Annotated in this window: 61 protein-coding genes and 1 pseudogene (1 of these 62 only partly in view); 28 read left to right on the top strand and 34 right to left on the bottom strand. The window is 65.1% G+C overall.

What is annotated here, in order from left to right; genetic code table 11:
* The 5 genes from chrA to AKL29_RS29895 all read right to left on the bottom strand — a co-directional run.
* Nucleotides 1-854: the 5' portion of a chromate efflux transporter gene (gene chrA, locus AKL29_RS29915; RefSeq protein ID WP_202814564.1), read on the bottom strand. It extends 370 nt beyond the left edge of the window; the window shows 854 of its 1224 coding nt (coding positions 1-854); it begins with the start codon at nt 852-854; the stop codon falls past the left edge of the window.
* A gap of 335 nt (nt 855-1189) precedes the next feature.
* A complete protein-coding gene (locus AKL29_RS29910; protein ID WP_050386625.1) occupies nt 1190-1711 on the bottom strand; it encodes an OsmC family protein in 522 nt (173 codons plus the stop codon).
* A 161-nt stretch (nt 1712-1872) separates the two neighbouring features.
* On the bottom strand, nt 1873-2367 hold the full coding sequence (locus AKL29_RS29905; protein WP_028332351.1) for a YciE/YciF ferroxidase family protein: 495 nt from the start codon (nt 2365-2367) through the stop codon (nt 1873-1875).
* A 36-nt stretch (nt 2368-2403) separates the two neighbouring features.
* Nucleotides 2404-2607 carry a hypothetical protein gene (locus tag AKL29_RS29900; RefSeq protein ID WP_038377181.1) on the bottom strand — a complete coding sequence of 68 codons (204 nt, stop codon included), beginning with the start codon at nt 2605-2607 and terminating at the stop codon, nt 2404-2406.
* A 117-nt stretch (nt 2608-2724) separates the two neighbouring features.
* Nucleotides 2725-3624 (bottom strand): LysR family transcriptional regulator, encoded by a 900-nt coding sequence (locus AKL29_RS29895; RefSeq protein ID WP_028332350.1) that lies wholly within the window; start codon nt 3622-3624, stop codon nt 2725-2727.
* Between the two features lie 101 nt (nt 3625-3725).
* Here AKL29_RS29895 and AKL29_RS29890 point away from each other — a divergent pair, with 101 nt between their 5' ends.
* Entirely contained in the window at nt 3726-4715 is a 990-nt protein-coding gene (locus AKL29_RS29890) for a zinc-dependent alcohol dehydrogenase family protein (RefSeq protein ID WP_028332349.1), read from the top strand.
* 15 nt (nt 4716-4730) lie between these two features.
* On the opposite strand, the gene AKL29_RS29885 is transcribed toward AKL29_RS29890, so the two are convergent.
* Nucleotides 4731-6203: a protein adenylyltransferase SelO gene (locus tag AKL29_RS29885; protein WP_050386624.1), complete on the bottom strand. Its 1473-nt coding sequence runs from the start codon at nt 6201-6203 to the stop codon at nt 4731-4733.
* A gap of 200 nt (nt 6204-6403) precedes the next feature.
* Between AKL29_RS29885 and aspS the strand changes: the two genes are divergently transcribed.
* Entirely contained in the window at nt 6404-8179 is a 1776-nt protein-coding gene (gene aspS, locus AKL29_RS29880) for an aspartate--tRNA ligase (protein ID WP_028332347.1), read from the top strand.
* Between the two features lie 112 nt (nt 8180-8291).
* On the opposite strand, the gene AKL29_RS29875 is transcribed toward aspS, so the two are convergent.
* Nucleotides 8292-10283: a hypothetical protein gene (locus AKL29_RS29875; RefSeq protein ID WP_050386623.1), complete on the bottom strand. Its 1992-nt coding sequence runs from the start codon at nt 10281-10283 to the stop codon at nt 8292-8294.
* A gap of 223 nt (nt 10284-10506) precedes the next feature.
* Here AKL29_RS29875 and AKL29_RS29870 point away from each other — a divergent pair, with 223 nt between their 5' ends.
* On the top strand, nt 10507-12816 hold the full coding sequence (locus AKL29_RS29870) for an NADP-dependent malic enzyme (protein ID WP_028332345.1): 2310 nt from the start codon (nt 10507-10509) through the stop codon (nt 12814-12816).
* Nucleotides 12817-12972: 156 nt separating this feature from the next.
* Nucleotides 12973-13425 carry a DoxX family protein gene (locus AKL29_RS29865; protein WP_050386622.1) on the top strand — a complete coding sequence of 151 codons (453 nt, stop codon included), beginning with the start codon at nt 12973-12975 and terminating at the stop codon, nt 13423-13425.
* A gap of 93 nt (nt 13426-13518) precedes the next feature.
* On the opposite strand, the gene AKL29_RS29860 is transcribed toward AKL29_RS29865, so the two are convergent.
* The 4 genes from AKL29_RS29860 to AKL29_RS29845 all read right to left on the bottom strand — a co-directional run bounded on the left by AKL29_RS29860 (nt 13519) and on the right by AKL29_RS29845 (nt 17685).
* Nucleotides 13519-14076: a dihydrofolate reductase family protein gene (locus AKL29_RS29860; protein ID WP_050386621.1), complete on the bottom strand. Its 558-nt coding sequence runs from the start codon at nt 14074-14076 to the stop codon at nt 13519-13521.
* A 17-nt stretch (nt 14077-14093) separates the two neighbouring features.
* On the bottom strand, nt 14094-15095 hold the full coding sequence (locus tag AKL29_RS29855) for a polysaccharide deacetylase family protein (RefSeq protein WP_050386620.1): 1002 nt from the start codon (nt 15093-15095) through the stop codon (nt 14094-14096).
* Between the two features lie 171 nt (nt 15096-15266).
* Nucleotides 15267-15836 (bottom strand): glutathione peroxidase, encoded by a 570-nt coding sequence (locus tag AKL29_RS29850; RefSeq protein ID WP_050386758.1) that lies wholly within the window; start codon nt 15834-15836, stop codon nt 15267-15269.
* Between the two features lie 127 nt (nt 15837-15963).
* Nucleotides 15964-17685 carry a L,D-transpeptidase gene (locus AKL29_RS29845; protein WP_050386619.1) on the bottom strand — a complete coding sequence of 574 codons (1722 nt, stop codon included), beginning with the start codon at nt 17683-17685 and terminating at the stop codon, nt 15964-15966.
* Between the two features lie 221 nt (nt 17686-17906).
* Between AKL29_RS29845 and AKL29_RS29840 the strand changes: the two genes are divergently transcribed.
* Nucleotides 17907-18464: a CreA family protein gene (locus AKL29_RS29840; RefSeq protein ID WP_028332339.1), complete on the top strand. Its 558-nt coding sequence runs from the start codon at nt 17907-17909 to the stop codon at nt 18462-18464.
* A 43-nt stretch (nt 18465-18507) separates the two neighbouring features.
* Here AKL29_RS29840 and AKL29_RS29835 read toward each other — a convergent pair whose 3' ends face one another.
* The gene (locus tag AKL29_RS29835; protein ID WP_028332338.1) at nt 18508-18732 is read right to left on the bottom strand and encodes a hypothetical protein; all 225 of its coding nucleotides are present in this window, start codon (nt 18730-18732) and stop codon (nt 18508-18510) included.
* 430 nt (nt 18733-19162) lie between these two features.
* Between AKL29_RS29835 and AKL29_RS43475 the strand changes: the two genes are divergently transcribed.
* Together AKL29_RS43475 and AKL29_RS29830 are read left to right on the top strand one after the other, a co-directional pair.
* Nucleotides 19163-19321 carry a hypothetical protein gene (locus AKL29_RS43475; RefSeq protein ID WP_167350432.1) on the top strand — a complete coding sequence of 53 codons (159 nt, stop codon included), beginning with the start codon at nt 19163-19165 and terminating at the stop codon, nt 19319-19321.
* 41 nt (nt 19322-19362) lie between these two features.
* On the top strand, nt 19363-19770 hold the full coding sequence (locus tag AKL29_RS29830; RefSeq protein WP_018271325.1) for a hypothetical protein: 408 nt from the start codon (nt 19363-19365) through the stop codon (nt 19768-19770).
* A 51-nt stretch (nt 19771-19821) separates the two neighbouring features.
* Here AKL29_RS29830 and AKL29_RS29825 read toward each other — a convergent pair whose 3' ends face one another.
* From AKL29_RS29825 to pdxR, 3 genes are read right to left on the bottom strand one after another with little or no spacing between them, the layout of a single operon-like run.
* Complete coding sequence (locus AKL29_RS29825) at nt 19822-20067, bottom strand: DUF6719 family protein (protein ID WP_038377224.1); 246 nt, start codon at nt 20065-20067, stop codon at nt 19822-19824.
* An 11-nt stretch (nt 20068-20078) separates the two neighbouring features.
* Nucleotides 20079-20228 (bottom strand): hypothetical protein, encoded by a 150-nt coding sequence (locus AKL29_RS43470; protein ID WP_167350431.1) that lies wholly within the window; start codon nt 20226-20228, stop codon nt 20079-20081.
* Nucleotides 20229-20274: 46 nt separating this feature from the next.
* Nucleotides 20275-21789, bottom strand: coding sequence for a MocR-like pyridoxine biosynthesis transcription factor PdxR (pdxR, locus tag AKL29_RS29820; RefSeq protein WP_050386617.1), 1515 nt, complete (start codon nt 21787-21789; stop codon nt 20275-20277).
* Between the two features lie 106 nt (nt 21790-21895).
* Here pdxR and AKL29_RS29815 point away from each other — a divergent pair, with 106 nt between their 5' ends.
* Nucleotides 21896-22588, top strand: coding sequence for a pyridoxamine 5'-phosphate oxidase family protein (locus AKL29_RS29815; protein WP_430648901.1), 693 nt, complete (start codon nt 21896-21898; stop codon nt 22586-22588).
* 54 nt (nt 22589-22642) lie between these two features.
* Nucleotides 22643-23920: an ArgE/DapE family deacylase gene (locus AKL29_RS29810; RefSeq protein WP_028332334.1), complete on the top strand. Its 1278-nt coding sequence runs from the start codon at nt 22643-22645 to the stop codon at nt 23918-23920.
* Between the two features lie 195 nt (nt 23921-24115).
* Here the strand turns inward: AKL29_RS29810 and AKL29_RS29805 are convergent, their stop codons facing one another.
* Complete coding sequence (locus tag AKL29_RS29805; protein ID WP_050386615.1) at nt 24116-24901, bottom strand: cobalamin-binding protein; 786 nt, start codon at nt 24899-24901, stop codon at nt 24116-24118.
* Between the two features lie 148 nt (nt 24902-25049).
* Here AKL29_RS29805 and AKL29_RS29800 point away from each other — a divergent pair, with 148 nt between their 5' ends.
* Together AKL29_RS29800 and AKL29_RS29795 are read left to right on the top strand one after the other, a co-directional pair.
* Nucleotides 25050-25448: a PaaI family thioesterase gene (locus AKL29_RS29800; protein WP_028332332.1), complete on the top strand. Its 399-nt coding sequence runs from the start codon at nt 25050-25052 to the stop codon at nt 25446-25448.
* Nucleotides 25449-25587: 139 nt separating this feature from the next.
* A complete protein-coding gene (locus AKL29_RS29795) occupies nt 25588-26211 on the top strand; it encodes a GNAT family N-acetyltransferase (RefSeq protein WP_050386614.1) in 624 nt (207 codons plus the stop codon).
* A 136-nt stretch (nt 26212-26347) separates the two neighbouring features.
* Here the strand turns inward: AKL29_RS29795 and AKL29_RS29790 are convergent, their stop codons facing one another.
* The 3 genes from AKL29_RS29790 to AKL29_RS29780 form a co-directional block, all read right to left on the bottom strand.
* A complete protein-coding gene (locus tag AKL29_RS29790) occupies nt 26348-26656 on the bottom strand; it encodes a hypothetical protein (RefSeq protein ID WP_016843036.1) in 309 nt (102 codons plus the stop codon).
* An 89-nt stretch (nt 26657-26745) separates the two neighbouring features.
* Nucleotides 26746-27045, bottom strand: coding sequence for a putative quinol monooxygenase (locus tag AKL29_RS29785; RefSeq protein ID WP_050386613.1), 300 nt, complete (start codon nt 27043-27045; stop codon nt 26746-26748).
* A 107-nt stretch (nt 27046-27152) separates the two neighbouring features.
* The gene (locus tag AKL29_RS29780; RefSeq protein WP_050386757.1) at nt 27153-27836 is read right to left on the bottom strand and encodes a DUF2161 domain-containing phosphodiesterase; all 684 of its coding nucleotides are present in this window, start codon (nt 27834-27836) and stop codon (nt 27153-27155) included.
* A gap of 133 nt (nt 27837-27969) precedes the next feature.
* Between AKL29_RS29780 and AKL29_RS29775 the strand changes: the two genes are divergently transcribed.
* A complete protein-coding gene (locus AKL29_RS29775; protein WP_035634127.1) occupies nt 27970-28314 on the top strand; it encodes a GrlR family regulatory protein in 345 nt (114 codons plus the stop codon).
* Here AKL29_RS29775 and fabG read toward each other — a convergent pair.
* Entirely contained in the window at nt 28311-28991 is a 681-nt protein-coding gene (gene fabG / locus AKL29_RS29770; RefSeq protein WP_028332327.1) for a 3-oxoacyl-ACP reductase FabG, read from the bottom strand. The two genes, AKL29_RS29775 and fabG, sit on opposite strands and share 4 nt — an antisense overlap.
* 125 nt (nt 28992-29116) lie before the next feature.
* Here fabG and AKL29_RS29765 point away from each other — a divergent pair, with 125 nt between their 5' ends.
* Both AKL29_RS29765 and AKL29_RS29760 read left to right on the top strand, forming a co-directional pair.
* Nucleotides 29117-29806: an SGNH/GDSL hydrolase family protein gene (locus AKL29_RS29765; RefSeq protein WP_050386612.1), complete on the top strand. Its 690-nt coding sequence runs from the start codon at nt 29117-29119 to the stop codon at nt 29804-29806.
* A 134-nt stretch (nt 29807-29940) separates the two neighbouring features.
* Nucleotides 29941-30147 carry a hypothetical protein gene (locus AKL29_RS29760; RefSeq protein WP_035634033.1) on the top strand — a complete coding sequence of 69 codons (207 nt, stop codon included), beginning with the start codon at nt 29941-29943 and terminating at the stop codon, nt 30145-30147.
* 72 nt (nt 30148-30219) lie between these two features.
* Here AKL29_RS29760 and AKL29_RS29755 read toward each other — a convergent pair whose 3' ends face one another.
* Nucleotides 30220-30963, bottom strand: coding sequence for a tyrosine-protein phosphatase (locus AKL29_RS29755; RefSeq protein WP_050386611.1), 744 nt, complete (start codon nt 30961-30963; stop codon nt 30220-30222).
* 85 nt (nt 30964-31048) lie between these two features.
* Between AKL29_RS29755 and AKL29_RS29750 the strand changes: the two genes are divergently transcribed.
* On the top strand, nt 31049-31360 hold the full coding sequence (locus tag AKL29_RS29750) for an MliC family protein (RefSeq protein WP_028332324.1): 312 nt from the start codon (nt 31049-31051) through the stop codon (nt 31358-31360).
* 86 nt (nt 31361-31446) lie between these two features.
* Here the strand turns inward: AKL29_RS29750 and AKL29_RS29745 are convergent, their stop codons facing one another.
* On the bottom strand, nt 31447-31659 hold the full coding sequence (locus AKL29_RS29745) for a DUF2735 domain-containing protein (protein ID WP_050386610.1): 213 nt from the start codon (nt 31657-31659) through the stop codon (nt 31447-31449).
* Between the two features lie 538 nt (nt 31660-32197).
* Between AKL29_RS29745 and AKL29_RS29740 the strand changes: the two genes are divergently transcribed.
* The 5 genes from AKL29_RS29740 to AKL29_RS42365 all read left to right on the top strand — a co-directional run bounded on the left by AKL29_RS29740 (nt 32198) and on the right by AKL29_RS42365 (nt 35891).
* Entirely contained in the window at nt 32198-33232 is a 1035-nt protein-coding gene (locus AKL29_RS29740; RefSeq protein WP_024581543.1) for a glutamine synthetase beta-grasp domain-containing protein, read from the top strand.
* Between the two features lie 198 nt (nt 33233-33430).
* Nucleotides 33431-34135: a hypothetical protein gene (locus AKL29_RS29735; RefSeq protein ID WP_050386609.1), complete on the top strand. Its 705-nt coding sequence runs from the start codon at nt 33431-33433 to the stop codon at nt 34133-34135.
* A gap of 5 nt (nt 34136-34140) precedes the next feature.
* Nucleotides 34141-34827: a substrate-binding domain-containing protein gene (locus tag AKL29_RS29730; RefSeq protein WP_050386608.1), complete on the top strand. Its 687-nt coding sequence runs from the start codon at nt 34141-34143 to the stop codon at nt 34825-34827.
* 32 nt (nt 34828-34859) lie between these two features.
* Nucleotides 34860-35678 (top strand): tetratricopeptide repeat protein, encoded by an 819-nt coding sequence (locus tag AKL29_RS29725; RefSeq protein WP_050386756.1) that lies wholly within the window; start codon nt 34860-34862, stop codon nt 35676-35678.
* A gap of 63 nt (nt 35679-35741) precedes the next feature.
* Nucleotides 35742-35891 (top strand): hypothetical protein, encoded by a 150-nt coding sequence (locus AKL29_RS42365; RefSeq protein ID WP_092086355.1) that lies wholly within the window; start codon nt 35742-35744, stop codon nt 35889-35891.
* A 16-nt stretch (nt 35892-35907) separates the two neighbouring features.
* Here the strand turns inward: AKL29_RS42365 and AKL29_RS29720 are convergent, their stop codons facing one another.
* The 4 genes from AKL29_RS29720 to AKL29_RS29705 form a co-directional block, all read right to left on the bottom strand.
* Nucleotides 35908-36525 (bottom strand): Isoquinoline 1-oxidoreductase subunit, encoded by a 618-nt coding sequence (locus AKL29_RS29720; protein ID WP_082190759.1) that lies wholly within the window; start codon nt 36523-36525, stop codon nt 35908-35910.
* Between the two features lie 11 nt (nt 36526-36536).
* Nucleotides 36537-37061: a (2Fe-2S)-binding protein gene (locus AKL29_RS29715; protein WP_028332318.1), complete on the bottom strand. Its 525-nt coding sequence runs from the start codon at nt 37059-37061 to the stop codon at nt 36537-36539.
* Nucleotides 37058-39832: a xanthine dehydrogenase family protein molybdopterin-binding subunit gene (locus AKL29_RS29710; protein WP_050386755.1), complete on the bottom strand. Its 2775-nt coding sequence runs from the start codon at nt 39830-39832 to the stop codon at nt 37058-37060. The genes AKL29_RS29715 and AKL29_RS29710 overlap by 4 nt, the downstream gene beginning before the upstream one ends.
* Nucleotides 39833-39962: 130 nt before the next feature.
* The gene (locus AKL29_RS29705; RefSeq protein ID WP_050386606.1) at nt 39963-41054 is read right to left on the bottom strand and encodes a hypothetical protein; all 1092 of its coding nucleotides are present in this window, start codon (nt 41052-41054) and stop codon (nt 39963-39965) included.
* Nucleotides 41055-41339: 285 nt separating this feature from the next.
* On the opposite strand from AKL29_RS29705, the gene AKL29_RS29700 reads away from it, so the two are divergent.
* Nucleotides 41340-42044, top strand: a complete 705-nt coding sequence (locus AKL29_RS29700; protein ID WP_028332315.1) for a hypothetical protein — start codon at nt 41340-41342, stop codon at nt 42042-42044.
* 10 nt (nt 42045-42054) lie between these two features.
* Here AKL29_RS29700 and AKL29_RS29695 read toward each other — a convergent pair whose 3' ends face one another.
* On the bottom strand, nt 42055-42498 hold the full coding sequence (locus AKL29_RS29695; protein WP_016843015.1) for a DMT family transporter: 444 nt from the start codon (nt 42496-42498) through the stop codon (nt 42055-42057).
* Between the two features lie 159 nt (nt 42499-42657).
* Between AKL29_RS29695 and AKL29_RS29690 the strand changes: the two genes are divergently transcribed.
* On the top strand, nt 42658-44280 hold the full coding sequence (locus AKL29_RS29690; protein ID WP_050386605.1) for an ABC-F family ATP-binding cassette domain-containing protein: 1623 nt from the start codon (nt 42658-42660) through the stop codon (nt 44278-44280).
* A gap of 1 nt (nt 44281) precedes the next feature.
* Here the strand turns inward: AKL29_RS29690 and AKL29_RS29685 are convergent, their stop codons facing one another.
* From AKL29_RS29685 to AKL29_RS29675, 3 genes are all read right to left on the bottom strand, one after another.
* The gene (locus AKL29_RS29685) at nt 44282-44914 is read right to left on the bottom strand and encodes a DapH/DapD/GlmU-related protein (protein WP_028332312.1); all 633 of its coding nucleotides are present in this window, start codon (nt 44912-44914) and stop codon (nt 44282-44284) included.
* A 76-nt stretch (nt 44915-44990) separates the two neighbouring features.
* On the bottom strand, nt 44991-45965 hold the full coding sequence (locus tag AKL29_RS29680; protein WP_050386604.1) for a glycerophosphodiester phosphodiesterase family protein: 975 nt from the start codon (nt 45963-45965) through the stop codon (nt 44991-44993).
* Nucleotides 45966-46030: 65 nt separating this feature from the next.
* Nucleotides 46031-46741, bottom strand: a complete 711-nt coding sequence (locus AKL29_RS29675) for a dienelactone hydrolase family protein (protein WP_244482495.1) — start codon at nt 46739-46741, stop codon at nt 46031-46033.
* A 310-nt stretch (nt 46742-47051) separates the two neighbouring features.
* Between AKL29_RS29675 and AKL29_RS29670 the strand changes: the two genes are divergently transcribed.
* Nucleotides 47052-47927 carry an MBL fold metallo-hydrolase gene (locus tag AKL29_RS29670; RefSeq protein ID WP_050386603.1) on the top strand — a complete coding sequence of 292 codons (876 nt, stop codon included), beginning with the start codon at nt 47052-47054 and terminating at the stop codon, nt 47925-47927.
* Nucleotides 47928-47952: 25 nt separating this feature from the next.
* Here AKL29_RS29670 and AKL29_RS29665 read toward each other — a convergent pair whose 3' ends face one another.
* From AKL29_RS29665 to AKL29_RS29655, 3 genes are read right to left on the bottom strand one after another with little or no spacing between them, the layout of a single operon-like run.
* Nucleotides 47953-48144 (bottom strand): hypothetical protein, encoded by a 192-nt coding sequence (locus tag AKL29_RS29665; protein WP_028332308.1) that lies wholly within the window; start codon nt 48142-48144, stop codon nt 47953-47955.
* Between the two features lie 50 nt (nt 48145-48194).
* Nucleotides 48195-48497, bottom strand: a complete 303-nt coding sequence (locus AKL29_RS29660; RefSeq protein WP_028332307.1) for a PilZ domain-containing protein — start codon at nt 48495-48497, stop codon at nt 48195-48197.
* Nucleotides 48498-48505: 8 nt separating this feature from the next.
* On the bottom strand, nt 48506-49468 hold the full coding sequence (locus AKL29_RS29655; protein WP_160321805.1) for a DUF2336 domain-containing protein: 963 nt from the start codon (nt 49466-49468) through the stop codon (nt 48506-48508).
* Between the two features lie 379 nt (nt 49469-49847).
* On the opposite strand from AKL29_RS29655, the gene AKL29_RS29650 reads away from it, so the two are divergent.
* Nucleotides 49848-50897 (top strand): AraC family transcriptional regulator, encoded by a 1050-nt coding sequence (locus tag AKL29_RS29650; RefSeq protein ID WP_347336998.1) that lies wholly within the window; start codon nt 49848-49850, stop codon nt 50895-50897.
* Nucleotides 50898-50968: 71 nt separating this feature from the next.
* Nucleotides 50969-51214: a PilZ domain-containing protein gene (locus AKL29_RS29645; RefSeq protein ID WP_026192700.1), complete on the top strand. Its 246-nt coding sequence runs from the start codon at nt 50969-50971 to the stop codon at nt 51212-51214.
* Between the two features lie 125 nt (nt 51215-51339).
* On the opposite strand, the gene AKL29_RS29640 is transcribed toward AKL29_RS29645, so the two are convergent.
* Entirely contained in the window at nt 51340-51588 is a 249-nt protein-coding gene (locus AKL29_RS29640; RefSeq protein WP_028332303.1) for a hypothetical protein, read from the bottom strand.
* A gap of 150 nt (nt 51589-51738) precedes the next feature.
* Between AKL29_RS29640 and AKL29_RS29635 the strand changes: the two genes are divergently transcribed.
* The 3 genes and pseudogenes from AKL29_RS29635 to AKL29_RS29630 all read left to right on the top strand — a co-directional run.
* On the top strand, nt 51739-52416 hold the full coding sequence (locus AKL29_RS29635) for a nitroreductase (protein ID WP_050386601.1): 678 nt from the start codon (nt 51739-51741) through the stop codon (nt 52414-52416).
* A gap of 235 nt (nt 52417-52651) precedes the next feature.
* Nucleotides 52652-52873 (top strand): annotated as a pseudogene (locus AKL29_RS46760) (acyl-CoA dehydrogenase family protein); the annotation flags it as partial.
* 82 nt (nt 52874-52955) lie between these two features.
* A partial coding sequence (locus AKL29_RS29630) for an acyl-CoA dehydrogenase family protein (protein WP_202814563.1) occupies nt 52956-53801 on the top strand: 846 nt, incomplete at its 3' end.

Raw genomic sequence — 53801 nt, 5'->3', positions numbered from 1 at the left:
ACCGCCTGCGCGGCGCCGTAGCCGGTCAGGAACGCATCGTCGCCGATCCAGCCCGGCGTCACCACGGCTTCGCGCAGCAGCGGCAACACGACGTGGCCTCCGCCGAACACCAGCGCGCCCGAGCGGTAGAAGGCCTCGAACAGGCCGAGGCCGGGCCATGTCCGCGACAGCAGCGGCAGTCCGACCAACAGCGCGACGAACAGGATCAGCGCCACGACGCCAACGCGGCGCGATACCGGCATCGCGATATGGGTGGCCCCGTTGGCCTCTTGCGCCCGGCAGAACCAAAGCCCGGCGACGGCGCCGAGCACGATGGCGCCGATCTGCGCGATCGACGACGAACTGGCGAGGATGACGAGTGCCGCGACCGTCGCGATCGAGGCGCGTTCGCGGTCGGGGCAGAGCGAGCGCGCCATGCCCCAGACGGCCTGGGCGACGATCGCCACCGCGACCAGCTTGAGGCCGTGCACCAGGCCGGTACCCGCCGGACCGCTCAATCCGCCGGCGCCGAAGGCAAACAGCACCAGCGCGATCGCAGACGGCAAAGTGAACCCGGTCCAGGCCGCCAGCGCCCCCAGGTATCCGGCGCGGATCAGGCCGAGCGAAAAGCCGACCTGGCTGCTCGCCGGGCCCGGCAGGAATTGGCAGAGCGCGACCAGGTCCGCATAGGCCTGCTCGTCAAGCCAGCGGCGGCGGGTGACGAACTCGTCGCGGAAATAGCCGATATGGGCGATCGGGCCGCCGAAGCAGCTGACGCCGAGCTTGAAGAAGATGAGCAGCACCTCGAGCGGCGAGTGCGTCGAGCTCGCGGTGGCGGGCGCTGGGCCTGGCTGCGGGACGTCGGTGTCGTTCAAGCGTCGTCAATTCCCGCAATTTGCGTCCAAGGTCAGGACTCGTCAGCGCGAGCATATCGCCATTCGATGACGTTTGAGCGCGTTATTTCTCGCGGCTCTCACTCGTAGCGGATGTTCTTCGACGGCCGGCGCGCGGCGGGCATCGCCAGCACGACGAGACAGAGCGCGATCATCGCCAATCCCATAAATTCGAATGCAAATGCGTCCACGGGCCATTCTCCCCCATCAGAAACAGTTAGACTTGTTGGGGGAGCGTTGACGCGCTGTTAAGCCTTATGGTTACCGCTGCCGGCCTCGGCGCATGGTGGAGAGTGAGTTAACGCTCACATGGCGCGCTAGGCGGCCACGCTCAACGGTCCGGTGCGCAGCTTCAGATCCACCGGCGTCGGGTTGCGCAGGATGTCCAGCACGGGGCAATGACGGTCGACGGTTTCCTTCAGCCGAGCGATGTCGGCCGCGGAGGCCGGGCTGTCGATGGCGACCTCGGCCTCGATCTGGCGGAAACCGGCTCGCACGTCTGGATCGACGCTGAAGAAGCCGCGCAGATCGATGGCACCCGACAGCTTGACGGACACGCCGCTGAGGGGAATGCCGAGCGCGTCGGCATAGAGCCGATAGGTGATCTCCTGGCATGCGCCGAGCGCGGCGAGGATGTACTCGACCGGGTTCGGTGCGGTGTCCTTGCCGCCCAGCGCCGGCGGCTCGTCGACGCTGACGTAGAATTGCCGCACGGCAACGCGGCTATTGACGCCGTCGCCGAGTTGCGAAGTCGCCTGGAACACGACCTGCGCCTGCGCCGGATCGGCGCCGAGCGCCTGTTGGGTGTCTGCGAAAACCTGCTTGAACCTGAAGCTCATCGTTCGTCTTCCCCATGGCATCGATCATGAGAGGCTGATCGAACGACTCACGCAGGGCAATAGTCGCGGGATAAAAACGACAGCAACTCCGCGAAGCGCGAATTTTTCAGCAGCATTTTTCCCGCGCGCGTAGATGCGTAGGATGAGTAGAGCCTGCGGCGTCACGCGGCGAGCGCGTCCTGGTTGATCTCGCCCTTGGCGAGCGCCGTCAGCAGCGTGTCGACGTGCCGCTCTTCCTCGAGACTGTCGTGCAGCAGCCGCTGATCGTCGCGCAGATTGAGCTGGCCGGCGAGGGCGGCCGCGCTGCCATAGGCGGCGATCTCGTAGTGCTCGAGCTTCTGCGCCGACGCGACGAGGCCGGCATCGCGCAGATTGTCGTCGGGCAGCAGCGAAACCATCTTGGCGGTCTCGTGGATCAGCGCCTGCATGGCCTGGTCGGTGTGCTCAAGCGGATCGGCCCCGTGCATCCGCAGCAGCGACTTCAACCGCTCGCCCTGCACGATGGTCTCGCGGTGATGGCGGCTGAACGCATCCTTGAGCGACGGATGCGAGGCGATCTCTGCCATCCGCGCCAGCGCCACGGCGAGCTGCTCCTCGACGCTTGCGAGTTCCTGAAGCTCGGCGACATACATGTCCTTGAAGCTGGTGATCTTCATCGTGGAATCCTTCTCGTTTCTTCGTTGTTTCGGCGTTCAGGCGGTGTGGCCGCCGGAACCGGAATCGATCGGCGTCTTCTTGGCGCGTTGTGGCGTCATCTTCGCCGGGTCCGGTTGCCCGGGCACGCCGCGCGGCCCGAGTTGCCGGCGCTGCAGATCGTCCTCGGAGAAGGGCGGCTCGACGCCGTTCGGGTTGCTGCGCTCGATCGCGGTTTTCAGGTCGTCATCGCGCTGGTTCATGCTGGCGCTCCATCATCACGGCGGCACGGAACCTGGATCGGACGAGGCCGCCCGTTCCGCGCTGACCGGCCAACGATGCGCGCGCGAAATCGTTGCAAACAAATCGGGGGCGCGGCGCTACGCCACGAGCTTCGGCAGCGCGGCTGCGAGTGCATCCACCGCGAGCCGGACCTTGAGTGGCAATCGCGGCGTCGGCAGCCACAGCGCGTGGCAATCGTAGGGAAATTCCCCGTTGTCGCCGAGAACGCGGACCAGCGCGCCGGTGTCGAGGCGTTCACGCACCAGCCAGGAGGGCAGCCACGCCAGCCCCATGCCGCTCGCTGCGGCATCCGCGATGGCTTCGAGGTCGTCGAGCCTGAGCCGCCCGGCCGGCCAGACCTCGTGCGGCGCAAGACCGTCGCGCGGAAACAGCCAGGGGCGAACGCGGCCCGAGCGGCGGTAGACGATCGCCTGGTGCCGGCCGAGTTCGTCGAGCGTGCGCGGCCTGCCATGGGCCTTCAGATAGGTGCGCGAGCCGCACACCACCATGCGCTGGAGCGCGATGCGCCGCGCGATCACGCCGGATTGCTCGTTGAGCTCGCCGGTCCTGATCGCAAGGTCGTAACCGCCCTCCATCAGATCGGCGATCGGATCACCGAACGCGAGATCGAGCTCGAGCGCGGGATATTTCTGCGCGAGCTTCAGCAGCGTGGGGACGATGCAGTAGCGGCCGAGCAGCGACGGCATCGTCACCCGCAGCCGCCCGCGCGGCTGCGACGATTGATCGGAGGCGAGCGCGTCGGCGGCCTCGGCCTCGCCGAGCACGATGCGGCAGCGCTCGTAATAGGCTTGCCCTGAATCGGTCAGGCTCTGCCGGCGCGTGGTGCGATGGAGCAGGCGGACGCCGAGCCGTTGTTCGAGGAAGCGCACATGCTTGCCGACCATCGGGGCCGACATCTCGAGCGCATCGGCGGCGGCCGCGAACGAGCCGAGATCGACCGCCCTGACGAAGACGGCCATGCTGGTGAGGCGATCCAATTCAAAACTCCTGGTTTCGATTGTCGGAACTACCGGGTGATTTATCCGGGGATCGCCGCCGGGCATAGCGACATTCCATTCAATTGTTTTGGAGTTCGCCCATGGCCCGTGTCGTCCGCTTTCACCAGCATGGTGGTCCCGAGGTGCTGCGCATCGAGGAGATCGCGATTGCGCCGCCGGCCCGCGGCGAGGTTCAGATCCGCAGCAAGGCGCTGGGGCTCAACCGCGCCGAGGCCTCGCTGCGCCGGGGCAGCTATATCGAGACCGCGACGCTGCCGTCCGGCCTCGGGCTGGAAGTCGCCGGGATTGTCGCGGCGATCGGCGAGGACGTCGAAGGATTTGCGCCGGGCGATGCCGTGAGCATTGTGCCGCCGGTCTCGATGGTGCGCTGGCCTGCCCATGCCGAGCTCGCGACCTTTCCGGCGGAGCTTGTCGTCAAGCATCCACCCGCGCTCGGTTTTGAAACGGCGGCTGCGGTGTGGATGCAGTACCTCACCGCGTTCGGTGCGCTGGTCGATCTTGCAAGGCTCGGGCGAGGCGAGTTCGTCGTCATCACAGCGGCGTCGAGCAGCGTCGGGCTCGCGGCGATCCAGGTCGCCAACCGTGTCGGCGCGGTCCCGATTGCGGTGACGCGGACATCGGCCAAGGCGCAGGCGCTGCGCGAGGCCGGCGCGACGCACGTGATCGCGTCGGCGGAGCAAGATTTGCAATCAAGGCTGGAGCAGATCGCGGGACCGAACGGCGTGCGCGTGGTGCTCGATGCCGTCGGCGGCCCCGCCTTCGTGCCGCTGACGGCATCGATGGCACCCGGCGGCATCCTGATCGAATATGGTGGACTCAGTCCTGAGCCGACGCCGTTTCCGCTCGCCAACGTGCTCGGCAAGAGCCTGACCCTGCGCGGCTACCTCGTGCACGAGATCGTGCGCGATCCCGCGCGGCTTGCCGCGGCGAAGGCGTTCATCCTCGACGGGCTTGCGGACGGCGCCTTGAGGCCGATCATCGCCAGGACGTTTCCGTTCGAGGAGATCGTCGACGCGCACCGGTACCTGGAGTCGAACACGCAGTTGGGCAAGATCGTGGTGACGGTGTGAATGCGCAGGATGGGTTCACGTCCCGCAGAATGTCTGCGTCACGCGCTGCTCGGGGAGTGGCGGATCGGCGTAGGCTGCGAACTGCGGCTGGTCCTCATAGGGCTTGGCCAGCACCGTCAGCAGTTCCTCGAACGGCGCGTAGTCATCCGAGTTCACCGCAGCCGCAATCACCGCCTCGATCCGGTGGTTGCGCGGGATGAAGGCCGGATTGACCGCCTGCATCGCGGCCTTGCGTTCGGCCGGCGCTTGCGGCTCAAGCGCGAGGCGGGCGCGCCAGCGGGCGGCCCATTCGTCGAACGCCGCGGGATCGGTGAACTGCGCGCGGACGTCGGCGGCGTCATCGCTTGCGGCCTCGCCGAGATGGCGGAAGGTCAGCGTGAAGTCGGCCGCGTTCTTGGCCATCGCGTCCAGCAGATCCTGGATCAGCGCCTCGTCACCGTCGCGCGCGGTGAAGAGGCCGACCTTGGCGCGCAGCCCGGTGTTGTAGGCCGCGGTGAACTTTTCAGGGAATTCGCCGAGGATCACCTGCGCCTGCTCGATCGCCTTCTCCTGCTCGTCCGCGAACAGCGGCAGCAGGCATTCGGCGAGCCGGGTCAGATTCCACAACGCGATGCGCGGCTGGTTGGCATAGGCGTAGCGGCCCATCTCGTCGATCGATGAGAACACCTGCGCCGGGTTGTAGGTGTCGAGGAAGGCGCAGGGACCGTAATCGATGGTCTCGCCCGAGATCGAGGTGTTGTCGGTATTCATCACGCCGTGGATGAAGCCGACCAGGAGCCAGCGCGCGACCAGGGCGGCCTGCCGTGCCACGACGCCGGCGAGCAGGGCGTGATAGGGCTGGGCGGCGTCCTTCAGCTCGGGATAGTGCCTGGCGATGACATGGTCGGCGAGCGCGCGCACGCCGTCGGTGTCGCCGCGGGCGGCGAAGAACTGGAAGGTGCCGACGCGGATGTGACTCGCCGCGACGCGGGTCAGCACCGCGCCGGGCAGCGCGGTCTCGCGCATCACGGGCTCGCCGGTGACGACGGCGGCGAGCGAGCGGGTGGTCGGGATGCCCAAAGCGAACATCGCCTCGCTGACGATGTATTCGCGCAAGACCGGACCAAGGGCGGCGCGGCCGTCGCCGCGGCGGGAGAACGGGGTTGGGCCGGATCCCTTGAGCTGGATGTCACGGCGAACGCCCTCCTTGTCGATGACCTCGCCGAGCAGGATGGCGCGGCCGTCGCCGAGCTGCGGAACAAAGTGCCCGAATTGATGGCCGGCATAGGCCATTGCGATCGGGTCGGCGCCGTCAGGCAGCCGCTTTCCGGCAAGGATTTCGGCGCCCTCCGGCGTCGAAAGCAGGTCAGGGTCCAGCCCGAGCTGGACCGCGAGCGGCCGGTTCAGCTTGATCAGCCGGGGGGCGGCGACCGGGGTCGGCGCGACGCGGGCGAAAAAGTTCGCCGGCAGCGCCGAATAGGTGTTCTGGAACGGGAAATGGATGGTCATATCCCGAAGATAGGCTCGCGGGCCGAATAGGCAAACGATTGGCGCCCACCTGGCGCCGGATCGCAGCAAAATCTGCAGTTTCGGGCCAAAAGCGGGCGTTCCCTTGGTTGCCGCCCCGAGCGGGCTCGGGTAAACCCAGCGCCTTCGGATAGGAAGTTTCCTATCGCGATTCTCCTCCGACATCAGTTTTTGGAACGACTATGCATCGCTACCGGTCACACACATGCGGCGCGCTCCGAGAGGGCGATATCGACCAGACGGTCCGGCTTTCGGGTTGGGTTCACCGGGTCCGCGACCATGGCGGCGTGCTGTTCGTCGATCTGCGCGACCATTACGGCATCACCCAATGCGTGGCCGATCCGGACTCGCCGGCATTCGCCGAGGTCGAGAAGTTCCGCTCCGAATGGGTGGTGCGGATCGACGGCAAGGTGCGCCGCCGTCCCGCCGGCACCGACAACCCGGAACTGCCGACCGGCATGGTCGAGGTCTACATCAAGGAGATCGAGGTGCTGGGCCCGGCCGCCGAACTGCCGCTGCCGGTGTTCGGCGAGCAGGAATATCCCGAAGATATCAGGCTGAAATACCGCTTCCTCGACCTGCGTCGCGAGAAGCTGCACCAGAACATCATGACCCGCGGCGCGGTGGTCGATTCCATGCGCAAGCGGATGAAGGAGCAGGGCTTCTTCGAATTCCAGACCCCGATCCTGACGGCGTCCTCGCCGGAAGGCGCGCGCGACTTCCTGGTGCCGTCGCGCATCCATCCCGGCAAGTTCTACGCGCTGCCGCAGGCGCCGCAGCAGTACAAGCAGCTGTTGATGATGTCGGGCTTCGACCGCTACTTCCAGATCGCGCCGTGCTTCCGCGACGAGGACCCGCGCGCCGACCGTCTGCCGGGCGAGTTCTATCAGCTCGACGTCGAGATGAGCTTCGTCACCCAGGACGACGTGTTCGCGGCGATGGAGCCCGTGATCACCGGTGTGTTCGAGGATTTTGCCAAGGGCAAGCCGGTCACGAAGAACTGGCCGCGGATTCCGTTTGCGGAGGCCGTGCGCAAATACGGCTCCGACAAGCCCGATTTGCGCAACAAGATCGTAATGCAGGAAGTCTCCGAGCACTTCCGCGGCTCCGGCTTCAAGGTGTTCGCACGCATGCTGGAGGACCCGAAGAACCAGGTCTGGGCGATCCCGGGTACCGGCGGCGGCAGCCGCGCGTTCTGCGACCGCATGAACTCGTGGGCGCAGGGCGAAGGCCAGCCCGGCCTCGGCTACATCATGTGGCGCGAGGGCGGCGAGGGCGCGGGTCCCCTGGCGAACAACATCGGAGCGGAGCGCACGGCAGCGATCCGCGACCAGCTCGGCCTCAAGGAAGGCGATGCCGCGTTCTTTGTCGCCGGCGATCCCGAGAAATTCTGGAAGTTCGCGGGTCTCGCGCGCACCAAGCTCGGCGAGGAATTGAACCTGATCGACAAGGACCGGTTCGAGCTCGCCTGGATCGTCGACTTCCCGATGTACGAGTATGACGAGGAGAACAAGAAGGTCGACTTCTCGCACAACCCGTTCTCGATGCCGCAGGGCGGCCTCGACGCGCTGACGTCGCAGGACCCGCTGACCATCAAGGCGTTCCAGTACGACATCGCCTGCAACGGCTACGAGATCGCCTCCGGCGGCATCCGCAACCACAAGCCGGAAGCGATGGTGAAGGCGTTCGAGATCGCAGGCTATGGCGAGCAGGAGGTCATCGATCGCTTCGGCGGCATGTACCGTGCGTTCCAGTACGGCGCCCCGCCGCATGGCGGCATGGCGGCAGGCCTCGACCGCATCGTGATGCTGCTCTGCGGCACCAACAATCTGCGCGAGATCTCGCTGTTCCCGATGAACCAGCAGGCCATGGACTTGCTGATGGGCGCGCCGTCGGAAGCAACCCCGAAGCAGCTCAAGGAGCTTCACATCCGCACCAACCTGCCGGCGAAGGGTTAGGCGGGCAGGAGAGGTGCGTAGCCCGGATGGAGCGAAAGCGAAATCCGGGGCGGGTCTCTCCTGCGGCGACGCTGTTCCCGGATTGCGCTTCGCTCCATCCGGGCTACGGGAATCACAACCCCGTCGAGGCCTCGATCCGGAATTGCGCCAGCGCCGATTGCGGATCGGTCTTGAGCAACTGCATCAGCTGAAGCGCCGGCGCTTTCGCGCGCGGAGTGAGCTTGATGACCAGCGTCTGTCCCGGCGTCTCGATGAACTGGCCGATCGCGGTGAGGAGCGCGGTGGCGTCGGGATTGGCTCCGCCGATCTCGGCGCCTTGCGCCTTGATAGCGTCGAGGATGACCTTGCGCGCCTCGTCGCGGCTGATGTTCCGGGTGCGGGCGTACTGGGCGACAGCGAGGTCGATGATGCCGAGGTCGTGAATCGTGAGCTCGATCATGCCGGCTTCGATCTGCGCGGCCGCGCCCATGGCTTCTGCGGCGCTCGCCGAAAAGGTCTCGCGCGGCACGTTGCCAAGCGAGAGCTTCGCCGACGCATTCAGCAGGCCCGCCATGTCGAGCTTGACCGGCTCGAGCACGAACACGCGCGACGTCTCGGTCCAGACAGCGCCGAGATCGGCGTCGACAGCCATCCGGTCGATCCCGGCGGCGACGAACGGTTGCTGCCGCGGATCGGCCGCATCGAGCGGTGCCGCCAGCTTCGCGGTCAGCCGCAGCTTGCTCGGGATCGATCCGACGAACTGACCCCAGTCGAGACTGAAGACGTCGATGTTGACCGGCTTGCCGGTGGCCTTGTAGGGCGACGCGACGCCTTTGACCTCGACGCCTTCGATCAGCGGGAATAGCGCCAGCGCCTGTTCGGCCGACGGCTTCTGCGCGGCGAATTGTGCCGACAGCCGCATGAAGCTGGCGACGTCGAGCGACTTCAGCGCAAAGCGTCCGACCTTGATGGGACCGTTCGGCGCACGGGTATCGAGTCCCTCGACCGCAAGTTCGCCGATCTTGCCGTGTTCGAAGTTGAACCGCATCGAGGCGAGCTTGAGCGGGCCCTGCGGCGTCTCGACCGAGAGCCCATGCATCTCGGCATTTGCAATTCCGATGCCCGAATATAGGCCGGCGATCTTGTCCAGCAGTTCGCGTGCCTGGGCGGCAGACGGCGGCGGACTCCCTTGCGGCGGGATCATTGCCAGCAGCGCCGGCAGTTGCATCCGTGACGGATTGATCCTGGTGTCGTCGACGGTCACGCCCTCGATCCGCATGTTCACGCCGGGCGCAGCGGTAATGACATAAGGACCGGCCGAAACGTGTCCTTGGATCCGGTACTCCCTGTCATCGTTGGCCTTGCCCGGATCGAATATCGCCGCCATCGCGCCAACGTCGATATCGGTCGCGGCGATATTGGCGAGCTCGCCGGTCATTTTGATCGGCTTGCCTGCCGCCTGCTGGTTGATCGTGAACACAACCTTGTCGGTTTTGCTGGACGCGATCTTTCCGTCCTTCATGTTTTCAATGGCGATGCCCGAATAGGCGAATTCGCCGCCGGCGCCGTCGCCGGCTTTTGCGGCGGCACTGAAGGTCATCGTTCCGGTCAGGCTGGGCGCAGCGACCGATGATGCGTTGATGCTCGCAAGCAGTCCGAACGCGGACCGGTACAGCTCGAAGATCGACGACGAGGCTGGAAGCTGGGGCAGGCTGGCGGGGCCGGAATAATCCTTCACCGTGATCCGCGGCGCCTTGTAGGTCAGTGAGGTGATCGTCGGGGTAGGTCCTGCCACGCCGATCTCGACATCGCTGAACTCGACATTGCCGGCGGAGACCCGTGCCGCGTCGGTTTGACCGAGGCCGGTCATCGTGAGACTGGCAATCTTGACGCTGACCGGGGATTGCGTCCCCGACTCGGTGGCGACGTCCGCGATCGTCAGGGTGCGGCTCTTAACGTCGAACGTGATCTTGCCGTGGCTCGCCTTGGCGCCGCTGGCACGGACCTGCTCGAAGGCGGCCTCGACGTCGCGCGTGACCCGGCGCTGGGCATAGAAGTCGAAACCGAAGAAGCCGGCAGCCGCGATCACAACCACGGCAATCAGGCCGAGCAGAATTTTCTTCATTCGGTCAACTCCGGATGATCAAGGGGAAAAAATTGCCAATCCGCGGCCGGAAGGTGCAGCATCCACGAACGGGCCGGCCCGGGCCTGTTGACGGGGACATTATCCGATGTTGCATCCAAGCGGCCGGACATGCTTCACATCCGGCTCGATTTGCCGGACAAATGACTTTCGCCTGAATTAGCACAGAAACAAGAAATTTGGGCCGGAAACGCGGGGAGCACGCATGTCGTCATCGTCTGAAGAACTCCATAACGCCGCGCTCGCCTATCACCGGCTGCCGCGGCCGGGCAAGCTCGAGATCCAGGCGATCAAGCCGCTTGCCAACCAGCGAGACCTGGCGCTGGCCTATTCGCCGGGCGTCGCCGCCGCCTGCACCGAGATTGCCAAGAACCCGGCCGAGGCGGCAACGCTGACTGCCCGCTCCAATCTGGTCGCCGTGGTCTCGAACGGGACCGCGGTGCTCGGTCTCGGCAATATCGGTCCGCTGGCGTCCAAGCCCGTCATGGAAGGCAAGGCGGTGCTGTTCAAGAAATTCGCCGGCATCGACGTGTTCGACATCGAGATCAAGGCCGACACGATCGAGCGCGTGGTCGAGACCGTCGCCGCGCTGGAGCCGACCTTCGGCGGCATCAATCTCGAGGACATCCGCGGACCTGAGTGCTTCGAGATCGAGGCGCAGCTCAAGGAGCGCATGAAGATCCCGGTCTTCCACGACGACCAGCACGGCACCGCGATCATCGTCGCCGCCGCGATCGTCAACGGGCTGTTGTTGAACGGCAAGCAACTCTCTGACGTGAAGATCGTCTGTTCGGGCGCGGGCGCGGCCGCGATCGCAACCCTCAATCTGCTGGTCTCGATGGGGGCGCAGCGCAAGAACATCTGGGTCTGCGACATCGATGGTGTGGTCTATGAGGGCCGCAACACCACGATGGATCGCTGGAAGGCGGTCTATACCCAGAAGACCGACGCACGCGTGCTCGCCGACGTCATTCCGGGCGCGGACATCTTCATCGGCCTGTCGGCGCCGGGTGTGCTCAAGCCCGAAATGGTCAAGCAGATGGGCGACAAGCCGCTTGTGATGGCGCTTGCCAATCCGGTGCCGGAGATCATGCCGGATGAGGCGCGTCTGGCGCGTCCCGACGCGATGATCTGCACCGGACGGTCGGACTTTCCGAACCAGGTCAACAACGTGCTCTGCTTCCCCTTCATCTTCCGCGGCGCGCTCGATGTCGGCGCTACCGCGATCAACGAGGCGATGAAGCATGCCGCCGTGGACGCGATCGCGCAGCTCGCGCGCGATCCGCCGTCGGATGCGGTGGCCCATGGTTTCGAGAGCGGCGAGACCCAGGGGTTCGGCCCCGGTTCGCTGATCCCGAGCCCGTTCGATCCGCGCCTGATCCTGCGCATCGCGCCGGCGGTGGCCAGGGCCGCGATCGAGTCCGGCGTCGCGACCCGGCCGATCACCAATTTCGACGAATACGCCGCCAATCTCGAACGCTTTGCCTTCCGCTCCGGCCTCACCATGAAGCCGGTGTTCGCCAAGGCCAAGACCCAGCCGGTGCGCGTGATCTACGCCGAAGGCGAGGACGAGCGTGTGCTGCGCGCGACGCAGGTGGTGCTCGAGGAAAAGCTGGCGCGACCGATCCTGGTCGGCCGGCCATCGGTGGTCGAGACCAGGATCAAGCGCTTCGGCCTGTCGATCAAGGCCGGCCGCGATTTCGACCTGATCAATCCCGAGGACGATCCGCGCTACCGTTCCTATGTGCAGTCCTATATCGACGTCGCCGGCCGGCGCGGCGTGACGCCCGAGGCCGCGCGGACCGTGGTCCGCACCAACAATACCGTGATCGCGGCGCTTGCAGTGTCGCGCGGCGAGGCTGACGCGATGCTGTGCGGCGTCGAGGGCCGCTACATGAGCCATCTGCGCCATGTCCGCGAGATCATCGGCTTCCTGCCGGGGGTCAGCGACTATGCCGCGCTGGCGCTGATGATCACCTCCACCGGCGCCCATTTCCTCGCCGATACCCAGGTGCGGCCGAACCCGAGCGCGGAGGAACTCGCCGAAGTGGCATCGCTCGCGGCGATCCATGTCCAGCGCTTCGCCTTCAAGCCGAGGGTCGCCTTCGTGTCACATTCCGACTTCGGCAGCTATGACACGGATTCCTCGCGCAAGATGCGGCGGGCGACCCAGCTCCTGAAGGACAAGCACCCGGAGATCGAGGCCGACGGCGAGATGCAGGGTGACACTGCGCTGTCGGCGGCGGCGCGGCGCCTGGTGCTGCCGCAGTCGCGGCTGGAAGGCGAGGCCAACATCCTGATCATGCCGAACCTCGATGCCGCCAACATCGCCTATCAAATGATCAAATCGCTGGCCAACGCGTTGCCGGTGGGGCCGATCCTGATCGGTCCGGCGCGCCCGGCGCACATCCTCACCCCCGGCGTGACGGCGCGCGGCATCCTCAACATGACGGCGGTGGCCGCGGTCGAAGCCCAAGAGCGCGCCGGCCGCGCGCAGCCGACGCTGTTCGGCTGACGGCCGTTGTTTGAGCACGTTATGTTCGGAAAACCGCAGCGCAGCTTTCCGCATCGTGTTTGAACCGAGATGGATTCGATTTGATCGAGGCAGGTGGAGCGACCATAATCGCTTCGCCTGCTTCGTCCGATTTCTGCCATCCAGTGAGGCCGACTCATGCCAGCGTTCATCACCTTCGGGCGGATCCTGTTCGCCGTGCTGTTCCTCTATTCGGGAGCGAGCAAGCTGTTCGGCATCCAGGCGACGGCGGATCTGCTGGCGGCCAAGGTGACGATCCCGGCCGTGGTCGTGCCCTATACGCAGCAGATCGAAACCTCCGTCGGCATGCCCTTCATGCAGCTGCTGGCGATCACGATCGGTGGCTTCGAGATCGTCGCGGGGCTGATGATCGCGGTGAACGTGCTGGCGCGTTTCTTCGCGATTCTCCTGATCATCTTCGTGTGCTTCGCCACCTTCTACTTCCATGACTTCTGGAATCAGCCGGCGCCCGACAACCTCAGCACGCTGATCGATGCGCTGAAGAACCTGTCGCTGATCGGCGCGCTGTTCATCATCGCCGGCTACGGCCGCGGCCCGCGCCGCGACGACCCGGCCTATGGGGACGTGTAGGACGCGGCAGCGTAGGCATCATGCGCCAGGCTGGCACGTAGCGATGGGTTTCGCTGCGCTCTACCCATCCTACGGACTACGAACAGCGATCTTTCAACCCATCCGCCGCCACGGCGTCACGCTGACATCCTGCGCGGCATCGATCAGCTGCGGCGCGCCGGCGTGCAGGCCGTGCGCCGAGAGCACCTGCTGCGGGGTGCGGGCGGGAACGCCGGGAAAGCACGGCTCGCCGTCGGGGATGTGCACCTTCGGGGCGACCGAGAGCCAGAACGTGTCGTAGCGGTCCATGAACATGCCGAACACGCCGGGGCCGCCGATGACCGCGACCATGCCCGAGGTCACGCCGGCCTCGCGGCTCGCCGTCTCGAACGGGCAGCCGGCGGGATTCCACAACAGCGCCTTCGGATTATCGGGGGCGGGCGCGGTGGCCGCGACCTTGCTGGTCAGGATCAGGCGCCGCCGCTTTGGCGCATTCGGCTGCTCTTCCTGGGAGTGACGGCCATGCACGACGAGGTCGGCGCGGTCGAGGGCTGCGGTGAAGAACCGCTTGTCGCCCTCGATCTTGAGATCGTCGGGCATCACGTTCCGCGCATTCGCCAGCCGGCCATCGGCGGAGACGATGACGAAGCCTTCGATGCGCAACGCCGGCACCAGGATTGTCGCCGGCGCTATTGCTGATCGACGGTGGTGACGACGCTGTTCACCGGGCGCGAGCTTACGGTCGGCAGCTTGACGTCCTTGGCGAGCTCCTGCTCGTATTGCGGCAGCACCGTTACCGGGAACTTGGCGCGCATCGCGACCACCTTGTAGCCGCCGGCCTTGAGCTGCGTCAGCAGCGTGGGCAGGGCTTCCGCGGTGTGCTTCTGGAAGTCGTGCATCAGGATGATGCCCTTGCCGAGCTTGTTCAGCTTCTTCATCACGGTGTCGATCACCTGCTGCGGCTTGCTCGCCTTGAAGTCGAAAGAGTCGAGGTCGCAGGAGAAGATCGCGATGTTGCGGTTGCCGAGATAGGTCACCATCTCCGGCGGATGCTGCAGCGCCGGGAAGCGGAAGAACGGCGAGGGTGAGGTCTCGAGCGCCCACTTGACCGCGGCGTAGCCGCGCTCGATTTCGTCCTTCTTCTGATCCTCGGTCAGCTTCTTGTTGTTCAGATTGGCGTGCGACCAGGTGTGGGCGCCGACCGTGTGGCCGGCGGCATAGACCTGCCGCAGGATTTCGGGGTGATAGGTCGCGTGCTTGCCGATCGGAAAGAAGATGCCCGTGGTGCATTCATCCGCGAGCGCCTTCAGCACTGCCGGCGTGTTGCCCGGCCACGGGCCGTCGTCGAAGGTCAGCACCACCTCATGGTCGCGCAGGAAGTCGAGCTGCTTGAAATGCTCGAAGCCGAAGCCCGGACCGCCGGTGGTGTCGATCTCGACCGTGCGGCCGACGCCCAGCGCGTTCGGGTTGTTGCAGGCGGCGCGCGCCGGCTGTGGCGGTTGCTTCGGCGGAACCGGGGCAGCGGTTGCGGTGGCCGGTGCCGGGGCTGCGGCGGCGGGCGCGGGAGCCGCGGCCGCTGGTGCTGCCGGTGCCGCAGTAGCGCCCTTGGCGGGCGACGTCTGCGACCAAGCTGCGCTCGACGCGAGCAACGATACGGTCCCCGCAAAAATCAGACCTGTCGCAATGCGCATGGCGTGTTCCCTGCTGCTCGCGCTCCCGGCGCCGGCATTGCCGCGACCGGGTCGCTTCGCCCCCAACCGATCGTACCCTAGTCGCAGTGGCGACGCCAAGGCAATGAACGTGGCGAGCGCGTGTCCAAAATCCTCGCCGGATCAGTTAATTCCGGGGATTATCGTCATATCTCAGGCGGCCGCCAGTGCCCGTGCGATCCCGGTCTTGATGCGCGTGTCGTCGGGCGCAACCGACTCAGCGAAAACGTCGGCGATGTAGCCGTCGCGGCCGATCAGGTATTTGTGAAAATTCCAGCGCGGTACGTCCTTCGGCCGAGCCTCCGCCGCCCAGCGGTAGAACGGATGCGCGCTCGTTCCGCGGACGATTGCTTTCGCCGCGATCGGGAAGGTGACGCCATATTGATGCTGCGCGGTCTCGGCGATCTCGGTTGGGCCGCCGGGCTCCTGGCCGCCGAAGTCATTGGAGGGGACGCCAATGATGACGAAGCCGCGATCGCGGAATTCGGTCCAGAGTTGCTGCAGGCCGGCATATTGCGGCGTGAAGCCACAAAGCGAGGCCGTGTTCACGATCATCAACGGACGGCCGGCATAGTCGGCAAGTCTGATATCGCCGCCGCCAGGTGCCGGAAATGAGAAGGCGTAGGCGGTGATCCGGCTCATCGCGGGCTGCTCGGCATGCAGCGGGCGGGATGATGCGGCTGCGGCGATCGCGGTCACAATTAGTGTCCTGCGGTCCATCATGGTCTCGTCCCCGGAACAGATGTTCGTCGGGATCATAATCCGGCGGGGAGGCGCAGGCTTTCAAGAAGGCGTTATTGCCGGAAGCGGGTGGCCGGATGGCGCGAAGCCCAATCCGGGATCGATCGCCTCAACGCAGCGGCAGGATGAAGTCGGTGCCTTCGCCGGTCTCGCCCTGGTTCACACCGAGATCGGAGACGATGATCGATCCGCCGGTGCCGAGAGCTTCGCTGATCCGCGCCATCACGTCGGCCGGAATGGAGATGCGGTCGAGCGCCTCGGCCGGGGTGTTGGTCACCGGCTGCGGCTTGGCCTCGGCCACCGCTGCGGCCGCGATCTTGCGGCGATGCGAGGCACGCTCCTCGACGTCGATGCGGGCGACGTTGCGGGTCGGCAGCGTCACCACCGACCAGCGCAGCAGGTTCGGATCGGTCTTGTCGGCTTGTGCGGTGAACACATGGGTGCCGAGCGGCCGGTCGCTTGCCGCGATCGTCACCGGCACCTCGAACAGCGGTGCAAAATTCTGCCGCACGTAGAGCTTGGAATCCTTGCGGCTGATGAACACCGCAATCTGGCCGCCGCGCTTCGGCACGTCGATCCTGGCCGTGCCCGGCAGCCGTGCCGGATCCTTCTTGGCGTCGGGCGCATCAGCTGCGGTCGCCGCCTCGGCGGGTTTGTCAGCGGCCTTCGGTGCATCGGTCTTCGGTGCATCGATCTTGGGCGCCTCGGCAGCACCAGGCATGGCGGCGTCCGCCTTCGGCTCGTCGGCCTTGGCTTCCGCCTTCACCGGATCGCTTGCCGAGACCTCGCTCTTTGGCGTGTCGGTGCCGGCGGTGGTTTCGCCGACCGTGTTGTCATCTGTGGTCGGGTTGCTGTCGTGGCCGGCGGAATTGGTCTCGGCCGGCTTGTCGGCGGCGGCCGTCTCGGGCTTCACTGTCTCGGACTTGTTCGCTGCGATCTTCTCCGCAATGGCGTCGCGCGCCGTGGAAGAGGTCGCATCGGACATCGTCACCGACGCACTCGCTGCCGGCATCGCGCTGCTGGCGTCGGCGGTGTGGGTGTTGTCGCGCAGCGACGCGGCGGCATGGCCGACACTGCTGCGCAAATCGAGACTGGACTGCTTGTCGGCGCCCTTGTCGCTCTTCACGCCGAGCGGCGCATCCATCTTCAGAATGTCGTCGGCAACCGGCTGCTGCGGCGCCACCTTCTGCGTGACCAGCAGCGGGTGCGAGAAACTCTCCGGCGAGATCGTGCCCGGCGTGACGAACACGCGGGCACCCATCCGCGTCCAATTGTACATCTTGACCGCGAACGACATCGGCATGCGGATGCAGCCATGGGACGCCGGATAGCCGGGCAGCACACCGGCGTGCATGGCAATGCCCGACCAGGTGATGCGCTGCATATAGGGCATCGGCGCGCCGCTATAGATGTTGGACTGGTGATACTTCTGCTTCTGGATGACGCTGAAGACACCCATTGGGGTCGAGTGCCCCTTCATGCCCGTTGACACCGGGCTCTCGGCATAGAGGCCATTGGCGTCGTAGAGGCTGACCCGCTGCTGGTCGATCGAGACCGAGATGATCAGGGGACCTTGCGGCTTGCTGCCGGCCTCCTTCTCGATCGCCGGATTCTTCTTGGCTGTGCTGCGCTTCGGCTTTTGCCGGTGCGGCTGGGGCAGCGGCATCGGCTCGTATTCGCCGTAGAAGGCGGAGTCGCGGTTCCAGTAATAGAGCGCTGCATCGGCCTGCGTGGAGGCGGCGACGGTGCCGGCGGTCGTCAGAATTGCAAGCTGCCAGAACCGCTCATTCGCGAAATCAAAAATCGAAATCCGCCGTCCACCTGCGCGCATATTCCGAATCCCAGTCCAGACTACCTGTTGGTTGTCGCAGACGCACAACGCGTTCACCAGCGCAAGCGATCTAACCCTTCCGTGAGGGCGGTATTTTCGACGAAAGAGTAACAAAAAAGCCTCACAAGAGGTTAAAGCGCCGCGTTCGATCACCGAACTGTCAGCGCCTTCCTGTGCGGCGTTTGCGCACTACATAGGCGGGACCCACCCCGGAGACCTCAATGACATCGAGAACTGTGAGCTTGTGTGACCTGCGACGGTTGTCTCGCTGGGGATGCGCGGTGCTGCTGATGTTGCTGGCTTTGGGGCAGGCGGGTCCTGCGGTCGCGGCCGACGAGCCGGACCTGATCTTCCGCCGCTCCACCGTGTTCAAATGGGTGAGCCCCAACGATAAGCTCGCGACCTATGGCGTCGACGATCCCGAGGTCGAGGGTGTCGCCTGTCACTTCACGGTGCCGGAGAGGGGCGGCTTCAAGGGCTGGCTTGGCCTTGCCGAGGAAGTCTCCGATATCTCGCTGGCTTGCCGGCAGATCGGGCCGATCCGCTTCAAGACCAAGCTCGGCCAGGGCGACGACATGTTCAGCAAGCGCCGGTCGCTGTTCTTCAAGAAGATGCAGATCGTGCGCGGCTGCGACGCCAAGCGCAATGTGCTGGTCTACATGGTCTATTCGGACCGCCTGATCGAGGGCTCGCCAAAGAACTCGACGTCGTCGGTGCCGATCATGCCGTGGGGCGCGGCCGATGCTGCCGTGCAGAAGTGCGGCGAGTTCATTCAGTAGCTGGAGCAGGGGCTTGGCCCAGGCGGCTGAGGCGGCGGGCGAGCTAGCGCTCGGTTTGCCCGAACTGCTTCGCGCTGATGCCAAGGGCCGGCTTGACCTTCGAGTCGCGGCAGCCGACGAGGCGGACCAGCTTCTGCGGCGCGCACTCATTGTCGCCCATCACATAGGCGCCTTGCTGCGGCATCGCGGCCGTCATCTGTTGCTGGCCGGATTTGCTCGCCGCGGATTCATTGCCAACACCGATGTTGCCATTGCCCACGACTGACATCCTTCGTTGGATCGGGAGTGATCACGACAACGTGCCACCGCGAAGATGGTTGCACGGCGCCCAAATATGAGTCGGCCAAACCGTCGCCCGGTTCACGCCGCCCTTGCTGTGCTGCTTCTCCTCTCAGCAGAGGAAAGTTAACAAAGCGCGCTAGCTCGTTCAGTTTGCACGCATAATTGGCCCTCGCTCCGGCAGTGGCCGGGGTCCGGCATTGTCGCGCGAAGTTTTCAACAGCCTATCAGCCACGCTCCTGCCGCTGAAATCATTGGTGTTTTCCGCCGAATGTTTCGTGGACCGCTGGTCGACGAAACAATTCCAGGTCCGACGAAACCATTTTCGGCTTGTTCCGCAGAACTCCGGAAACGGCAGATCGTTATCAGACCGTCACACAACGGCGCCGGATGCCGAGCGGAATAACGGAGACTGTCAGATGCGAACCATGAGCCTGATCCTCGCCTTCGCCTTTGTGATGGCCGGCTCGTCGATGGCAGGCTCGCCGGACAGCGGTTTGCCCGGGATCGGCACCTTCTCCTATAACGGCTCGCCGGTAGTCACCCCGGTCCCGATGGTGATGGCACAGGCCAACTGAGCGCGACGCAAAAAACAGAACTGCCGGTAAAGGCTCTCCCAATGGTGCTCCGTATCTGTTCCGCCGCGATGTTGGCATCGCTTGTCCTAATGGGGCCCTTGGCGGGCGCCGCGCAGGCCCAATCCCAGCTCCCCCTCGAATCGATGCAGATCCGCTCGCTGTACCGCGTGCCTGAACCGCGCGACGAGTTCGTGCGGCAATGCGCGCCCCATATGCTCGGCCGTTGGGCGCATCCCGAGGCCGTGTGCGGCTGCCTGCACGACCACGCCGCCGCGACCGTGGACGATCCCGACCTGCGCCAGGCGCTGCTGCGCGGCATCAGCGAGACCGGCGTGCCGACCATCGAGACCGATTGGGTGCCGCCGTCCAAGCAGGGCGAGATCGGCCCGACCTTCACCAAGATCGCCAAGCCGACCCTGCAATGCATGTTCGAGCCGGTCTCGAACTGAGCTGAGCATCAAAGCAATGAGGACCGCACCGCCTCGCGACAGCGGGGCGTTTTACTTTTTGGCGAGGCGCGGCACGCAGCTGCGGGTCCGCACCACGCCGTTCTCGCTCAGCCTGGAGCCGACGACCTGCTTGATCTGCCCGGCCGGGCACGAGCCGTCATCGACAAGGACGCGCTGGCCGACCCGCAGATCGACGATGTCGCCCTCACGCATGTAGGACTGCTCTGCAGCGGCGGATTGAGCCATCGCGCCAAGAGCCGCGACGCTGACCAGCGCGACGAATCCCAAGCGCGGCATCGCGGCCTCCTTCACTTGTTCTGGATCTTGAGCCCGTCGGGGCCGACATTGATCTGAAGGCCTTCGGGCTGCTTGTTCGCCTGATAAAGATTGTAGCCGAGCATGCCTGCGATCACGACCAGCGCGGCGATCACGAGATACAGGACGTTGCGATTTGGCATCCGGTATCTCCGTAAGCGGACACTGACTGAACGCGGGCGACCTTAGTCAGGTGACTGCGATTCTCCTAGAGCGCTGCGGCTTGGCGGATGGCTTGACCGATGTCTTGCGCGTCGCGCGCAGCGCGGCGAGCGTAGTCTTCGCCAGTCGTTCCGCCGACGCGACGAGTTGCGGAACCGGATGGCCGGAAAATCCCAGCACGAAGCCGGGCAGTGGCGGTGCGCGATGATAGGTCTCGGCGAGCAGCCAGCCGCCGACGCCGGCATTAGCCTTTGCCTGCGCGGCAATCAGCGGATCGGTCGCGGGATCGAGCCGCGCCACTAGGTGAAGGCCCTGCGAGGGCACGGGAACCGTGAGCTCGCCCTCCGATGCATTGGCAAGCGTCGACGCCAGGACGTCGCGCGCCTCGCGATAGAGTTTGCGCGATTTGCGCAAGTTGGCCGCGAACGCGCCGGAGTTCAGCATGTCGGCGACCGCGCCTTCCATCAAAGTGGCGGGAAAGCGGTCGAGCGCGGCGCGCGCCGCCGTCACCGGGCCGATCAAGGCTTCGGGCAGGGCGCAATAGCCGATCCGCAATCCGGGAAACAGCGTCTTCGCAAACGTGCCCATGTAGATCACGCGGCGCAGATGATCGATGCCGGCGAGCGACAACAGCGGCGCGCCGTCGTAGCGGAACTCGCTGTCGTAGTCGTCCTCGAACACGAAAGCGCCGGCGTCCCGTGCCCAGTCGAGCAGCTCGAGCCGGCGCGGCATCGACATCTGCACGCCGAGCGGAAACTGGTGCGAGGGCGTGACATAGGCGGCGCGCGCTTGCGGCGCGGACGCTCGCCCCTTGTCGATGCGCATGCCCGACATGTCGACCGGCACCGACACCGGACGATAGCCGCAATGCTCGATCGCGCGCCGCGCCGCCGGATAGCCGGGGTCTTCGCACCAGACCTGGTCGCCGGGCTTGAGGATCGCCCCGAGCACGATGCGCAGGGCATGCAGCGTGCCGGACGCCAGCATGATTTGGTCGGGGTCGCAGCGCAGCCCGCGCGCCGACAGAAGATGGTCCGATATCGCCGCGCGCAGCTCGCTACTGCCGCGGGGATCGCCGTAATGCAGATGCTCGGACCCGAACGCGCGCAGCCTGCGGCCGGCAAAGGCGCGGAAGCGCTGCAGCGCGCGCTCGTCGATATGCGTGCAGCCGAGCGACAGCGCATTGTGCTGTGGCGGCTCGATCGCGATCCTTGCGCGGCGCGGCGCGGCGACCTGCGCCGGAATGCGCGCCGCGACGAAGGTTCCGGAGCCCGTGGTTGCCACCGCAAAGCCGTCGGCGATCAGCCGCTCATAGGCCGTGGTGACGGCGTTGCGGCGGAAGCCGGTCTGCTTGGCGAGCGCGCGCGACGGCGGCAGCGGCTCGCCCGGCTTGACGAGGCCGCCGACGATCGCGTGGCACAGCGCCTGATAAAGCCGCTGCTGCGAAGCCGCGCCGGGAGTGACGTGCGGGCCGGCGAGGTCGAGCGGCACCTCGGCCTTGCGCGCCGTGGGCTCCCGGGAATTGGTCGGAATTTTTCGCATGGAATTGGTACTATCGCAGACCAAATGAGCCGCTACAACTCTGGACAGATTCCAGATTTCGAAAGGCACCACCGTGACCGAAGGCGCATCCGCTCCGTCCTACCCCATGTCGTCCCGCAACCGGGTGAAGCGCCGCCACGACCGCGGTTTCTACGACCACGTCACCGTGCACAAGATCCTCGACGCCTCGATGCTGTGCCACGTCTCCTACGTGATCGACGGCCAGCCATATTGCACGCCGACCTTCTTCTGGCGCGAGGGCACCAGGCTCTACTGGCACGGCTCGAGCGCGAGCCGGATGCTGGAGAACCAGTTCGAAGGGCAACGCGTGTGCCTGACGGTCGCCCATCTCGACAGCCTGGTGCTGGCGCGCTGCGGCTTCAACCACTCGGCCGACTATCGCGCGGTGATGGCGTTCGGGTCAGCCTATCTCGTCACCGATCCCGCAGAGAAGGAACGCGCGATCGTCGCGATGGTCGACCGTTTCTTTCCCGAGCGCACCGCGAGCCTGCGTGCCAGCAACAAGCAGGAGATCAAGGCGACCTCGTTCATCGCGATGGAGATCGAGGAGGCCTCGGCAAAAATTCGCGCCAAGGGCGTCGCCGACGATGACGAGGATTACGAGTTGCCGATCTATGCCGAGCGCATTCCGGTGCGCACCGTGCTCGGCGCGCCCGAGCCGTGTCCGCGGCTGCTCGACGGCGTGACGCGGCCGAAGACGCTCGATGGTTATTCGGAGGGCCGGCTGCTCGAAGATGCATTGCGGGATGCTTATTTTGCGCAATACAAGGCGGAGTGAAATCGGGCTACGTTGCGGCTCCCGCCTGATCTGTTTTCCCGATGGAGCCAAAGCATGACTGCCGAGACGCAACAACGAATCCTTGCCGCCGTTGACGAGGGATTCGATGCGCAGCTTGCGACGACGCAGGCCTTTGTCGCGATCCCCTCGACCCGCGGCGCCGAGGGGCCGTGCCAGGACATGATCGGCGATCTCCTGCGCGAGCGCGGCTACGAGGTCGACGACTGGCACATCAATCTCGACGAACTGAAGGACCTGCGCGGCTTCGGCCCGATCGAGCATGATTTCTCGAAGGCGCGCACGGTGGTCGGCACCTACCGTCCGGCCACCAATGCCGGCAAATCGCTGATCCTGCAGGGCCACTGCGACGTCGTGCCGACCGGTCCGCTCGAGATGTGGGAGACGCCGCCGTTCTCGCCCGTCATCAAGGACGGCAGGATGTACGGCCGCGGCGCCTGCGACATGAAGTCAGGCACCATCGCCGCGCTCTATGCGCTGGATGCGATCAGGAAGGCCGGCCTGAAGCCGACGGCGCGGATTCACTTCCAGTCCGTCATCGAGGAGGAGAGCACCGGCGTCGGCGCGCTCTCGACCTTGCAGCGCGGCTATCGCGCCGATGCATGCTTCATCCCGGAGCCGACCAACGGCACGATGATCCGCTCGCAGGTCGGCGTGATCTGGTTCCGCCTGAAGGTGCGCGGTTTCCCGGTGCATGTGTTCGAGGCCGGCGCGGGCTCGAACGCGATCATGGCGGCGTATCATCTGGTGCACGCGCTGGAGCAGCTCGAGATCGCCTGGAACGAGCGCGCCAAGGCCGACCGCCATTTCAAGGACGTCAATCACCCGATCAATTTCAATCCGGGTATCATCAAGGGCGGCGACTGGGCCTCCAGCGTGCCGGCCTGGTGCGACGTCGACTGCCGCATCGCGGTCTTGCCGGGCTGGTCGATCGCCGAGTGCCAGAAGGAGATTTTGGCTTGCGTGTCGGCGGCGGCGCGCGATCATCGCTTCCTCTCCAACAATCCGCCGCAGGTCGAATGGTCGGGCTTCCTGTCGGAAGGCTACGAGCTGGTGAACTCCGAGGCACCGGAAGCCGCCTTCGCCAAGGCGCACGAAGTCGTCTATGGCGGCGCGGTGGAAGACCGCGCCTTCACCGCGTTGACCGATACGCGCTTCTACGGCCTCAACCACAACATCCCGAGCCTCTGCTTCGGCGCCAGTGGCGCGGCGATGCACGGCTTCAACGAATATGTCGAGCTGGAGTCGCTGCGGAAAGCGACCAAGGCGATGGCGCTGTTCATCGCGGAATGGTGCGGCGTGGAGAAGGCGTAGCCACAGTCTGCGCCCCTCACTCAGTATTGCGCGCGATAGCGCAACAAATCCGGCGTCGTCCCGGTGAAGGCCGGGACCCATACTCCGCAGCGGATGTTGTGATCGGGACTCGTCCTTGCAGCGCTGCAGATCAATCAAGATTTGTGGTTATGGGTTCCGGCTCCGTGCGCAATCGGCCAGGACGACGCTGAAGGCTCAACGCTCTGCCCACAACGCCTTCACGATCGCATCGAGCCCATCGGTCAACGCCGCGGGGCCGGGCTGCAGGATGATGGGCGACTTGATCTCGACGATGCGGTCGTTGCGCACCGCCGGGATGTCGCGCCAGCCCTCACGCTTGCGGATGCGGTCGGGCACGACCTTCTTGCCGCACCAGGACGCCAGGATCACGTCGGGCATCGCCACGCGCACGGCGTCAGGCGTGACGATGCGATCCTTGGCCGCCTGGTGCGCGCGCAGATGCGGCAGCGCATCGGTGCCGCCGGCGATCTCGATCAGTTCGGACACCCAGCCGATGCCGCTGATCAGCGGATCGTCCCATTCCTCGAAATAGACCTTTGGCCGCGGTGCCGCACGCGGCGTTGCCGCGATCGTCGCCAGCCGTTGTTCGAGGTTTTGCGCGAGCTGATCGGCGCGGTCGGCGGCACCGACCATTGCGCCCAAGGTTCGGATCATCGCGAGGATGCCGGCGACGTCGCGCTGGTTGAAGACGTGGACGGCGACGCCGGCGCGCACGAGATCGGCAATGATGTCGGCTTGCAGATCGGAGAAGGCGAGCACCAGATCGGGGTCGAGCGCGAGGATTTTTGGCATGTCGGCCGAGATGAACGCCGAAACGCGCGGCTTCTCGCGGCGGACCTGCGGTGGCCGCACCGCATAGCCGGAGACGCCGACGATGCGGTCCTGCTCGCCGAGCAGATAGAGCGTCTCGACCGTCTCTTCGGTCAGGCAGACGATCCGGCGGGGAGGGAAGTTGCGCATATCAGGCGGTATGCAGGCTCGGAGGCATATTGTCACTGATGTCATGACGTCATTCGCGCCATTACCTCAGACGTCATTGCCGGGCCCGCTCGGGCAATCCATCATGCCGATACCAACCTCGAAGAAGGCCACAAAGCAGGGAGTGCCCATGACGCCGCTCGAAAAGATCCAGTCGATGAAGATGCCGTTTGCGGAACTGAAGGGCGTTACCTTCATCGAGGCCGATCAGGACCGGGTGGTCGCGAAAATGGTGGTGCGGCCGGACCTCTGCACCCTTCGCAACACGATCCATGGCGGCGCGGTGATGGCCTTCGCGGACTCGGTCGGCGCCGCTGCGACCGTGATCAACCTGCCTGAGGACGCCAAGGGCACCACGACGCTGGAGAGCAAGACCAACTTCATCGGCGGCGCCAAGGAGGGGACGACCGTGATTGCGACCGCAACACCGGTTCACCGCGGGCGGCGGACCCAGGTGTGGCAGACCAGGCTGGAGACCGAAGACGGCAAGCTGGTCGCGGTGGTGACCCAGACACAGCTGGTACTATGATGGGGCGATAATGTGATTTGCCAATCACCGCATGCCTTAATTGAATGAATCTCAACGCTTGAATTTTATGGTGCGTCGCACAATATAGGAGTTGCTAGGGACTCGACGCCTCCTCGAGGGCTACCAAGAGGAGTATGAAATGAACTATGATTCCATTCGTCCGACGCCCGCCAAGGGCACCGTGCGGACGTTGAGCCAGCAGGAAGAGCTTCCTCTGCTGCGCGATCACCTGCTGCGGCTGGATCGCGCCAGCCGTCATGATCGTTTTCATGGCTTCATCGACGACAGTTTCATCCGCCGCTACGCCGAGCGCTGCGCCAATGACGGCACGGTCATCATCGCCTACTTCGAGGATGGCGTGGTCCGCGGCGCGGCCGAGTTGCATCCGCCGGAGCAATCACCGGATGCCCAGCCCGAGATCGCCTTCAGCGTCGAGCGGTCGGCGCGGCGGAAGGGCGTCGGCAGCACCCTGTTCCGCAAGCTGATCGCCGAGGCGCACGCCAAGGGATACGGCAGCCTGCGCATCACCACCGGCGCACAGAACGATGCTATGCGGGCGCTCGCCACCAAGTTCGGTGCCCAACTGACCTTCCGTCATGGCGAGTCGACCGGCAGCATAGACCTGACCGAGCAGCAGCAGCCCGAAGCGGCGCCGGCTGTCGCCGCGGTGACGCCGGTCGAGGCTGCGCGCGCGATCGTCGACATGAACCGCGCTTATTGGCGCATGGTGATGCAGATCTCCGGCTGGGGCCGGGCGGCCTGAGTCGGTAGCGTTTCCAAGCGAAGTGGATACCGCTTCGCGTGAGGGAAACGCGTCGAGCAAGAATCTCGGATCAAACGAAAAAGGGCAATCCACTCAATGGATTGCCCTTTTTCTTTCAGCAATTGGATGGTACGTCTCAGGTGCCGGTGCGCTTGTCGGTCGCAAAGCGGCGAACCACGCGGCGCTCGACTACCACGGAGCGCTGCGCGCCCTGTTCGCCGGCGATGACGCGGGTTGCCGTGCCGGTGCGGGCACTGACGCGCGCGGTCTTCTTCACCTCTGCGAGCACATCGTCATAAGGCAGCCCCATCAGGGCCGACGCGATCTCGGCCTGGGCCTCCACGTCATCGGTGATGCCGATGGCGGCGAAGATTGCTTCTTCCAGCGTCGGCGGATCATGCCGCACGCGCCGGGTGCCATACTTGGTATTCCAGTCTCCGCTCATCGCCGCCTCATCATTGAATCGCGGGAGATACGTAAGGTCCCCAATGTTGCATTGCAATATGAATGTGAGATGGCAATCCAGCCATGCAGCTAGAGTCTCTCAATCTTGTGAGCGTCATAAAGTTCGATGGTGGTCGCCGCGGCCGCGAGAGATTGCAGCAAACGGACGAAATCGCGTGACGCGGGGACCGCGAAATGCGCCGCCAGCGCGGCGCGGTCGGCCCATTGCTCGAAGAACACCAGTCTGAGCGGATTCTCGCAGTCGACATGGACTGCGTGGGAGATGCAGCCGGGCTCGGAGCGAGAGCGATGCACGTGCTCGAGGCTCAGCCGCCGTGCCTCGTCGAACGAGTCGGGGCGGGCGGTGACGCTGCCGGTGACGACGATCATGATATCCCCCTCCAATGCGCGATGAAGCCAAGTCATCATCGCGCCTTAGGTTCTTGTTTGAGCGTGATCTTTTCGGAAAACCGCTTCGCACTTTTCCGGATCATGCCCTACGGGATGGCTTCTGCCCCGGATGCACTCATCTGTTGCTGCGGCCAGCGCTTCAGCGCGGCGCGACCGGCATCGGTCAGCACATAGATGCCGCGCTCGGCGCGATCGAACCAGCCATAGACATTATGCAGCAGGATCTTGCCGGCGTCGGGAATATCCGCGCGGAGGTCGCGCACCCGCCGCGGCCCATCCGAAAGCGCACAGGCGCAGGCCAGCGCCTGCTGCCGGTAGGCGGTCATGATCGGCGCCCGCGTCGATCCGCCCATTGCGGGATCGCCCTTGCGTTTCCGGTGCTCGGCGATCAGCCGTGAACGCTTCTTCGGATTGCGGCGCGGCGCCGCGGTCGGCGGCGGCACCAGCACCTCGACGTCGCCGCGATCGGTGACGCCGAGCATGCCGAAGCCGAGCCGCCGGCACAGATTGCGATAGCGCGCGTCGCTCTCGCGGCCCTTGCCGCGGGCCGACACCTTTGCCGCGATCCAGACCTCGTCGGCGGCGCCGGCGCGATCGACCGCCTGCAGGATCAGTTCGAGATTGAAGGCGAGCTTGAGTTCACCGATCACGACGACCGGTGGATCATCGCCGCTCAGCGCCACGAGATCGCAGCCGCCGATCTCGCCCTTCACCGTGAAGCCGAGCTTTTCCAGGAAGCGTTTGACGGGCAGATAAAGCGTGGTTTCCAACAGGCAGGCTCCTGCGGCATCGGCCGCGACTCGGTGCGCCAGCATAGCGCGGAATTGCGCCCGCCGAGGCGGATGGAATTTGCTCAAGGCACGGCCGAGCGGCTATGGTCGGAACCGGGACCAGGCGCAGCTCATGATCCGGAACGGGCTCTATCACATCACTGTCGAATTTCTCGACGGCGTCTCTGGCGGCAACCAGGGCGTCATGGTGCTGCGCGACGGACAGATGCGCGGCGGCGACTCGTTTTTCTTTGCCTACGGCAGCTACACCGCAGCCGACGGCAAGTGGAAGGGCGAGGTCACCAACGAGGAGCATTCGCCGACCTATGGCGAGCGCCCGGTGTGGGAACGCAAGGTGGTCACGATCGGATTTACCGGCACCTATACCGACCAGACCGCCGAAGGTGACGGCATGGCGCTCGCCGGCAAGCAGAGCATCCGCTTCAGGTCGAAGCTGCGGCTGCTGGTTGCGGACTAAACCCGCCCGTTCACCGGCAGCAGCGCGCCGGTGACGGCGCTCGCGGCGTCGCTGGCGAGGAACAGGATCACGTCGGCGAGCTCCTTCGGCGTCACCCATTTGGAGATGTCGGCCTTCGGCATCGCGGCGCGGTTGGCGGCGGTGTCGATGATCGAGGGCAGCACCGCGTTGACCGTGACCTTGCCCTTGAGTTCCGCGGCGAGCGACTCGGTAAGGCGATGCACGCCGGCCTTCGAGGCAGCGTAGGGACCCATGCCGGAGGCGGCCTGCAAGGCACCGAGCGCGCCGATATTGATGATCCGGCCGGCGCCCGATTTGGTGAGATGCGGGATGGCGGCGCGCGAGGTGTTGAGCGCCGTCATCACGTTCATCGCATACATGCGCTGCCAGGTCGCCGGATCGCCGTCGCCGACCGCCTCGAAGGTAAAGCCGCCGGCGATGTTGATCAGCCCATCGAGCCGGCCGAAATGCGCGGCCGCCTTGTCGATCGCGGCGGTCGCCTGCGCAGTGTCGGTGAGGTCGACACCGCCCAGCTCGATATGGTCGGCCGTCGCCGCAAGCGTTGACGCGGCATGATCGATGCCGGCGACGCGCGCGCCGCGCGCCAGCGCCTCCGTGGCGACCACTTTGCCAAGCGCGCCGAGGGCGCCCGTGATGACGATGGCTTTTCCGTGCATGGCGGTCTCCGCATTCGCGAGCAAACGAATGCCCACTATGATCAGGCGGAATTCATTTGCAATGCCGCCAATTTCGCCGCCTACTGCGCGTATTTATCAATTCATTCGCCTCAAGGATGTTTGCTATGCCGACGCCCAGATCGTGCGAAACCCATCTCGATGTCGTCAGGTTCGGACACAAGCTGCCGCACTTCGCGGATGCGCTCCGGCATCAGCGCAAGATCAAGCTGGTGGCGCTCGGATCGTCCTCGACCGCGGGCGCCGACAACATCCTGCCGTTCCCGCCGCGGCTCGAGATGCTGCTGCGGCAACGCTTCTTCGGCCGGATGATCGACGTGATCAATCGCGGGATCGGCGGGCAGGAGGCGCCGGAGGAATATTCGCGCATCGAGTCCGACGTGACGGCTGAGGCGCCGGTGCTGGTGATCTGGCAGGTCGGCACCAACGCCGTCTACAAGAGCTACAATCCGGCCGAGGTGCGCGCGACGCTGGAGGCGGGGCTCGACGTGCTCGCAGCGCTTCCGCTTGACGTGGTCGTGATGGATTCCCAGTACACGCAGGCGATCGTCGGCACGGAAGCTGCGCTCAATCTCGCCAACGTGATAATGCCGATGATCGCCGAAGTAGCTGCAAGCAAGAAGGTGAATCTGTTCAGCCGGTTCGCGCTGATGAAGCACTGGACCGATGACGGGATTCCACTCGCCGAGCTCGACGATGGCGGGCAGCTTCATACCAGCGAATGGGCGACCAATTGCGTGACCCAGTCGCTGTTCGGCGCGATCGACGACGCATTGAAGCCGGAGGCGATCACGTAAGCCCAACAACGTCGGCCCGACTACGTAAGACTACGGGGTAGGGCCTGTTGGATAAAATTTGCAGCAGTTCTGTAAGTCGTTCGCAGAACCCTTTCCGTAGAAGCGGAACTCCAGCCAAGGCAGGGGTTATGCGAATGGGAAATCTTCCGGATCACGGTTTACCGCTCGTTCAGCTTAAGGAGCAGCGGCGCGATCTCGTGGTGGCGCTGCAAAACCGCAAGGGACCAGTGGGCAGCTGGGAATTGATGCAGATCGCCGCGATCCAGCAGGCGATCTCGGCGTTCGAGGATGTGATTGCCGACCTCGATGCGGAGCTCGAGCTCGAGGCCGCAGCGGCCTGAGCTTTTTTAGTTCAGCCGCGTTTTCTTCACGCGAACCGGTGTGCACGTCGCTCGAAAAGTCGGGCGAACTGATCAGGCCCGCAGATAGCGGCCTTCGAGCGCCTTGCGCTCGGCCTGGCCGAGCCCTAGGCCTTCGTGGAAATAACCGTCGAGGCTGCCATAGTCGGCATCGATCGCCTCGAATGCAGCCTCCAGAAATGCCGCGCGCACGGTGCCGAGCACCTGCTTGACGTCGTCAGGCAGCTCGGTGCTGTGGGCCGGGTCGCGCTTGTAGAACTGATTGGTCAGGAGATAGTCGTCCGCGATCACCTGCTCGGACACGCCGAGTGCGTGCAGGATCAGCGCGCAGGCAAAGCCGGTGCGATCCTTGCCGGCGGTGCAGTGGATCACGAGCGGCGCCCGGTCTTCCAATAGATGAGCAAACAGCGTGCGGTAGCGCGCCGTGTTGTCCTGCACATAACCCCGGTAGGAGTCCCGCATCACGTCGATCGCATCGGCTTCCGAGATCTGACGGTTGCTGGCGATCTCGCGCAGCGAAGCCACTACGGTCGGCTCGACCGGGAGTGAATGCACGGTGACGTCGCTCATGCCGCACAGCGCCTCGGCGCGCTCGGCGACGCCGCGGAAATCGAACGCGCTCCTGACCCCGAGCGAGCGCACCACGGCAACGTCCTGCTCGGTGAGGTGCGCAAGATGGTTGGAGCGGAAGATCTGGCGCCAGCGCACCGTCCGCCCGTCGCGCGTCTGGTAGCCGCCAAGGTCGCGAAAATTGCTGGCGCCGGCGAGATTGAGATGACGGGCAGGGGCTTCGGACATCGGGCGGGCCTGTTGCAGCTGATGAGGTCTTGGCGCAGGAATAGCGGCGCAGACAGGTCTATAACCGGCCCGTTGGGGGGAGAATATGACTTATCGCGGGGGCGCCATTGTCATCGGCGCAATTCTTTTCGAGCTCTTTGGTTCCTCGAACGTGTCGGCGCAGTCCGCCTTCCGGAATTATCATTGCGCTGACGGCACGCAGTTCATTGCCGGGTTCTTCAACGGGGATACGCGCGCGCATCTGCAACTCGACGGCAAGGCGGTGACGCTGAAGAAGCGCCTGTCGCTGACTGGCACGCGCTACAAGGGCGGCGGGGTCACGCTCGAGATCAGCCGGGCCGGGCTTGCCAGGCTCCGGCATGCGAGGCGGCCGGCGACGGCCTGCGAGCTGGCATAAAAAAGGGCCGAAACGCTCGCGTTCCGACCCTTGTTATTCTGCTGCTGTCTGACGTTTTTGCGTCGCGCCCCTCGATCGCATCTGCATCAGTGATCGCGGCCTGGCTTGGCGTCGTCGATGGCCGCCTGATGGTACCAGCTCTCGCTGCAGGCCGAGGTCTCGACCTCAGCGGCGAGTTCGAGCGCGGTCCGCGCCTCGCCGTAGCGGCGTCCGCCGAGAGCCGCGCGGCCTCCTGCCGGGAATTGATAGATTGTTGCCGATCCCTGGATCGGTCCTTGGTTTTGGCCCGTGGTGATCATGTCAAAGTCTCCTTTGGCCGGAGCGAGCCTCCATGGTGCGCCCGACTCATTCGCGTGTGGTTACCGTGTTTTCGATATCGGCCCGGGCTGGGCGGGGTGCAAGTGACCAAGAAATAGTCATTGTTTGGTCAATTCGTGGGCAGATTCGGGTTTGCTTCCTGTGAGGCAGGGTGCAGCTGACCAACGCTTGAGCCGCGACGATGGTTGCGGGGCGCCCGACCGCTGGACGCGAACTGTCACATGGTGCTGCCGCCGCATTAAGCGGCAGGCGATGCCGTAGCCAAATTTGCTGCAGAAACGGGCGGTGGAGGGCGCCGGGAGAAGATTTTGACTGAGCGCGCGCATGCCAGCCGCGCTGCTATGTCGCAGAAAAAAATGCGATCTCCGCTGTGGACATCCGCGGCCGGGCGGCCGCCGCAGTGCAGCGACTGGCATTTTAATTGCTTAGTAAGAGCCGGCCGATGGTGGCCGGGTACGCGTGCGGCGGCCGACTGGCTTTCGGTTCCTCACGGTTTTGCATCATCAACAGAGAGGTTCAATGACCAAGTACAAGCTCGAGTATATCTGGCTCGACGGATATACGCCGACGCCGAGCCTGCGCGGTAAGACGCAGATCAAGGAATTCGCGTCGTTCCCGACCCTCGAACAGCTTCCGCTGTGGGGTTTTGACGGTTCGTCCACCCAGCAAGCTGAAGGCCACAGCTCTGACTGCGTGCTGAAGCCGGTCGCCTGCTATCCCGACGCCGCGCGCGAGAACGGCGTGCTTGTGATGTGCGAAGTCATGATGCCCGACGGCAAGACGCCGCATGTCTCGAACAAGCGCGCCACCGTTCTGGATGACGAAGGCGCCTGGTTCGGCTTCGAGCAGGAATACTTCTTCTACAAAGACGGCCGTCCGCTCGGCTTTCCGGAAGAGGGTTATCCGGCGCCGCAGGGCCCGTACTACACCGGCGTCGGCTACAAGAACGTCGGCAGCGTCGCCCGCAAGATCGTCGAAGAGCATCTCAATCTCTGCCTCGCCGCCGGCATCAACCACGAAGGCATCAACGCCGAAGTGGCGAAGGGCCAGTGGGAATTCCAGATCTTCGGCAAGGGCTCCAAGACCGCCGCTGACCAGATGTGGATGGCCCGCTACCTGATGCTGCGCCTCACCGAGAGCTACGGCATCGATATCGAATTCCATTGCAAGCCGCTCGGCGACACCGACTGGAACGGCTCGGGCATGCACGCCAACTTCTCGACCAAGTACATGCGCGAAGTCGGCGGCAAGGAGTACTTCGAGAGCCTGATGAAGGCCTTCGACAAGAACCTGATGGATCACATCGCCGTCTACGGCCCGGACAACGACAAGCGCCTGACCGGCAAGCACGAGACCGCGCCCTGGAACAAGTTCAGCTACGGCGTGGCTGACCGTGGTGCCTCGATCCGCGTGCCGCACTCGTTCGTCAACAACGGCTACAAGGGCTATCTGGAAGATCGCCGCCCGAACTCGCAAGGCGACCCCTACCAGATCGCTTCGCAGATCCTGAAGACGATCTCCGAGGTTCCGACCGGCGCCAAGGCTGCGGCTTAAGTGGCTGCGGGCTAAGCTGCTATCGGACCCGGATGGAGCCATCCGGTACCGCAAATCAGGTCCGCCAGGGCGACAGCCTTGGCGGACCTTCGCTATTTAGCGATACCCTTTGCAGGTGGCGTTCCGCCGAAACCGGTTTCGCTGCGTTATGAACCGCGCTAGATAACGGGTGCATGTTGGCTGCCGGGGACGCGGCGCTTGTTTGAGGGGTTTTACAAGGTCCGGTTCGAACTCGGCGGCGCCGTCGGCCGCAGCGTGATGTATGTCGGCGACGGCAAGATGTTGGGCGGCAACTCGGCGTTCGCCCATATCGGCACCTACGAGAAAGCCGGCGACGAGGTGGCAGTCGAGATCCAGACCGTCCGCCACAATCCCGATCCGACCTACCGCGCGATGGCCGGTACCGATGATGCCACGCTGATTGCCAAAGGCCGGCCGGACGGCGAACTCTATCGCTTCAGGGGCGAGCTGAAGGAACTGCCCGGCGTGCCGTTCCAGTCGGTGATGACGCCGATCACCGGGGAGGACATCCCGATCGCCGGCGGGGTCGGCGAGGGTGGCGTCATCAACGGGCTCTATTCGATCCGCATCCGCGTGCTCGATGGGGTCGACGGCGGCCTCACCGGCGTGATGCTGCTGAACAATGGCCGCATCCTTGGCGGCGACGCCTTCTTCTACTATCTCGGCACCTACACCTCCGAGAAAGGCCGCTGGAAGGGCCAGATTCTCAATCAGGAGCACACTTCGGCGATGGGCGAGAATCCGATCTTTGGCGGCCACGAGGTCGGCATCGGCTTTGCAGGCACTTGCGACGCCGATGGCGCCGTGCTGGAGGCGACCGCGCTTGCCGGCAAGCGCAGCCTGCGCCTTACGGCCGCGCTCAAGCTGATGCGGCGGGCATAGGCCATATGGGCAATTCGGTTCGCGTTCTTTCGACGCTGGCGCTGAAGGGCGCGGTCGTGCGGCTAGCCGCCTCCTATCAGGCGGCGAGCGGCGTTGCGATCGACGCCGATTTCGCCCCGACGCTGGCACTGCTCGAGCGCCTGCGCGGCGGCGAGGCCGCTGATCTCGTGATCCTGACCCGCGAGGGTCTTGACGAGACGATCGGCGAGGGCCGCGTTGCGCGGGAGAGCGCAGTGGATCTTGCGCGCTCCTATGTCGGCGTCGCGATGAAGGCGGGAGCCGCGCATCCCGACATCGCGACTGAAGCCGCGTTGCGTGCGGCGCTGCTCGGAGCGAGCGCGGTGGCCTATTCGCGGCTCGGCGCCAGCGGCATCCTGTTCGCGCAGCTGATCGAGCGTCTCGGCATTGTGGAGGCGATCAACGCGCGGGCGGTGATCGTTCCGAGCGGATTCACCGCGGAAAAGCTCGTCAGCGGCGACGCCGACCTTGCAATCCAGCAGATCAGCGAGTTGAAGCAGATCGAGGGCATCGAGGTCGTCGGGCCGATTCCGCTGGATTTGCAGGTTCCGGCGGTGTTCTCCGCCGGCCGCATGGCAGCGTCGCAGCGCGCAGCGGCCGCCGATGATCTGCTGCGCTATCTGTCGTCGGCTGACGTCGCGCCGGTGCTGCGCGAGACCGGGCTCGAGCCATGAATTCGCCCGCACCGCGACGCAACCTGCTTGTCATGTTCAAACCACTTCACGCGATTGTCTTTGCTGCGGCGCTGGCCGCGCCCGTGGTTGCCCACGCGCAATCGGCCGACCTCGTTCTGTGCGACCGGCTCGCCGCCGATCCCACCGATCCCGACAAGCCGGCCGACGTGAAGGGCGTGGGCGAGATCGCGTCGGCCGACATCGCGACCGCGATCAAGTACTGCGCGGTGGCGGCAAGATCGTCGCGCCGGGCGATGTACGAGCTCGGCCGGGCCTATGCCGCCAACCGGCAGACCGCGGAAGCCGCAAGCGCCTGGCGCAAGGCCGCCGACAAGGGCTCGACGTCGGCGATGGTCGAGCTCGGCGTGCTCTACGGCAACGGCACCGGCGTTGCCAAGGACGAAGCGCAGGCGCGCAAATTGTTCGAGCGCGCGGCGCAGGCCGGCAACGCGCGCGGCGTCAGCAACCTTGCGGCGCTCGGCGGCGGGGCGGCGGCTGATCCGGCACGCGCGCGCGAATTGCTTGCCAGGTCCGCCGAGACCAATGCCGAAGCGCAGTACCAGCTCGGCATGATGCTGGCCGAAGGCAAGGGCGGCGCGCAGGACGATGCCGGCGCGCGGGCGCTGTTCGAGAAGGCCGCCGCGCAGAACCATCCGGGCGCGCTGGAGCGGCTGGGCGCCTTCGCGCAGGCCGGTCGCGGCGGGCCGAAGGATAGCGATGCCGCAAAAGCCTATTACGAGCGGGCGGCGGCGCTCGGCGATGAGGATGCCAAGAAGGCGCTGGAGCGGGCCCGCTGTCCCTACGTCATCAAGGACAAGCGCGGCAATCCCGTGACCAATCTGTGCTTCTAAGCAAACTGGAACGCTCGCCGCGGCATGTCGTTGACATGCGAAAGGCATTGGCGAGACGTTGCGATGATCCGCAAACTAAGTTCCGGCGAGTACCGGCTGTATTCCCGCAAGGTCAATCCGAAGACCGGCAAGCGGCGCAATCTCGGCACCTTCAAGTCGCGCGCTGCGGCGGAGAAGCACGAGCGCGACGTGCAGTATTTCAAGCGCCACTAGTTCGGACGTTGCGCGACTAGGGCGCTGGGCAGGCCGCGCCGGTCTTCACCCAGGCCTCGACCAGCGCGCCGGCCTGCGCCTGCGTGCCGGGTGCCGGTGCGCGGCCGAAGCCGGGATGCCAGGCCCAGCCCACCAGCGTGTCCTTGCCGATATGCTCGATCAGCTCCTCGACCTTGCGGCCGCCATTCCGCGCGGGGTCGCGGATTTGTGCGCAGATCTCGCCGACGGTCTTGCCGGCCCATGCCATCTCGCGCGGCGCAAGGTGCCATTCCGGGTGGCCCGGCACCCGACCGGGATCGAAATTGGCGTGCTGGTGACAGATCGAGCAGCGCATGGCGTCGTTGCCGTGGCCGTCGGCACCGCGCGTCACCGGCGGCTGATGCATGCGGCTGACATCGCCCTGCCGCGGGCTGTCGCCGGCGGGATGGCAGTTGGTGCAGCGCGGATGCGTCAATACCTTGCCGAGTTCGGTGAAGATCGCCGCCGAGCGCTGCTCGACGTTCTCGATGCCGGCAAAGCTTTCCGGCGAGGCGAGGGCGTGGCTCGCGCTTTCCGACGCCGCGTAGCCTGCGCACAGGCTGGTCGCGAGCGCCGTCAGCACTGCAACGATCCGAAACCGCATTTCCGATGGCATTGCTTGCACGCTTACTTGCTGGCGGTCAGATAGCGTTTGGAATCGGCGAGGATCACGTCGCGCACAGCCTGGTGATACTTGATGTAGCCGGTGCAGCGGCACAGATGGCCGTCGAGCGCATCCGCAATGACGCTCTCGAGCTGGTCCCGTGCCACCGGCGTCTTTGCCAGCCGTTCGAGCAGCACCTGGCCCTCGTTGAGGAAGCCGGCCGTGCAATAGCCGCACTGGAACGCGAAGTGGTCGATGAAGGCGCGCTGCAACGCCGAGAGCTCGCCGTCCCTGGCGTGGCCCTCGACGGTGCGGATCGCCTTGCCGTCGAAATTCGCGGCGGGTACCACGCAGGTCGGGGTGGTGTAGCTCGTGCCGTCGGGATTATCGATGATGACGGCACAGCTCAGGCATTGCGCGGCGCCGCAGCCGAACTTGGTCCCGGTCATCCCGAGCATTTCCCGAAGGAAATCGTTCATCGAGAGGTCGTCGCGGACCTCGATCGGGCCGTGCTTCTGGCCGTTGATGGTGAGGTTGAGCGTCGTCACGCCAGCGCTCCCTTGAGCAGGCTTGTTGTCACCGGCAGAGAGCGGAAGCGGTGGCCGGTCGCATCGTTGATCGCGTTGAGCAGCGCCGGCACGATCGGGATCATCACCACCTCGGCCATGCCCTTCGGCGGCTCGTCCGGCGTCAGTGGCGGCAGCATCTCGATCTCAAGATCGTGCAGCGGCAGATCGGAGCCGCGCGCGATCAGGTACTGGCCGAGATTCCACTGCCCGTTGCCGGGCCCGCCTTCGAACGGCGGCAAAGTTTCCAGCAGCGCGTAGCCGACGCCCATGGCGAACCCGCCATGCGACTGGCCGAGCACCACTTCGGGCACCAGCGCCTGGCCGCATTCGAACACGCTGTAGGCCTTGACAATGCGCAAGCTGCCGGTCGTGCGCTCGATCTCGACGCGGACCAGCGTGCCGCACATCGAGGTGTAGGCGGTGCCGATCCGGTTGTTGTCGGTCGGCGGGAATTTCACGCTTGTTCGGTCGATCCGCTCGAATTGGCTCCGGCCACGACGAACAGCGAGCGCGTCGATCTCGGCGCGGTACTGTTCGCCGAACAGGGGGAAGCGCGCGCGCGACCAGGCCCAGCGCGAGAAGCTGTGCGCGATGGCGCCGGTGACGAAGCCGCGCGCATGCGCGGTCGCGGCAAGCTTCGGCAAGGGTAGCGGCGCGAGATCGTCGAGCGCCAGCTGGCCATCCTTCCAGTGCGCCTGGTCCCATTGGCGGGCGCGGGGATCGGCCTTGGCGATGTGCCAGAGCTCGAGCGCCGCCGGCCACAGGCCGAAGCGGAAGATGACGCGGGCCGCCTCGGCCGACGAGTGCGTGCCGACATGGGCGCCGATCGACGCGCTGGTCGCCGAGCTGATCACGGGCACCCAGCGCGTGTTCTTCTCGGCAAGATCCTGGGTCTTCTGATCCATCGTGTAGGGATCGCCCGAGGTGACCAGGCCGAGCGCGTCATAGCTGTCGACCCGAGAGACCGCGACCTCGCCGGCGACGGCGCCGAGATGGCTCGCGACCCGGTTGGCGAGTGCGGTGCCGACGCCATTGCCCATTTCGACATGGTCGCAGTGGATCGCGATCCGTCCCTCGGGATCGATCTCGACCCGGCCGAGCGAGCAATCCGCGCCCGAGCCGTAATCCTTGGTGACGCAGGCGACGCCGGTGCCGACCAGGCGTCCCTCCAGCGCCTTCTGCTTGAAGTCAGCGCGCTGCCGCCAGATCGGATGCTTCTCGAGCTTGTCGAGGATATCTGATGTGCGCACCGATACGATGTAGGGATTGCCGGTCATGGTCCGGCCGTCCTGCTTCAGCGCATTGTTGCGCCGGAACGCGATCGGATCGACCTTGAGCTCGCTGGCGGCCTCGTCGATCAGGACTTCCAGCGCGGTCATGGTCTGCAGCGTGCCGTAGCCGCGCATCGACCCTGCGGTGACGCCGCGCGAATGCAGCGCCACGGTGGTGACGTCGACTTTCGGGATGTCGTAGATGCCGATCGCAGCGGTCGCGGCAACGACCGCGACATTGGCCGAGAAGTTGGCGAGCCCGCCGCCGTCGAGCACATGGTCGGCGGCGAACGCAGTGATCTTGCCGCTGGCGCGATCGATGCCGATCCGCGAGCGCATCTTGATCGGGTGGCGTTTGATGCCGCCCTGGAATTGCTGGTAGCGGTCCTGCGCCAGCCGCACCGGCCGGCCCGGGAGGAACATCGCCGCCAGCGCCACGTAAAGCACGAATGGCGTATGGTCGCGGCCGCCGAAGCCGCCGCCGACATGGGCGAACTGCGCGTTGATGTGCGAGGGCCGGAACGGCGGGCGGGCCTTGCCGAGCATGAAGGCGATCGACTCGGTCGCCTCATAGGGCGACTGCACGCCGAGCAAGAGTTCGAGATTGCCGTTGTTGTCGCTGTACCAGGCGAGACCGCTCTCCGGCTCGAGGAACATCGGATCGACCGACTGGGTCTCGAACTCGCGGTCGAGCACGAGCTGTGTCGGATCGTCCTTGGCGAGCTGGGCGCGGATCGCTTCGCCATGGGTCGCGGCCTTGGCGTAGTCGGCCTTGGTCTCCTTGGCGAGCGGCAGCCAGACCGGCAGCGCCGCGTTCTGAATGCGGCTCGGCGAAACCCAGCCGGCCTGGATCGGCGAATAGACGTCGGGCGCGTCAGGCGTGGCGCCCGCCACGCGCGTGAAGCGATACGCGCCGTAGTTCGGCAGGATGACCGGCCCGGTCTCGTCGCCGAATTTGACGAAGCCGCCGTCGCGCAACGCGAGGCGCGCGCGGTCGAAGGCGTCGAACTGCTCGAAGATCAACAGCGCGACCGGCTGTCCGAGATAGAGCGGCGTCTTGCCGACCGGGCAGAACAGGTCGCCGGTGTAGAATTCCGGGACCCGCGTGCCGATCCGGTCGAGATCGGCAGCGGTCACGATAACCGACGGCTTTGCCTGATCATCGAGACGGGCGAGGTCCATGCCGGCATAGACATGCGTCGCGTCATCGGCGCGGACCAGGATGGCGTGCGCGGTGGTCGCGGGCCAGCCCGGCATGTCGGCGGCGCGAAAGTCGGACGCGTAGAGTTTTGCGCCGGTGACCTTGGCCACGCCGTCGACACGGCCGGCGCCCTTTTCCGCCGGATTGAAATGGCCGTGACCGGGCAGCGTCTCGCGGGTCGCGAAAGCCGGTTCCTTCGCCAGCGCCAGATGCGACAGGCTGACCGAGATGCCGCCTGCCGACAACCACTTCACGAATTCGCGTCGCGAAGGCCGCATGGTCTGATCTTTCATCGACACCTCGACGACGGCATATCGCGCCGGGGTTTAACAATTGGTGCAATGCACGTGAAAGTATTGCGGCAAAGCGAGCACAACCGCAACGTCGCAATAGGTCGTAGGCGTGGTCTCACTTCAGGTCGGCGATGGTGGCCGGTCCCGGACCCGGCGTGATCAGCGTCGGCCACTGCTTGGAGCCGAACGGCACCAGCGGCGGCAGGAAGGCCGTCATGCCGCGCTTCTTGGTCTCGGCGATGATCGCCTCGCGCGCATCGCCCCCCATCAGCTCATAGTCCATCAGGTGATAGCTGCCGAAAAACAGCGCGCCGACCGAGCGGTCGGCGATGATCCGGGTCAGCGACTCCAGCATGTCCGACGGCGTCGTGGTGAAGGAGATCGTCTCGATCAGCATCAGGCGGCTGTTGATGGCGTCAGGCCCGAAGAACTGGGCCAGCACGCTGAAGATCACGTTGTTCTGCCGCGCCACATAGATCGTGTTGCTCGCGCCGTAGGTCTTGTCCCAGTCGGCGCCGAGCTGGGATTTCCAGTCGGCCATGACTGTCATCCAGTGCGCGACCTGGGTCTGCGCAGCCCAGGCGACGTTCCTGGCGAGCAGCGGCGCCTGCTTCTTGCCGAACGCCTCGAGCGTCGCGAAGAGGATCGCGCCGGCGGTGAGGCATTCATCCATGAAGGCGATGTTGTTCTTGAGGATGGCGCGGTTGTTGTCGCGCCAGTCCGCCTGCATCGGCGTAGCATCGAGCCCGTCGAGCGCCGACTGCATCCGGCTGCGATAGGCCTGCATCGACCCGCGCCACGCCTTGTCGTCGGGATTGTTGACATAGGGGCCGACCACCTCGGCCAGCGCCATCGTGCTGTGGCCGACCGATTTGAGCAGCTGATAGACGATCGGCACCTGCGGCGCTTCGGTCGGCGGCTTGCCCGGCCGGTACAGGATCAGGCGGCCGCCGGCGCCGGAGAACAGGCCGAGGATCACGGGGTGTTTGTCGAGGATGTTCTTCTGGAAGATCCGCGCCGCATCGCCATAGAGCTCGAACATGCCGGTGTTGAGCGCCAGCACGTCCTTGGTCGCGACGGCGGCCGGCGTTGATGAGGTCTTGCCGGAGATCGGCCCCATATAGTCGGGCAGCGACTGCGCCAGGGCAGCACCGCCACTGCCGAGCAGCAGCGCCAGCGCGGCGGCCAGGCCAAAGCGATTGATCATGTGATGCTCCTCGAAGCCTCGCCTGTGTCGAGGCCGGGTGCGGCGCGCGACCATTGGCGGAATGCGCAAATGCTTGGACACAATGAACTGAGATAGTGGAGGACCGGCAGACCAGATCCCGCGTGACGCAGTACGACGCGGGCGGTGCCTACAGCTAAGCGACGAATCGGCTGCTGTCCACACCCGGACATTGCGGGCTTGCCTGCGCCAAAAGACGCAATGGTGCGGCGTTCGGCCCGGTGCTATGTGGCGAACAGAATCAATTTTATTTTTTTGGATTTTTGCGTGCTCAACGGACTTTACAAGGTCGAGTACGGCATCAACGGCGCATTCGGCCGCAGCATCATGTGCATGCATGACGGCAGGATGCTGGGCGGCAATTCGGCCTTTGCCCATCTCGGCACCTATCAGGTGACGGAAGGCGAGATCGCCGCCGAGGTGATCACCGAGCGCCACAATGACGATCCGAACTTCAAGCCGCTGATGGGCGCCGACGTCACCGTCATCAAGGTGCGCGGCAGGAGCGAGGGTTCCACCATCCTGCTCGAGGGCAAGGCCGACGCCATGCCGGACGGCGTGTTCTGGGCGAATTTGGCGCCGCTCGACGACGAGGCCTTGCCGCCGCGCGGGGCGGTTGGTCCCGGCGGCATTGTCAACGGACTGTACTCCATCCATCTCCGCGCGCTCGACGGTGTCGACGCCGGGCTCACCGGGGTCATGCTGCTGATGGACGGCCGCATCCTCGGCGGCGATGCGTTCTTCTACTATCTCGGTTCGTATTCGTCCGCGGATGGCCGCTGGCGAGGCGAGATCGTCAACCAGGAGCATACCTCGGCGAAGGGCGAGTACCCGGTGTTCGGCGGTTATGAAGTCGGCATCGGCTTCGCCGGTTCGTGCCGTGCGGATGGTGCCGAGCTCGAAGGAATCGCGCTGGCCGGCAAGCGCAGCCTTCGCCTGTCGGCCGAACTGCGGCTGATGCGCCGGGCGTAACGAGAGCCCGTCAATCCTTGATCAGAAGCACGCCGCCGATGATCAGTGCGATGCCGGCCAGCCGTGAAACCGACACGGGGTGCTGCGCCAGCCCGAACAGGCCAAAATGGTCCATCGCGATGCCCGCGAGCATTTGACCCGCAACCACCAGTGCCAGCAGGGTCGCGGCGCCGAGTGGCGGCAGCAGCAGGATCATCAACAGGATGAAGATGCCGCCGAGGACACCGCCGCTCCAGGCCCACCACGGCACTGCCGTCACCAGCTTCCAGGACGGCACCGGCTCGCGCGTCGCGACCAGCACGACCGCCATCGTCACGAGTCCGCCGAGATAGCTGACGAGCCCGGCCCAGGCCGGCGAGTTGAGGGCAGACCTGAGATTGCCGTTCAGGACCTGCTGAACCGCGACGCAGATGCCGGCGCCAAGCGCGAGGAGATAGAGAAACCAGACTTGCATAAGATGCCCCAAAACCGATCATCGAACCGCTTCATGTCATATTCGATTGGCAATGATCGTGGCATGCACGAAACGCGGCACGAACCTGCGGAATGGGCTTCCACCCGCGTCCCAGATCGAATAAGAGGCCGCAAATCCTCAGTTTCCCAGTATTAGAGCATGATCCGCCTCGATAACGTCTCCAAGCAAGTCGGCCACCAGATCCTCTTCATCGAAGCCTCCGCGGCGCTCCAGAAGGGCGAGAAGATCGGCCTCGTCGGGCCGAACGGCGCCGGCAAGACCACGCTGTTCCGGATGATCTCGGGCCGGGAAATCCCGGACGAGGGCCAGGTCTCGCTCGATCGCGGCATTTCGATCGGCTATTTCAGCCAGGATGTCGGCGAGATGTCCGGCCGCAGCGCGGTCGCCGAGGTGATGGATGGGGCAGGGCCCGTCAGCGTGGTCGCGGCCGAGCTCAGGGAACTCGAGGCGGCGATGGCCGACCCCGACAAGGCCGACGAGATGGATGACATCATCGCGCGGTATGGCGAGGTGCAGCATCAATTCGAGGAACTCGACGGCTATGCGCTCGACGGCCGCGCGCGCGAGGCGCTGGCCGGTCTCGGCTTCAGCCAGGAGGTGATGGAAGGCGACGTCGGCAAACTATCCGGCGGCTGGAAGATGCGGGTGGCGCTGGCGCGCATCCTCTTGATGCGTCCGGACGTCATGCTGCTCGACGAGCCGAGCAACCATCTCGATCTCGAAAGCCTGATCTGGCTCGAGCAGTTCCTGAAGGGTTATGAGGGCGCGCTGCTGATGACTTCGCATGACCGCGAGTTCATCAACCGGATCATCAACAAGGTGGTCGAGATCGACGCCGGCCAGCTCACCACCTATTCCGGCAATTACGAGTTCTACGAACAGCAGCGCGCGCTCTCCGACAAGCAGCAGCAGGCGCAGTTCGAGCGGCAGCAGGCGATGCTCGCCAAGGAGATCAAGTTCATCGAGCGCTTCAAGGCGCGCGCCTCGCACGCAGCCCAGGTGCAGAGCCGGGTGAAGAAGCTCGACAAGATCGAGCGGGTCGAGCCGCCGCGGCGGCGGCAGACCGTGGCGTTCGAATTCCAGCCGGCGCCGCGCTCGGGCGAGGATGTCGTCAGCCTGAAGAACGTCCACAAGGCCTATGGCAGCAAGCGCATCTATGACGGCCTCGACTTCATGATCCGCCGCAAGGAGCGCTGGTGCGTGATGGGCATCAACGGCGCGGGCAAGTCGACGCTCCTGAAACTGATCGCCGGTTCAACCGAGCCCGATGACGGCGCGGTCGCGATCGGCGGCAGCGTCAAGATGGGCTATTTCGCCCAGCATGCGATGGACCTGCTCGACGGGGAGCGCACCGTGTTCCAGTCGCTGGAGGACGCGTTTCCGCAGGCCGGGCAGGGCAGCCTTCGCGCGCTCGCCGGCTGTTTCGGCTTCTCCGGCGACGACGTCGAGAAGAAGTGCCGGGTGCTCTCGGGCGGCGAGAAGGCGCGGCTGGTGATGGCGAAGATGTTGTTCGATCCGCCGAATTTCCTCGTGCTGGACGAACCGACCAACCATCTCGATCTCGCCACCAAGGAGATGCTGATCAATGCGCTCTGCGAGTTCGAGGGCACGATGCTGTTCGTCTCGCACGACCGGCACTTCCTCGCCGCGCTCTCCAACCGCGTGCTCGAGCTGACCCCTGACGGCATCCACCAATATGGCGGCGGCTACACTGAGTATGTCGCGCGTACCGGCCAGGAAGCGCCGGGACTGCGGAGCTAGCTCAAGCCCGCCACCGCGCGCAAAACGCCTCGACATCGCCGGACTGGAATTCGGGCAGGCGTTCCCAGATGGTTTCAGCCGGCCAGTTCCACCAGGCGATCTGCGACAGCTCGGCGGCGATCTTGCGGTTGAACCGCTCCTTGATCGGCCGGGCCGGCACGCCGCCGACGATGGTGTAGGGCGCGACATCGCGCGAGACCACGGCGCCGGCCGCCAGCACTGCGCCGTCTCCGACGGTGACGCCGGGCAGCACGATCACGCCGTGGCCGATCCAGACGTCGTTTCCGATCACGACGCGATCCGCGCGTCGGTTCCTGAAGAAGTCATGATCGCGCTCGGCAGAGGCCGTGTAGTATTCGGGGCAGTAGGTGAAGCGATGCTGCGAGGGGCGCTCGAGCGGATGATTGGGCGCGCCGATCCGGACCTGCGCCGCGATCGCGCAGAAGCGGCCGATTACGGCGTCGGCGACGATACAGCCGCTGCCGAGATAGGAGTAGTCGCCAAGCTCGGTGTATTCGATCGCGGTGTCGCCGAGAATCTCGCAGCAACGTCCGACCTTGACCTCGCGCAGCTTGACCGTCGGCTCGATGACGGTTTCGGCAATCTTGGGGCGGGTCAGGCTCGGTGCGTTCATAGCGTTGTCCTCGATGCGACGAGCCGCTTCAGTCGCACAATTTCTATGACGGACAGATGACAGGAGGAGGCCGGATTTAACGCCCGGCGAGGCGGGCGATGGTCTCGATCTCGTTGGTCCAGATCCCGCCGGAATAGCTTTCGGGCAGGCGCCGGAACAGGTCGGCATCGTCGATGCCGGTCGAGAATTCGCCGCCCTGATAGGGGCCGAGCACGAAGACCGCGCTGTTGGCCGCCGCCATTCGGTTGAGGAAGCGGTCCGGCCATCCCCATAGCCAGGGTGCGTAGTTGACCGGCACCAGCACGATGGCGTTGCGGCAGGCATCAGGCACGATGCCGGTCCAGCCATAGCCGATATAGCGGATGAGGCAGCTCTTGAGCGCCGCGCGGGAAATGGTGCGGGTCTCCGGCGAAAGCCGCCGGATCGTCTCGATCGGCTCGTCGCCGCCATAAGCCATGATCAGCTTGCGCCGTTCGGCGGGGAACCGGTTCAAGACCGTTGCGAGCTTCTCGCCCTCGGCGGGATCGCGGCTCTTGACGTTGATCAGGAGCCGGCGACCCGGAAAGGTCTTGAGCACCTCGTCCAGCGACGGCATCAGGCCGATGCCCTTGCCGCGGAACGGAAAGGTTTTGCCGCCATCGGCCGTGTAGCCATGGCCGATATCGAGCATCTTGAGCCGCGCCATCGGCTGCTCGCGGGTGACGCCCTGGCCGTCGGTGCGGCAATCGACGGTCCAGTCGTGAAACACGGCGAACTCGCCGTCGGTCGTCGGATGGACGTCGAGTTCGACGATATCGGCGCCGCGCTCGAAGCTCGCCCGCATCGAGCGGATCGTGTTCTCGAGGTAGTCATGGGTCGGCGGCAGCATGCGCGCCGCGGTGCAGGTGTCGTTTTTGAGGTCGCGCTCATCGAAACGCTGCGCCATGCCGCGATGGGCGAGCAGCACCGGCTTGCCGCCGGCATGCGTTGCGAGAAGGCTGGTGTTGTTGAGGTAGATTGCGGCGGCGACGGCAACGATCGTCGCTGCCGCGTATTTCAGTTTCCTGCCCAAGCGACTCGGTTCCTTGCTGGATCGCCGGTCCGGGTAGGGGTGCTTTCTGGTCGATTTGCGGCGGCCTAATCAATCAAGCCGTCGATTGCGGCAATCGCCCGCACCATCGCGTCGTGGAGCGCCGCGTTGTTGGCGGGATTCGACTGGCGGCGGCGGTCGGGATCGTCGAAATCGTGGGTGGCACCCGGATAGACCACGACGTCGATCTTGCTGCCGGCAGCAACGGAGCGACCGGCGACGTCCCGGCAGCGGTCGGGCGATACTTCCTCGTCGTCCGTGCCCAGTAACATCGTGATCGGTGCTGCCGACCTGAGCGTCTGCGCCAACAGCGCGGCCGGCCCGCAGCCCGGATAGAACACGAGCGCGGCGCGATAGCCCGACGTCGCGGCGCCCTGCCGCTGCATCACGTTCAGCGCGGTGCTGCCGCCGTTCGACCATCCCTGCAGGAAGATGCGATTGCCGCTGATCTCCTTCTGGCTGCGCAGCCAGCTCAGCGCGCCCTCGGCGTCGAGCGGCCGCACGGTCTTCTCATTGACGTCGGTGCGATCAGAATCGTCATGCGTGAAGCGGCCGAAGCCGTGCGCCTTGCCGCGCGGCCCAAAACTGTCCGGCAGCAGCGCGAAATAGCCGTGGTCGGCCCAATACTGTCCCCACATCGCGTGGCGCTTGGACAGGCTGGCGGCATTGCAGGCCGCCGACGGATTGGTCCGCGACACCAGCGTGCAGTCCCTGTTGACGTTGATCGAATAGGGCCCGCCGCGGCCGTGCAGCAGCACGTGGCGGGGTGCGGGCCCGGCGTTTGCGGCCTGAACAGATAGCCGACGATCTCGGTCTTGCCGTCGGCGCTCGGAAAGAAAACGGTGTCGGGCGCGGCTACCGCCGCTGTCGGCAATGTCGTGAGTATCATGAGGACGATCGGAATCGCGCGATGGGTCATTCCCGCAGCATGAGCAGGATTTCGGACGAATTGCGGCATGGCTGTTTCCCGCCAGCAATGCAAAGCCGCATGGCGTGCTGCGCGGTGCTCGGCTTGTGAGGCGAGGTGCCGCCCGCTACGCTTTACAAAAAACTGGGAGCGAAACAACCATGAAGCAGATCAGGATCGGCGACATCACGATCGACGCGGTGATCGAGCGCGAAGGACCGTGGCGGCGGCCGCAGGATTTCTTCCCGACCTACAACGACGATGTGTTCAAGCATCACCTCAAGACGATGGAGCCGGAGGTCTTCGACGCCGCGCGCGGCATGATGGTGATCACCTATCAGACCTTCGTGGTGCGGACGCTGCGCTACACTATCCTGGTCGATACCTGCACCGGCGAGGACAAGGGCCACCCGCCGCCGTTCGACTTCCCGGGCAAGGAGCGCTGGCGCAACGAGCTGTTTGCGCTCGGCATCTCCTATGAGCAGATCGACTATGTGTTCTGCACCCATCTGCACATCGACCACACCGGCTGGAATACGACGCTGCGCGACGGGCGCTGGGTGCCGACCTTCCCGAACGCGAAATACGTCTTCCACAAGGGCGAGTACGCGGCCTGGGAGGCCGAGAACGCCAAGGGTGCCAATCCGCCCGGCACGGTGTTCCGCGACAATTGCCTGCCGATCGTCGAGGCCGGGCAGGCGCTCCTGGTCGACGACGACTACGCGCTCGACGACACCGTGACGCTGACGCCGACCCCAGGCCATTCGCCCTGCCATTGCTGCGTCAACATCTTCTCGAAGGGGCAGCGCGCGGTGGTCGCGGGCGACCTGATGCACCATGCGATCCAGTGCCGCGAACCGGAATGGTCGGCCAAGCCCGATTGGGACCCGAAGCAGTCGGCACTATCGCGGCGGAAGTTTTTTGCGTCCGTTGCCGAGACCGACACGCTGATCCTGCCGATCCATTTTCCGGCCCCGACGGTCGGCCTGATCAAGGCGGATGGCGATCGTTTCGACTATCGCTTCAAGCGGGAGTAGGCGCGCAACAGTCGGCAGCTCAAGGTCACCGCGCTGCGCGGGTCCGGCGCGGGACCTGGGTCAGGAACCGTTCCAGATCGGCGCACAGGCGATGCGCCATTTCCTCGTCGATCGCAAACGTCGCGACGGTGCCGGCGCAGTCGATCTCGATGGTCCCGCGCAATGGTGCGGCGGAGACGGTCGATACCGTGATGTTGGTCGCTCTCTGTACGGTCATGTCGTCAACTTCCCTTCGGGCCGGTTGCGGCAATCCTCATCTGGCAATCCTCACCTTGGAATGACGGGGCGTCCCTTTCGCCGTCTCTCTTCGATGAATCTCACGCCGATCTCGGCACCGTCGACGCGAACCAGCTCGCAGCGGCGGAAGGCCAGTCCACGCGAGGACAGCACCAGGAAGAACTCCTGGGCCTTCAGCACATCGAGCGTTCCGTCGACCTCGAGCCGGGCCCCGCTCTGCGAGACGTCGAGCAGGATGCAACTCCGCCGCCACGTGCCGTCGACACCCATGAGATTGACGGGATAGCGCGTCTCGAGCCTGACGCGTTCCGCCCTGCGGTCACCATACGTCATAGCATCACTCACATTGCCTGGGAGCGCTTCGCGGTCAGCTCGCTAAGCGAACCGAACCGGATCGTGCGCTGCGCGTTAGAGAGCGCCAGTCCTCCAAACATGTCCCGTGCGCGCTGTAGCTCATCAGGTGCAACCGTCAGCCCGGCCTTCCGGCAGCTGACGATGGCAGCCGTTGTGTTCCAGTTCAGTCGCGATGCGCGGCAGGCGATTACGAGTCCGCTGATGTCGGCGGCTTCCATCAGCGGTGCGATCGTCTCGATCGGAACGGTTGCGAGCTGCGCCAGCGCTGCGACGACGTTGCGGACCTCTCGCCTGATCGCGAAACGGTTGACGCTGGAATCGTTCAACTGCCCGGTTCTGTTTAAGGCCAGCACGGTGGCCCGCGCCTCCGCATAGTCGATTGTGGCTGGTGGGGTTGCGGAGGCGCGGGCTGCGCTGGCATCGATCGCAGCGCGGATCGCGTCCTGAATGTCGGGGCGTGCGCGTTTGAGCAGCCGGGCCTGCTGGCGCGGCGTGGATCGCATCACGAGGTCGACGAGAACGCGGTGGGGCAGGTCGCTGCGCGATATCAGCGCGTCGGCGACGTCGTCGTCGCGCTCGGCGGCATCGACCATCATGGCGAGGCCCGCGCTGGTCAGATCAGCGCCGGGATTGCGCGCGAGGACCCGAAGCACGCTGCTGTCGCCTCGCATCAAGAGAATGTCCGTGAGCTCCGCATTGACGGCCTTGCGTCCTGCGATCGCGCAGAGGTGTCCCTCGGCCCGCATCCAGGCGATGTCGATCAGGTCGGCATCGGGGAGGCATTCGCATTTGCGCAGGATCGGAGCGGCGACATCGGCGTCGTCATGGTTGGCCAGGCGGCGCGCGAGTTCCCGCGGCACCAGGTGCAAATCGGCAAGCGAGCGGCTGAGCGTGGTCAGGGTCCGCAGTTCGACGCTCTCGGTCAGGCGGACCAGGATGCCGTCGAACATCTCGACGTGGTGCGCGCTGAGGCGGTGAGCGTCTTCGAGAAACAGCCCGGCCACCTCCTGCAGCATGCGCGTGCGGAGGTCGGGTGAGCCGGCTTTCAAGACAAGGTCGAGTTTGGCAATAAGATCGGGCGAGGCAATAACTGTCATTGCGGTACCTAAAATGCTCCGCGACGAGGAACGTCATCGTTCCCGATGCCAATTTGCTCCTCGAATCTTTAATAGGGGTATAGAAATTGATTGGGAGGGCCGATCGCGGCGGTGGATATCCCGCTAAAGACTATCGAAATTCGGCAGCCGCGTTACATTGCCGGATTGCCCGGTTCGACGAACGGACCGCATTTTTCCTGATTGAACCTATTGGACGATTCGCATTTTGTGCATGGAATTTATTGATGAGGCCGGCGCGCAAGGCCGCCGCGTCGCGCACAATTTTTCAAGAGCATTTCACGGGAGCGGTCATTTGACGGCGCCATTACCGGTGCCGAGAGTCTTTCGTTTTGACGATGTTGATGCATTCCGGAGTTCGATCCGAAATCTGGATGTTGATTTCACGCCACTTGCGCGGAAGATTTCGGCCGAGCAGGTCATCCTGAGTTTGCCGGGATGCGACCTCAACTACACGCAGTCCTTTCCGCGGATCGTCGACGCACAGCTTGCGCCGCACACCGCCGCAGTCGGCTTCACGATGGATGACGGGGTCCCGATCCGCTTCAACGGCGTCGAGCGCGATCGCGCGGTCATTGTGCTCGGTGGCGGCGGCGCGTTCTACTCGTCGGTGGAGGAGACGCCCCGCCAATATGCCTCGGTGATGTTTACGCCGGAGATTGTCGACCGCGGTTGGCCGCAAGCGGGTCTTCATTTCAGCATTCACGAAATTTCTCAACGCGCGCAGGATCGGCTGCGTGAAGTAGTAAGGCACATCCTGCTCGTGACCTCGCAGCCGACCGAGGATGCCCAGTTCGCCAGCGGCGAGTCGATCAAGGAGACGCTGCTTGCCGCGATCGACAAGGCCTTCGCCGAGATCGTGCCGGCCAAGTGGACGACGCGGGCCAACACGACGCGCCAGTTCAAGGTCTTCAACGACGCGCGCGCAATTCTGGCAGGCGACGTGGCGCACCCGATCTACAGCGGCGAACTCGCCAGGCAGATCGGCGTGTCGGTGCGCACGCTGCATGACGCCATTCAGCGCTACCGGGGCGTCAGCCTGCATCGCTATTTGCGGTTGCGCCGGCTCTGGCTGGTGCGCCAGCAACTGCTGGCCGGTGCGCCCAGCGTCAAGACGTGCGCGCTGGCCTACGGATTTTGGCACTTAAGCGATTTTTCGCGCAGCTATCGGTCGCAGTTCGGGGAAGCGCCGTCGGAGACGCTGGCCGCCGCGCGCCGTCTGGGCGCCACCCGGGCCGATCCGTCCCGCAGCCACGGTTCGTAACCACCGATCTGAACGGAATCTTAACGGCCGCCGACGAGCCTGTGGGTACGATTTCACCAGAGGCGACGGCAATGCATCCCCGGAGATTTGCGCGTGTTCGTCCGAGCGGATGCGTATCCAGCGTGGTCAAGCTCCAGCTTGAACCGAAGGCGCCGCTGATCGAATGCCGGCTGGTGGACTATTCCGCCGGCGGGGCCTGCCTGGAATTTGCCAAGCCGATCCAGTTGCCGGAACGTTTCGAAATGTTTCACGGCAACACCAGGAAGCGTTGCCGGCGGGTCTGGAGCAGGGGCGTGCGGGTCGGCGTCTCGTTCTGAGGGCGCCCGCCGGTCAGGGGCGATCCACCGGCCAATAGCCGTTCGGGCCGCGCCCTGCGCGACCCGATGGTTTGTCCCGATTGAAGTCTGTCCCGATGGGAGTGAAAAGGCGTCGATGCGGGGGCTCAGGCGCCGCTCTGGCACTTCTTCATGAACGAGGTTTTGGCCGCGCCCGCGAGCTTCTTGCCGTCGGAGCCGACTGCCTTGCTCTCGCAGGCATCTGTCGTGCACTTCTTCATGAACGAGGTCTTGGCCGCGCCGGCCAGCGGCTTGCCGTCCTTGCCGACCGCTTTCGTCTCGCAGGAGGCGTCCTGTGCAAATGCCGAACCGGCGGCAAAGGTCGCGATCACGGCCGCCAAGAAAATCCGCTTCATCTGGGTTCTCCCTAAACCAAACCAGTGGCCGGATTGGATACGGGATTCCTGGTCCGATCAAGTTCCCATGGCCGATTTTGTCGATAAAATACCCTGGTCAGATCAAGGAAATTCCGCGCGCAGCGCGGAACAAAATCGGGGAAGCGCGGAATGGAATTCGAGACGCTGGTACAGTCACGCAAAAGCGTGCGCGGGTTCAAGAAGCAGCCGGTGTTGCGGGCGACGGTCGAGGAGATCATCGAGGTGGCCAAGCGCGCGCCGTCCTCGATGAACACCCAGCCCTGGCACGTCCACGTCCTGACCGGGGCGCCGCTGGAGGAAGTGTGCCGCCGCAACATGGAAGAGATGGTCGCCGGTGCCAAGGTGAAGCGCGACATCGTCAGCCATAACGAGTACCAGGGCGTGCATCGCGGCCGCCAGGTCGACATCGCCAAGAAGCTGTTCGGCGCGATGGGGATTGCCCGCGACGACAAGCCGATGCGGCAGGACTGGGTGCTGCGCGGCTTCCGCCAGTTCGACGCCCCGGTGTCGCTGGTCCTGACCTACGACCGGATCCTCGATCCGGGCGCGGTCTGCCATTTCGATCTCGGCGCGCTCTGCTACGGCATCGTGCTTGCAGCGTGGGATCGCGGCCTTGGCAGCGTGATCAACGGTCAGGGCATCATGCGCTCCGACATCGTGCGCGAGGTCGCCGACATCCCGGAAGACGAGGTGATCATGACCTGCGTCGCGATGGGCTATCCCGACGACAGCTTTGCCGCCAATGCGGTGCGCTCCGACCGCGAGGCCAACAACGATTTTGTCCGCTACGTCGGCTTTGCCGATTAGCGCGGCGTCGATCGCTTGCTCAGGGGCAACAACCTCGTGGGGCGCGATCAGCTGCGCGATGCATGGGCGCGTCCGGCGCATTTGCGCACGCATCGACCATGCCGCGGGATATTGAATTCCGCGCCGTGAAACCATCGCGCGAGCGTGAGCACGGCTGCGCATTTCCGCTATTCCCGCCGATAAAAAATGCGCTACTGGTTTTTTGAAGCACAACAGCGCAGGCGAGGAATCTCAGATGAGCGACGATGAACAGACAGCCATGATCCGCGAAACCGTCGCGAGATTCGTCGATCGCGAACTGATCCCGCTCGAGCCGCACTATCTGAAATCGAAGCTGCCCGGCAGCGATCACCCCGAGCTCACGTCGGAACAGCGCAAGCGGCTGCGCGACGTCTCGAAGGAGCTCGGCCTCTGGGGCCTCGATGCGCCCGAGGATCTCGGTGGCCACGACCTGCCGACGCGCACGATGGCTGCGGTGCACGAAGAACTCGGCCGCAGTTGCGTGCCGTTCGTGCTGCCGCCGGACGCCGAACCTGCGCATGCTGCAGGCGGTCGGTACCGACGCGCAGAAGAAGAAGTATCTGCAGCCCTATATCGAAGGCCGGATGGCCTCGGCGATCGCAATCTCCGAGCCCGGCGCCGGCGGCGATCCCGCGGGCATGAAGACGCGCGCGGTGCTCGAAGGCGAACAGTGGGTGCTCAACGGCCGCAAGATCTGGATCAGCAATGCACGCGCCGCCGACTTCATCATCGTGATGGCGCGGGTCGGCAACGATCAGCGCCAGGGCGGCATCACCTCCTTCATCGTCGAGAAGGGCACGGCGGGCTTCATCATCGAGCGCGAGATCCCGATGGTCGGCGGCGGCTCGACCTACGAGATCGTGTTCGAGGATTGCCGCATCCCGAAGGACTCCGTGCTCGGCGAGGTCGGCAAGGGCTACGCGCCGATGCAGCTGCGGCTGCGCACGCGGCGGCTCGAGATGGGATCGACCTGCGTCGGTATCACCAAGCGTGCGCTCGACATGATGTGCGAGCACGCCAGGCAGCGCGAGACGTTCGGCGTCAAGCTCGCCGAGCGCCAGGCGATCCAGTGGTGGATCGCCGATATCTCCACGCGCATGCATGCGTGCCGGCTGATGGTGCGCGAGGCCGCCGACAAGACCGACCGCGGCGAGGACATCCGCCACGAGGCTTCGATGATCAAGGTGTTCGCGACCGAGATGCCCTATGACGCCTGCGACCACGCGATGCAGACGCTCGGCGCGCTCGGCGTGACGCTGGAATTGCCGCTCAACGCGCTGTGGCAGAAGGCGCGCCTGATGCGGGTCTACGAAGGCCCGAGCGAGGTGCATCGCCAGGCGATCGCCCGCCGCGTGCTCGGCCTG

The sequence above is a fragment of the Bradyrhizobium pachyrhizi genome (genome assembly GCF_001189245.1).
Taxonomy (GTDB): domain Bacteria; phylum Pseudomonadota; class Alphaproteobacteria; order Rhizobiales; family Xanthobacteraceae; genus Bradyrhizobium; species Bradyrhizobium pachyrhizi.
Note: the sequence above shows the minus strand (reverse complement) of the source record. Positions and strands in the feature narration are given on the sequence as shown.

Bases quoted from the DNA above. Each gene is read 5' to 3' on its own strand.
- AKL29_RS29690 (WP_050386605.1), top strand. From the start codon at position 42,658: ATGATCCGCCTCGATAACGTCTCCAAGCAAGTCGGCCACCAGATCCTC.
- AKL29_RS29800 (WP_028332332.1), top strand. From the start codon at position 25,050: ATGACGCCGCTCGAAAAGATCCAGTCGATGAAGATGCCGTTTGCGGAA.
- AKL29_RS29710 (WP_050386755.1), bottom strand. From the start codon at position 39,832: ATGCGGCCTTCGCGACGCGAATTCGTGAAGTGGTTGTCGGCAGGCGGC.
- AKL29_RS29725 (WP_050386756.1), top strand. From the start codon at position 34,860: ATGTTCAAACCACTTCACGCGATTGTCTTTGCTGCGGCGCTGGCCGCG.
- AKL29_RS29835 (WP_028332338.1), bottom strand. From the start codon at position 18,732: ATGTCAGTCGTGGGCAATGGCAACATCGGTGTTGGCAATGAATCCGCG.
- AKL29_RS29890 (WP_028332349.1), top strand. From the start codon at position 3,726: ATGGCCCGTGTCGTCCGCTTTCACCAGCATGGTGGTCCCGAGGTGCTG.
- AKL29_RS29905 (WP_028332351.1), bottom strand. From the start codon at position 2,367: ATGAAGATCACCAGCTTCAAGGACATGTATGTCGCCGAGCTTCAGGAA.
- AKL29_RS29660 (WP_028332307.1), bottom strand. From the start codon at position 48,497: ATGACGTATGGTGACCGCAGGGCGGAACGCGTCAGGCTCGAGACGCGC.
- fabG (WP_028332327.1), bottom strand. From the start codon at position 28,991: ATGCACGGAAAAGCCATCGTCATCACGGGCGCCCTCGGCGCGCTTGGC.
- AKL29_RS29645 (WP_026192700.1), top strand. From the start codon at position 50,969: ATGCATCCCCGGAGATTTGCGCGTGTTCGTCCGAGCGGATGCGTATCC.
- AKL29_RS29705 (WP_050386606.1), bottom strand. From the start codon at position 41,054: ATGATCAATCGCTTTGGCCTGGCCGCCGCGCTGGCGCTGCTGCTCGGC.
- AKL29_RS29650 (WP_347336998.1), top strand. From the start codon at position 49,848: ATGGAATTTATTGATGAGGCCGGCGCGCAAGGCCGCCGCGTCGCGCAC.
- AKL29_RS29825 (WP_038377224.1), bottom strand. From the start codon at position 20,067: ATGCCGCGCTTGGGATTCGTCGCGCTGGTCAGCGTCGCGGCTCTTGGC.
- aspS (WP_028332347.1), top strand. From the start codon at position 6,404: ATGCATCGCTACCGGTCACACACATGCGGCGCGCTCCGAGAGGGCGAT.
- AKL29_RS29765 (WP_050386612.1), top strand. From the start codon at position 29,117: ATGCCGACGCCCAGATCGTGCGAAACCCATCTCGATGTCGTCAGGTTC.
- AKL29_RS29670 (WP_050386603.1), top strand. From the start codon at position 47,052: ATGAAGCAGATCAGGATCGGCGACATCACGATCGACGCGGTGATCGAG.
- AKL29_RS29720 (WP_082190759.1), bottom strand. From the start codon at position 36,525: ATGCCATCGGAAATGCGGTTTCGGATCGTTGCAGTGCTGACGGCGCTC.
- AKL29_RS29640 (WP_028332303.1), bottom strand. From the start codon at position 51,588: ATGAAGCGGATTTTCTTGGCGGCCGTGATCGCGACCTTTGCCGCCGGT.
- AKL29_RS29815 (WP_430648901.1), top strand. From the start codon at position 21,896: ATGTCGTCCCGCAACCGGGTGAAGCGCCGCCACGACCGCGGTTTCTAC.
- AKL29_RS29760 (WP_035634033.1), top strand. From the start codon at position 29,941: ATGGGAAATCTTCCGGATCACGGTTTACCGCTCGTTCAGCTTAAGGAG.
- AKL29_RS29845 (WP_050386619.1), bottom strand. From the start codon at position 17,685: ATGCGCGCAGGTGGACGGCGGATTTCGATTTTTGATTTCGCGAATGAG.
- AKL29_RS29730 (WP_050386608.1), top strand. From the start codon at position 34,141: ATGGGCAATTCGGTTCGCGTTCTTTCGACGCTGGCGCTGAAGGGCGCG.
- AKL29_RS29785 (WP_050386613.1), bottom strand. From the start codon at position 27,045: ATGATCGTCGTCACCGGCAGCGTCACCGCCCGCCCCGACTCGTTCGAC.
- AKL29_RS29750 (WP_028332324.1), top strand. From the start codon at position 31,049: ATGACTTATCGCGGGGGCGCCATTGTCATCGGCGCAATTCTTTTCGAG.
- AKL29_RS29805 (WP_050386615.1), bottom strand. From the start codon at position 24,901: ATGCGCAACTTCCCTCCCCGCCGGATCGTCTGCCTGACCGAAGAGACG.
- AKL29_RS29635 (WP_050386601.1), top strand. From the start codon at position 51,739: ATGGAATTCGAGACGCTGGTACAGTCACGCAAAAGCGTGCGCGGGTTC.
- AKL29_RS29665 (WP_028332308.1), bottom strand. From the start codon at position 48,144: ATGACCGTACAGAGAGCGACCAACATCACGGTATCGACCGTCTCCGCC.
- AKL29_RS29775 (WP_035634127.1), top strand. From the start codon at position 27,970: ATGATCCGGAACGGGCTCTATCACATCACTGTCGAATTTCTCGACGGC.
- AKL29_RS29885 (WP_050386624.1), bottom strand. From the start codon at position 6,203: ATGACCATCCATTTCCCGTTCCAGAACACCTATTCGGCGCTGCCGGCG.
- AKL29_RS42365 (WP_092086355.1), top strand. From the start codon at position 35,742: ATGATCCGCAAACTAAGTTCCGGCGAGTACCGGCTGTATTCCCGCAAG.
- AKL29_RS29855 (WP_050386620.1), bottom strand. From the start codon at position 15,095: ATGCGCATTGCGACAGGTCTGATTTTTGCGGGGACCGTATCGTTGCTC.
- AKL29_RS29745 (WP_050386610.1), bottom strand. From the start codon at position 31,659: ATGATCACCACGGGCCAAAACCAAGGACCGATCCAGGGATCGGCAACA.
- AKL29_RS29795 (WP_050386614.1), top strand. From the start codon at position 25,588: ATGAACTATGATTCCATTCGTCCGACGCCCGCCAAGGGCACCGTGCGG.
- AKL29_RS29695 (WP_016843015.1), bottom strand. From the start codon at position 42,498: ATGCAAGTCTGGTTTCTCTATCTCCTCGCGCTTGGCGCCGGCATCTGC.
- AKL29_RS43475 (WP_167350432.1), top strand. From the start codon at position 19,163: ATGCGAACCATGAGCCTGATCCTCGCCTTCGCCTTTGTGATGGCCGGC.
- AKL29_RS29755 (WP_050386611.1), bottom strand. From the start codon at position 30,963: ATGTCCGAAGCCCCTGCCCGTCATCTCAATCTCGCCGGCGCCAGCAAT.
- AKL29_RS43470 (WP_167350431.1), bottom strand. From the start codon at position 20,228: ATGCCAAATCGCAACGTCCTGTATCTCGTGATCGCCGCGCTGGTCGTG.
- AKL29_RS29790 (WP_016843036.1), bottom strand. From the start codon at position 26,656: ATGAGCGGAGACTGGAATACCAAGTATGGCACCCGGCGCGTGCGGCAT.
- pdxR (WP_050386617.1), bottom strand. From the start codon at position 21,789: ATGCGAAAAATTCCGACCAATTCCCGGGAGCCCACGGCGCGCAAGGCC.
- AKL29_RS29810 (WP_028332334.1), top strand. From the start codon at position 22,643: ATGACTGCCGAGACGCAACAACGAATCCTTGCCGCCGTTGACGAGGGA.
- AKL29_RS29870 (WP_028332345.1), top strand. From the start codon at position 10,507: ATGTCGTCATCGTCTGAAGAACTCCATAACGCCGCGCTCGCCTATCAC.
- AKL29_RS29655 (WP_160321805.1), bottom strand. From the start codon at position 49,468: ATGTTCGACGGCATCCTGGTCCGCCTGACCGAGAGCGTCGAACTGCGG.
- AKL29_RS29850 (WP_050386758.1), bottom strand. From the start codon at position 15,836: ATGATGGACCGCAGGACACTAATTGTGACCGCGATCGCCGCAGCCGCA.
- AKL29_RS29685 (WP_028332312.1), bottom strand. From the start codon at position 44,914: ATGAACGCACCGAGCCTGACCCGCCCCAAGATTGCCGAAACCGTCATC.
- AKL29_RS29910 (WP_050386625.1), bottom strand. From the start codon at position 1,711: ATGAGCTTCAGGTTCAAGCAGGTTTTCGCAGACACCCAACAGGCGCTC.
- AKL29_RS29830 (WP_018271325.1), top strand. From the start codon at position 19,363: ATGGTGCTCCGTATCTGTTCCGCCGCGATGTTGGCATCGCTTGTCCTA.
- AKL29_RS29865 (WP_050386622.1), top strand. From the start codon at position 12,973: ATGCCAGCGTTCATCACCTTCGGGCGGATCCTGTTCGCCGTGCTGTTC.
- AKL29_RS29875 (WP_050386623.1), bottom strand. From the start codon at position 10,283: ATGAAGAAAATTCTGCTCGGCCTGATTGCCGTGGTTGTGATCGCGGCT.
- AKL29_RS29740 (WP_024581543.1), top strand. From the start codon at position 32,198: ATGACCAAGTACAAGCTCGAGTATATCTGGCTCGACGGATATACGCCG.
- AKL29_RS29900 (WP_038377181.1), bottom strand. From the start codon at position 2,607: ATGAACCAGCGCGATGACGACCTGAAAACCGCGATCGAGCGCAGCAAC.
- AKL29_RS29840 (WP_028332339.1), top strand. From the start codon at position 17,907: ATGACATCGAGAACTGTGAGCTTGTGTGACCTGCGACGGTTGTCTCGC.